The 56,034-nt window shown below is 59.2% G+C and carries 55 protein-coding genes and 1 pseudogene (1 of these 56 only partly in view); 34 read left to right on the top strand and 22 right to left on the bottom strand.

Annotated elements, in window-relative coordinates:
- On the bottom strand, positions 1-8 hold the 5' end (the start) of the coding sequence (mvaT, locus tag PMI18_RS08580) for a histone-like nucleoid-structuring protein MvaT (RefSeq protein WP_007903853.1). The gene continues 370 nt to the left of window position 1, outside the view; 8 of the gene's 378 nt are visible here — the first part of the coding sequence; it begins with the start codon at positions 6-8; its stop codon lies off the left edge, out of view.
- 327 nt (positions 9-335) lie between these two features.
- Between mvaT and purU the strand changes: the two genes are divergently transcribed.
- Positions 336-1,184 carry a formyltetrahydrofolate deformylase gene (gene purU, locus PMI18_RS08585; protein ID WP_007903852.1) on the top strand — a complete coding sequence of 283 codons (849 nt, stop codon included), beginning with the start codon at positions 336-338 and terminating at the stop codon, positions 1,182-1,184.
- A gap of 81 nt (positions 1,185-1,265) precedes the next feature.
- Positions 1,266-1,442, top strand: coding sequence for a hypothetical protein (locus tag PMI18_RS31275; protein WP_007903851.1), 177 nt, complete (start codon positions 1,266-1,268; stop codon positions 1,440-1,442).
- Between the two features lie 194 nt (positions 1,443-1,636).
- On the opposite strand, the gene PMI18_RS08590 is transcribed toward PMI18_RS31275, so the two are convergent.
- The 5 genes from PMI18_RS08590 to PMI18_RS08610 form a co-directional block, all read right to left on the bottom strand.
- Positions 1,637-2,632, bottom strand: coding sequence for a lysylphosphatidylglycerol synthase transmembrane domain-containing protein (locus PMI18_RS08590; RefSeq protein ID WP_007903850.1), 996 nt, complete (start codon positions 2,630-2,632; stop codon positions 1,637-1,639).
- On the bottom strand, positions 2,629-3,405 hold the full coding sequence (locus PMI18_RS08595) for a DUF2334 domain-containing protein (RefSeq protein ID WP_007903849.1): 777 nt from the start codon (positions 3,403-3,405) through the stop codon (positions 2,629-2,631). Before PMI18_RS08595 ends, PMI18_RS08590 begins: the two co-directional genes overlap by 4 nt.
- Entirely contained in the window at positions 3,398-4,519 is a 1,122-nt protein-coding gene (locus tag PMI18_RS08600; RefSeq protein WP_033036727.1) for a glycosyltransferase family 4 protein, read from the bottom strand. The genes PMI18_RS08595 and PMI18_RS08600 overlap by 8 nt, the downstream gene beginning before the upstream one ends.
- Positions 4,520-4,731: 212 nt before the next feature.
- Positions 4,732-6,207: an inorganic phosphate transporter gene (locus PMI18_RS08605; protein ID WP_007903847.1), complete on the bottom strand. Its 1,476-nt coding sequence runs from the start codon at positions 6,205-6,207 to the stop codon at positions 4,732-4,734.
- 378 nt (positions 6,208-6,585) lie between these two features.
- Complete coding sequence (locus tag PMI18_RS08610; protein ID WP_007903846.1) at positions 6,586-6,786, bottom strand: hypothetical protein; 201 nt, start codon at positions 6,784-6,786, stop codon at positions 6,586-6,588.
- A gap of 668 nt (positions 6,787-7,454) precedes the next feature.
- On the opposite strand from PMI18_RS08610, the gene pcaR reads away from it, so the two are divergent.
- From pcaR to pcaC, 10 genes are all read left to right on the top strand, one after another.
- Positions 7,455-8,297 (top strand): pca regulon transcriptional regulator PcaR, encoded by an 843-nt coding sequence (gene pcaR, locus PMI18_RS08615; RefSeq protein ID WP_007903845.1) that lies wholly within the window; start codon positions 7,455-7,457, stop codon positions 8,295-8,297.
- 288 nt (positions 8,298-8,585) lie between these two features.
- Positions 8,586-9,932 (top strand): MFS transporter, encoded by a 1,347-nt coding sequence (locus PMI18_RS08620; protein WP_007903843.1) that lies wholly within the window; start codon positions 8,586-8,588, stop codon positions 9,930-9,932.
- Between the two features lie 287 nt (positions 9,933-10,219).
- On the top strand, positions 10,220-11,077 hold the full coding sequence (locus PMI18_RS08625; RefSeq protein ID WP_007903838.1) for a CoA transferase subunit A: 858 nt from the start codon (positions 10,220-10,222) through the stop codon (positions 11,075-11,077).
- Complete coding sequence (locus tag PMI18_RS08630) at positions 11,077-11,856, top strand: CoA-transferase subunit beta (protein WP_007903834.1); 780 nt, start codon at positions 11,077-11,079, stop codon at positions 11,854-11,856. The genes PMI18_RS08625 and PMI18_RS08630 overlap by 1 nt, the downstream gene beginning before the upstream one ends.
- Positions 11,853-13,058, top strand: coding sequence for a 3-oxoadipyl-CoA thiolase (gene pcaF / locus PMI18_RS08635; protein WP_177319033.1), 1,206 nt, complete (start codon positions 11,853-11,855; stop codon positions 13,056-13,058). Before PMI18_RS08630 ends, pcaF begins: the two co-directional genes overlap by 4 nt.
- Before the next feature lie 51 nt (positions 13,059-13,109).
- Positions 13,110-13,814 (top strand): protocatechuate 3,4-dioxygenase subunit beta, encoded by a 705-nt coding sequence (pcaH, locus tag PMI18_RS08640; RefSeq protein WP_007903830.1) that lies wholly within the window; start codon positions 13,110-13,112, stop codon positions 13,812-13,814.
- Position 13,815: 1 nt separating this feature from the next.
- Positions 13,816-14,382 (top strand): protocatechuate 3,4-dioxygenase subunit alpha, encoded by a 567-nt coding sequence (pcaG, locus tag PMI18_RS08645; RefSeq protein WP_007903828.1) that lies wholly within the window; start codon positions 13,816-13,818, stop codon positions 14,380-14,382.
- A gap of 245 nt (positions 14,383-14,627) precedes the next feature.
- Positions 14,628-15,992: a 3-carboxy-cis,cis-muconate cycloisomerase gene (locus tag PMI18_RS08650; protein ID WP_007903827.1), complete on the top strand. Its 1,365-nt coding sequence runs from the start codon at positions 14,628-14,630 to the stop codon at positions 15,990-15,992.
- 11 nt (positions 15,993-16,003) lie between these two features.
- Entirely contained in the window at positions 16,004-16,810 is an 807-nt protein-coding gene (gene pcaD / locus PMI18_RS08655) for a 3-oxoadipate enol-lactonase (RefSeq protein WP_007903826.1), read from the top strand.
- Positions 16,811-16,820: 10 nt separating this feature from the next.
- Complete coding sequence (gene pcaC, locus PMI18_RS08660) at positions 16,821-17,213, top strand: 4-carboxymuconolactone decarboxylase (RefSeq protein ID WP_007903825.1); 393 nt, start codon at positions 16,821-16,823, stop codon at positions 17,211-17,213.
- Positions 17,214-17,280: 67 nt separating this feature from the next.
- On the opposite strand, the gene PMI18_RS08665 is transcribed toward pcaC, so the two are convergent.
- From PMI18_RS08665 to PMI18_RS08680, 4 genes are all read right to left on the bottom strand, one after another.
- Positions 17,281-18,099 (bottom strand): methyltransferase domain-containing protein, encoded by an 819-nt coding sequence (locus PMI18_RS08665; protein ID WP_007903824.1) that lies wholly within the window; start codon positions 18,097-18,099, stop codon positions 17,281-17,283.
- Positions 18,100-18,149: 50 nt separating this feature from the next.
- Entirely contained in the window at positions 18,150-18,911 is a 762-nt protein-coding gene (locus PMI18_RS08670) for a DUF3050 domain-containing protein (protein ID WP_007903822.1), read from the bottom strand.
- A gap of 35 nt (positions 18,912-18,946) precedes the next feature.
- Entirely contained in the window at positions 18,947-19,594 is a 648-nt protein-coding gene (locus tag PMI18_RS08675; protein WP_007903820.1) for a hypothetical protein, read from the bottom strand.
- A gap of 203 nt (positions 19,595-19,797) precedes the next feature.
- A complete protein-coding gene (locus tag PMI18_RS08680) occupies positions 19,798-21,057 on the bottom strand; it encodes an OprD family porin (protein WP_007903815.1) in 1,260 nt (419 codons plus the stop codon).
- 617 nt (positions 21,058-21,674) lie between these two features.
- Between PMI18_RS08680 and PMI18_RS08685 the strand changes: the two genes are divergently transcribed.
- The 4 genes from PMI18_RS08685 to PMI18_RS08700 all read left to right on the top strand — a co-directional run bounded on the left by PMI18_RS08685 (position 21,675) and on the right by PMI18_RS08700 (position 25,662).
- Positions 21,675-21,935, top strand: a complete 261-nt coding sequence (locus PMI18_RS08685) for an Os1348 family RiPP precursor (RefSeq protein WP_007903813.1) — start codon at positions 21,675-21,677, stop codon at positions 21,933-21,935.
- Between the two features lie 112 nt (positions 21,936-22,047).
- A complete protein-coding gene (locus PMI18_RS08690) occupies positions 22,048-22,524 on the top strand; it encodes a GNAT family N-acetyltransferase (RefSeq protein ID WP_007903812.1) in 477 nt (158 codons plus the stop codon).
- Positions 22,525-22,539: 15 nt separating this feature from the next.
- Positions 22,540-23,694, top strand: coding sequence for an aKG-HExxH-type peptide beta-hydroxylase (locus PMI18_RS08695; protein WP_007903811.1), 1,155 nt, complete (start codon positions 22,540-22,542; stop codon positions 23,692-23,694).
- Between the two features lie 15 nt (positions 23,695-23,709).
- Positions 23,710-25,662, top strand: a complete 1,953-nt coding sequence (locus PMI18_RS08700; protein ID WP_007903810.1) for a multinuclear nonheme iron-dependent oxidase — start codon at positions 23,710-23,712, stop codon at positions 25,660-25,662.
- Positions 25,663-25,808: 146 nt separating this feature from the next.
- Here PMI18_RS08700 and emhC read toward each other — a convergent pair whose 3' ends face one another.
- Genes emhC through emhA form a run of 3 tightly spaced genes read right to left on the bottom strand, consistent with a single transcriptional unit; the run spans position 25,809 to position 31,591 of the window.
- On the bottom strand, positions 25,809-27,269 hold the full coding sequence (gene emhC, locus PMI18_RS08705; protein ID WP_007903808.1) for an efflux RND transporter outer membrane subunit EmhC: 1,461 nt from the start codon (positions 27,267-27,269) through the stop codon (positions 25,809-25,811).
- Positions 27,269-30,430 carry an efflux RND transporter permease subunit EmhB gene (gene emhB / locus PMI18_RS08710; RefSeq protein WP_007903807.1) on the bottom strand — a complete coding sequence of 1,054 codons (3,162 nt, stop codon included), beginning with the start codon at positions 30,428-30,430 and terminating at the stop codon, positions 27,269-27,271. Before emhB ends, emhC begins: the two co-directional genes overlap by 1 nt.
- Before the next feature lie 3 nt (positions 30,431-30,433).
- Positions 30,434-31,591, bottom strand: a complete 1,158-nt coding sequence (gene emhA, locus PMI18_RS08715) for an efflux RND transporter periplasmic adaptor subunit EmhA (protein ID WP_007903804.1) — start codon at positions 31,589-31,591, stop codon at positions 30,434-30,436.
- Positions 31,592-31,855: 264 nt separating this feature from the next.
- Between emhA and emhR the strand changes: the two genes are divergently transcribed.
- Together emhR and PMI18_RS08725 are read left to right on the top strand one after the other, a co-directional pair.
- Positions 31,856-32,488 (top strand): efflux system transcriptional repressor EmhR, encoded by a 633-nt coding sequence (emhR, locus tag PMI18_RS08720; RefSeq protein WP_007903801.1) that lies wholly within the window; start codon positions 31,856-31,858, stop codon positions 32,486-32,488.
- A 160-nt stretch (positions 32,489-32,648) separates the two neighbouring features.
- Positions 32,649-33,533, top strand: a complete 885-nt coding sequence (locus PMI18_RS08725) for a DMT family transporter (RefSeq protein ID WP_007903800.1) — start codon at positions 32,649-32,651, stop codon at positions 33,531-33,533.
- Positions 33,534-33,669: 136 nt separating this feature from the next.
- On the opposite strand, the gene PMI18_RS08730 is transcribed toward PMI18_RS08725, so the two are convergent.
- The 3 genes from PMI18_RS08730 to PMI18_RS08740 are packed head-to-tail and all read right to left on the bottom strand — an operon-like array spanning position 33,670 to position 36,230.
- Positions 33,670-34,719 (bottom strand): alkene reductase, encoded by a 1,050-nt coding sequence (locus PMI18_RS08730; protein ID WP_007903799.1) that lies wholly within the window; start codon positions 34,717-34,719, stop codon positions 33,670-33,672.
- A gap of 21 nt (positions 34,720-34,740) precedes the next feature.
- Positions 34,741-35,907, bottom strand: coding sequence for an MFS transporter (locus PMI18_RS08735; protein ID WP_007903798.1), 1,167 nt, complete (start codon positions 35,905-35,907; stop codon positions 34,741-34,743).
- 2 nt (positions 35,908-35,909) lie between these two features.
- A complete protein-coding gene (locus PMI18_RS08740; RefSeq protein WP_007903797.1) occupies positions 35,910-36,230 on the bottom strand; it encodes an ArsR/SmtB family transcription factor in 321 nt (106 codons plus the stop codon).
- 154 nt (positions 36,231-36,384) lie between these two features.
- On the opposite strand from PMI18_RS08740, the gene PMI18_RS08745 reads away from it, so the two are divergent.
- The gene (locus PMI18_RS08745; protein WP_007903796.1) at positions 36,385-36,969 is read left to right on the top strand and encodes an acyl carrier protein phosphodiesterase; all 585 of its coding nucleotides are present in this window, start codon (positions 36,385-36,387) and stop codon (positions 36,967-36,969) included.
- Positions 36,970-37,061: 92 nt separating this feature from the next.
- Here the strand turns inward: PMI18_RS08745 and PMI18_RS08750 are convergent, their stop codons facing one another.
- Positions 37,062-37,856 (bottom strand): lysophospholipid acyltransferase family protein, encoded by a 795-nt coding sequence (locus PMI18_RS08750; protein ID WP_007903795.1) that lies wholly within the window; start codon positions 37,854-37,856, stop codon positions 37,062-37,064.
- Entirely contained in the window at positions 37,856-38,611 is a 756-nt protein-coding gene (gene olsB, locus PMI18_RS08755; protein WP_007903792.1) for an L-ornithine N(alpha)-acyltransferase, read from the bottom strand. The genes PMI18_RS08750 and olsB overlap by 1 nt, the downstream gene beginning before the upstream one ends.
- 154 nt (positions 38,612-38,765) lie before the next feature.
- Between olsB and PMI18_RS08760 the strand changes: the two genes are divergently transcribed.
- The 5 genes from PMI18_RS08760 to PMI18_RS08780 all read left to right on the top strand — a co-directional run bounded on the left by PMI18_RS08760 (position 38,766) and on the right by PMI18_RS08780 (position 43,220).
- Entirely contained in the window at positions 38,766-39,647 is an 882-nt protein-coding gene (locus PMI18_RS08760) for an acyl-CoA dehydrogenase family protein (protein ID WP_007903791.1), read from the top strand.
- Positions 39,648-39,816: 169 nt separating this feature from the next.
- Complete coding sequence (locus PMI18_RS08765; protein WP_007903784.1) at positions 39,817-40,911, top strand: serine hydrolase domain-containing protein; 1,095 nt, start codon at positions 39,817-39,819, stop codon at positions 40,909-40,911.
- On the top strand, positions 40,908-41,237 hold the full coding sequence (locus PMI18_RS08770; RefSeq protein WP_007903782.1) for a hypothetical protein: 330 nt from the start codon (positions 40,908-40,910) through the stop codon (positions 41,235-41,237). The genes PMI18_RS08765 and PMI18_RS08770 overlap by 4 nt, the downstream gene beginning before the upstream one ends.
- A 233-nt stretch (positions 41,238-41,470) precedes the next feature.
- A complete protein-coding gene (locus tag PMI18_RS08775) occupies positions 41,471-42,061 on the top strand; it encodes a YceI family protein (RefSeq protein ID WP_007903781.1) in 591 nt (196 codons plus the stop codon).
- 1 nt (position 42,062) lies between these two features.
- Positions 42,063-43,220 (top strand): phospholipase D-like domain-containing protein, encoded by a 1,158-nt coding sequence (locus PMI18_RS08780; RefSeq protein WP_007903780.1) that lies wholly within the window; start codon positions 42,063-42,065, stop codon positions 43,218-43,220.
- Between the two features lie 123 nt (positions 43,221-43,343).
- Here the strand turns inward: PMI18_RS08780 and bglX are convergent, their stop codons facing one another.
- Positions 43,344-45,635 carry a beta-glucosidase BglX gene (gene bglX / locus PMI18_RS08785; RefSeq protein ID WP_007903779.1) on the bottom strand — a complete coding sequence of 764 codons (2,292 nt, stop codon included), beginning with the start codon at positions 45,633-45,635 and terminating at the stop codon, positions 43,344-43,346.
- 238 nt (positions 45,636-45,873) lie between these two features.
- Between bglX and PMI18_RS08790 the strand changes: the two genes are divergently transcribed.
- The 4 genes from PMI18_RS08790 (at position 45,874) to PMI18_RS08805 (ending at position 49,416) form a co-directional block, all read left to right on the top strand.
- Positions 45,874-46,485: a LemA family protein gene (locus PMI18_RS08790; RefSeq protein ID WP_007903778.1), complete on the top strand. Its 612-nt coding sequence runs from the start codon at positions 45,874-45,876 to the stop codon at positions 46,483-46,485.
- 43 nt (positions 46,486-46,528) lie between these two features.
- Positions 46,529-47,278 carry a TPM domain-containing protein gene (locus PMI18_RS08795; protein WP_007903777.1) on the top strand — a complete coding sequence of 250 codons (750 nt, stop codon included), beginning with the start codon at positions 46,529-46,531 and terminating at the stop codon, positions 47,276-47,278.
- Between the two features lie 46 nt (positions 47,279-47,324).
- Entirely contained in the window at positions 47,325-47,942 is a 618-nt protein-coding gene (locus PMI18_RS08800) for a TPM domain-containing protein (protein WP_007903764.1), read from the top strand.
- Positions 47,943-48,201: 259 nt separating this feature from the next.
- Positions 48,202-49,416, top strand: coding sequence for a class I SAM-dependent methyltransferase (locus PMI18_RS08805; protein WP_007903762.1), 1,215 nt, complete (start codon positions 48,202-48,204; stop codon positions 49,414-49,416).
- A 133-nt stretch (positions 49,417-49,549) separates the two neighbouring features.
- Here the strand turns inward: PMI18_RS08805 and PMI18_RS08810 are convergent, their stop codons facing one another.
- Entirely contained in the window at positions 49,550-50,440 is an 891-nt protein-coding gene (locus tag PMI18_RS08810; RefSeq protein ID WP_033036732.1) for a DMT family transporter, read from the bottom strand.
- A 303-nt stretch (positions 50,441-50,743) separates the two neighbouring features.
- Here PMI18_RS08810 and PMI18_RS08815 point away from each other — a divergent pair, with 303 nt between their 5' ends.
- The 5 genes from PMI18_RS08815 to PMI18_RS08835 all read left to right on the top strand — a co-directional run bounded on the left by PMI18_RS08815 (position 50,744) and on the right by PMI18_RS08835 (position 53,515).
- The gene (locus PMI18_RS08815; RefSeq protein WP_007903756.1) at positions 50,744-51,325 is read left to right on the top strand and encodes a DJ-1/PfpI family protein; all 582 of its coding nucleotides are present in this window, start codon (positions 50,744-50,746) and stop codon (positions 51,323-51,325) included.
- Positions 51,326-51,339: 14 nt separating this feature from the next.
- A complete protein-coding gene (locus PMI18_RS08820; protein WP_007903755.1) occupies positions 51,340-51,645 on the top strand; it encodes a ribbon-helix-helix domain-containing protein in 306 nt (101 codons plus the stop codon).
- Positions 51,646-51,846: 201 nt separating this feature from the next.
- Positions 51,847-52,191 (top strand): YegP family protein, encoded by a 345-nt coding sequence (locus PMI18_RS08825; protein ID WP_007903754.1) that lies wholly within the window; start codon positions 51,847-51,849, stop codon positions 52,189-52,191.
- 158 nt (positions 52,192-52,349) lie between these two features.
- Positions 52,350-52,994, top strand: coding sequence for a hypothetical protein (locus PMI18_RS08830; protein ID WP_007903744.1), 645 nt, complete (start codon positions 52,350-52,352; stop codon positions 52,992-52,994).
- Complete coding sequence (locus tag PMI18_RS08835; protein ID WP_007903743.1) at positions 52,994-53,515, top strand: hypothetical protein; 522 nt, start codon at positions 52,994-52,996, stop codon at positions 53,513-53,515. The genes PMI18_RS08830 and PMI18_RS08835 overlap by 1 nt, the downstream gene beginning before the upstream one ends.
- Positions 53,516-53,580: 65 nt before the next feature.
- Here PMI18_RS08835 and PMI18_RS08840 read toward each other — a convergent pair whose 3' ends face one another.
- Positions 53,581-54,600: a DUF4917 family protein gene (locus PMI18_RS08840; RefSeq protein ID WP_007903742.1), complete on the bottom strand. Its 1,020-nt coding sequence runs from the start codon at positions 54,598-54,600 to the stop codon at positions 53,581-53,583.
- Positions 54,601-54,756: 156 nt separating this feature from the next.
- Here PMI18_RS08840 and yiaY point away from each other — a divergent pair, with 156 nt between their 5' ends.
- Positions 54,757-55,905, top strand: a complete 1,149-nt coding sequence (gene yiaY, locus PMI18_RS08845; protein WP_007903741.1) for an L-threonine dehydrogenase — start codon at positions 54,757-54,759, stop codon at positions 55,903-55,905.
- Here the strand turns inward: yiaY and PMI18_RS31590 are convergent.
- A pseudogene (locus PMI18_RS31590) lies at positions 55,902-56,034 on the bottom strand (MFS transporter); the annotation flags it as partial. The gene yiaY and the pseudogene PMI18_RS31590 overlap by 4 nt on opposite strands.

Here is a 56,034-nt window from a genome sequence, read left to right as displayed (position 1 = left end):
AAGGACATGAGGACTACCTTATGTTGGGCGCTGGATGACAGGGTGACAGTGCGACAATAATAGTCAGGGTGTTTCATCAAGTAAACATTTAACCGGAGTTTTATTTAAATTAGTTGCGGAACAGGACACACATTGGAGGGACAGTTAAATAGCGTCACAAATATTCACAGTTGACCTCTTGAAGATTGCCCACAAGAACACCATCGCGTGGGGCAGCCTGGTGCTTGCAGAGCCTGTACCGGACCTGCGGGCAAAGCCATACGTCATCAATACTGCAGTTTTGCTGCACAATCGCTAGAATAGCGGCCTTTGCGAAGTTCTGGAGTTTCCCCCTCATGCGCACTTTTCGGCTGGTGATTGCTTGCCCGGACCGCGTCGGCATCGTTGCTAAAGTCAGTAACTTTCTGGCGTCACATAACGGCTGGATCACTGAAGCGAGCCATCACTCGGATAATCTCAGTGGCTGGTTCTTCATGCGTCACGAAATTCGTGCCGATTCGCTGCCTTTCGGTATCGAAGCCTTTCGCGAAGCGTTTGCACCGATTGCCGAAGAGTTTTCGATGGACTGGCGCATCACCGACACCGAGCAGAAGAAACGTGTGGTGTTGATGGCCAGTCGCGAATCCCACTGCCTGGCCGACTTGCTGCACCGCTGGCACAGCGACGAACTGGACTGTGAAATCGCCTGCGTGATTTCCAACCATGATGATTTGCGCAGCATGGTCGAGTGGCACGGTATTCCTTACTACCATGTCCCGGTCAATCCACAGAACAAGGAGCCGGCCTTCGCCGAAGTCTCGCGTCTGGTCAAACAGCACGAGGCCGAAGTGGTGGTACTTGCCCGTTATATGCAGATTCTGCCGCCTGAGTTGTGCAGCGAATATGCCCATAAAGTCATCAATATTCATCACAGCTTCTTGCCGTCGTTCGTCGGTGCCAAGCCGTATCACCAGGCTTCGATGCGCGGTGTGAAGTTGATCGGCGCTACTTGCCACTATGTCACCGAAGAGCTGGACGCCGGTCCGATCATCGAGCAAGACGTGGTGCGCGTGAGTCACAGCGACAGCATTGAAGACATGGTGCGCTTCGGCCGTGATGTCGAGAAAATGGTGCTGGCACGTGGTCTGCGTTATCACCTGGAAGACCGGGTGCTGGTGCATGGCAACAAAACCGTCGTGTTCTGATAGCTGTACGGTTGAAATTCGAAGGGCCTGGGCGTTCAATCGCTTCAGGCCCTTCGCCGTTTTTGCACTGAGAACATAACCATGGCCGATCCACTGGACAAAGCCACCTCCAAAGCACCCGCCACATTGGGTGAGGGCTGTTTGAGTCGCTATGACCCGGATGACCTGAGCGCCGAAGACGGCACGGAGTTTCCCGGTGCCGCTGAGTTGTGGGAGCAGTTGCAGGACGATTCTGAGGATGAATCCGGGGACTCCTGAAAAAGATTACCCTGTGGCGAGAAGGCTTGCCCCCGTTGGGCTGCGAAGCGGCCCCCGGCATTCGTTCAGGTATACCCTGCGTGCTGATCTTGCGACGGCTGCGCCGCCGAACGGGGCGATGCGGCGTTCCGACAAGCCCCCTCGCCACAGTGTAGGAGCTGCCGAAGGTTGCGATCTTTTAAGGCTGCGATCCTTTAAGCCTGCTTGAACTTCATCAACTTCCTGAGCAGTGGCCGCCCAAGCATCAGCACAAACACTGGGCCACCGACCACCAGATAGAAGTAATAGGTCACTGTCCGCCAGATCAGAATCGCCGCCGCCGCGGTGGATTTCCCGACCATGGGCGCCAGCAGCGCCGCCGATGTCAGTTCTGCCGCCCCGGCACCGCCCGGCAATAGGCTGAACTGCCCAGCACTCAGCGACAGCATCTGGATCAGAAAACACCAGGCCCACTGCAAGTCCACGCCCAGCCCGAGCAATGCCAGATACAACACGCTATAGCGCAAGAGCCAATGCAGGCAGGTCAGTGCAAACACTGTGATCAACGTCTGAAAAGGCAACTTCAATGTGTCAGTGAACGCTGCGAGGAAGTGCAGAAGCTTTCGCGCCCAGCGCATCCGGGTGGTGCCTTTGACATTGAGACGAGCGAGCAACCGACCACTCAGACGAATCAGCGAGCGGTGGTAGCGAGCCGCTAATACGCAACTGAACAACCCACCGAACATTGAGACGGCGCTGACCGTCAGCAGCCATTCCATGCGCTGACTGAGGTGCTGGAACAGTGCATAAATCAGAATCCCACTCAGCGCGCAGAGAAAAAACAGCAGGTCGCTCAACTGGTCCATGGCGAACACGGCGCTGCCCCTGGCCGGCCGCACGCCGTGACGTGCCAGCAACGCCATGATGGTCAGCGGTCCGCCACTGCCGCCGGGGGTGGCGCAGTAGGCGAACTCGGCGGACATCACCACCCCGAGACTTTTGAAGCGACTGATCTTGTCGCGTTGATCTCCCAGCAGCAGGCGCAAGCGCTGGGTGTTGAGCATCCAGCACAGCAGGATCATGCCGAACATGATCAGCAACCATTTCAGCGGAAAGCTTTGCAACCGCGACCATGTCTCTGCGCCACCCAGCAACGACGGGATGAGCACCGCAGCGAGCAGGGCGACGACCAGCAGAATCCCGCGGCTCATGCGGCGCGACCGATGGGGTCGCGTTGCTGTGCCAGCCAGTTGGCCTTGGTCATTGGCACGCGGCCCTCGTCGAGCAAGCGTTTGAGGGTTTGCAGCCAATAGTGGCGCGAGAACTCATGACGCATGTCCACGGGGTGCAGGCCGAGACGAATCACCGGGGCCTGGCGCCAGCGTTGTTCACGCTGATTGCTGACGATTTTCGACAGACCTCGACGCCAGGCGCTGCGCGCGCTCCAGACCAGGCACGGGGCATCGATCGCGGTGAAATCCGGCAATCGATACAGATGCTGCGAGTCGCTGGTGTAGCGCAGCGGTACCTGACGCAAGGCTTGGCGGGTGCCTTCGCTCATTAGCCAGGTCGGAGCGACGAAACCTTCCAATGGCCAGTTGTAACGCTGGAACACCTCGATTCCGGCACGCAGGCGGGTGAGGGCGGCTTCTTGTGACAGGTCGTAGAACTCGCCTTCATGGGTGTAGATTCGGCGCATGAACCAGTCTCGGGGAGTGATGGGGATCGGTCCTTCATCGCAATGAAAGTAACCGTGCAGTGCCAGTTCGTCGCCGCGAGCGACCCGGCGGGTCAGCAAGCGTCGAAACGCCGGATACGCATTCAGGTCGTTATGCTTGTGGAAATCCGGCACCACCAGCCAGGTGATCGGCACCTCACCCAGCGCGTCGACGGCTTCGACGAAGGCTTGGTAATCGGGCCAGGTTTGCGGCGCAACGTCGTGCAGCACCAGTAACAGGCTGGGCGCGTTCATGGGCTCAACCATTGGCGGTCAGTGGCCATTGAGTACCGAGTACGGCGTGATAGTGCCCCAGCAGGCTGTCGACCACGGTGTCCCAGGCGTAATGTTGCTCGACATGGCGACGGGCTTGTTTGCCCAGTGCGGCGCTGCCCTGACTGAACAGTTCGCGCACCGCGTTGGCCATCGCGGCTGGATTGTTCGGCGCGCAAAGCAGGCCGCATTGATCGGTGACAATTTCCTGAAAAGCCCCGGCCGCCACGGCCACCACCGGAATACCGCTGGCCATGGCTTCGAGGACCACCAGGCCGAAAGTTTCCTGATCACCGGCATGCACCAGAGCATCGGCACTGGCCATCAAACGCGCGACTTGCGCCGCCGGGTAGAACTCATCGAGGACGGTGACATTGCGCGGTACCAAGGTAGGCATTGAGGAGCCCACCAGTAACAGGTGATAGCGACGACCCAGGCGTTTCATGCATCTGAGCAGCACCGGCAGGTTTTTTTCCTTGGATCCACGGCCGGCGAAGATCAGCAGGTGAGTGTTTTCATCAATGCCCAATTCGGCCCGCAAACCTGGATCCCGTGCACTGGGGTTGAACGTTTGCAGGTCGACGCCCAGCGGTTGTACAAAAACGTTCTTCACGCCCAACCCGATCAGTTTATCGGCCATGATTTGGCTCGGCGCCAGAACCCGGTCGAAGTTGCCATAGAGTTTGCTGACATAAGCTTCGATATTGGGGGTAACCCAGTTACCCATGCGATTGCTGACCAGCAGCGGCAGGTCCGAATGATAAAAGCCGATCACCGGCACATCGAGTTGCCGCTTGGCGTCTAAGGCAGCCCAGGCAGTCAGGTAGGGGTCGCCGACTTCAATCAGGTCGGGTTGCAAATCCTGCAGGACATTGCGCCACGGCGCGAGTCGGAGGGGGAAGCGATAGCCCTTGCCAAAGGGCAAGGCAGGCGCCGGAACCGTGTAAACGCCATCCTGTTCACTCAAATGCGCCCCGGGGACCAGCAAGCTGTGACGAATGCCTGGCTTATTGCCCAAGCGGCGGTGTTTGGCATCCAGATAAGTACGCACGCCACCGCTGGCAGGGGCGTAGAACATGGTTATGTCAGCGATATGCACGATGAACATCCCTCCGGGACCGTTGTTCTCCCTTTGGTTGACCTATATGAAGGATAGATGTTCGATTGGGGTTTTGCGGGTGGGGGGCAGCAAGTCGTGCGGTGTTTGGGCGGACGCTTTCGCGAGCAAGCCCGATCTCACAGGGGGCTGCGGCGAACTCGGACATTGGCAATAAAAAAGGCGCGAACCTCACGGAACGCGCCTTTTTCAGTAGCGGTGTATCAGCTACCCAGTGCCTTCGATGCCAGCCAGAACAGGCCGGCCGACAGGGCCACGGTGGCTGGCAGGGTCAGGACCCAGGCCAGCAGGATGGTTCTGACGGTGCCGCCTTGCAGGCCGCTTTTGTTCGCGACCATCGTACCGGCCACGCCTGAAGACAGGACGTGTGTGGTGGAAACCGGCAGGCTGAAGATGTTGGCCGCGCCGATCATGCACGCGGTGGTGATCTGCGCCGACATGCCTTGGGCATAAGTCATGCCTTGCTTGCCGATCTTCTCGCCAATGGTCAGTACCACGCGTTTCCAACCGACCATGGTACCCAGGCCGAGGGCCAGGGCGACCGCCAGAATCACCCAGAACGGGGCGTATTCGGTGGTGGTGGTCAGGTCCTTGCGCAGTTTGTCCAGGTCAGCTTTTTCACGGGCAGCGAGGCCTGGCAGCTTGGCGACTTTCTTCGCGGTGTCGTCCAGGCAGAGCAGGTAGCGACGTACTTCGATACGGCTTTCCGACGGCAGCGAATGGTAGTCGGCTACACCTTTAAGGGTGCCCAGCAGCGCTGAAATAGTCGGTTCGGTCTGTTGCGGGTTGCAACGGAATTTCTCCGGCAGATCGCCTTTCACGCTTTTGCCCAGTGCCAGGAACTCACCCAGGGATTCGCGGTTACGCTCGTAGAACTGGCTCAGGTGCAGGGTCGCATCGCGAGTACGTTCGATCTGGTAGGTGGTGCTGTTCAGGTCGAGAACGAACTGCGCCGGCACGATACCGATCAGCACCAGCATGATCAGGCCGATACCTTTCTGGCCATCGTTCGAACCGTGCACGAAGCTGACTGCCATCGCCGAAATCACCAGCACCAGACGATTCCAGAACGGCGGGTGTTTCTTGTCGTCGATCTTGCGGCGCTGTTCCGGTGTCTTGTGCATCTTGGACAGCGGACGCCACCATTTAAGGCCGATCAGCACCAGGGCTGCGATCAGGAAACCAGCCATCGGCGAGAACACCAGGGACGCACCGATATCGATCGCCTTCTGCCAGTTCACGCCATCGGCCAACGGAATGTCGTTGATCAAGGCGTTGGCCAGGCCGACACCGAGGATCGAACCGATCAGCGTATGAGAGCTGGAGGCGGGGATACCGAAGTACCAGGTGCCCAGGTTCCAGGTGATGGCGGCGGCGAGCAACGAGAACACCATGGCCAGTCCGTGACCGGTGTTCACATTGATCAGCAGTTCTACCGGCAGCAAATGAACGATGGCATACGCCACGCCCACACCGCCCAGCAGCACGCCGAGGAAGTTGAACACACCGGAAAAGAACACCGCCAGATGAGGCGGCATGGCTTTGGTGTAGATAACAGTGGCCACCGCGTTTGCGGTGTCATGAAAGCCGTTGATGAACTCGAAGGCGAGGACAAAGGCCAGGGCGAGCAAGAGGCTCACAAGCACCCAAGCATCCAGTCCGCTGAATAAATCGATCATGAAGGTTTTCTGACCCGGTCGTAAGGGGGCGCGATTATGCCAGAAAAGACTGATAATCGATGCACTAGCTGCTCATCGGTAACATTCTTCAACGAATTAATTTGTGGCAATCCCTCAGGCGCCGCGGTTTTTCAGGGTTTTACAAGTCATTGAATTTACTTGCAAAGGCCGCAGCCACAAGGGTTTCTCCCGACAGGGCGAGAGGCTTGAACGCTTGTGTGAAATATCTGAGAAGAGGGCCGGACAGGAGCCATTTGCCTCATTCAATGGATGAGGGGGACCGCTGCCCGCTTGTAGCGGGCGCGAAAAGCATCATCCATACAACCCGCTTTTAACGGGTGCAGACGCAGGCTCTTGAAAGGATTCAAGCCGAGGCGGTCATGGCTCTTCGGCTTTGAGTTCCTTTTCCATCTTCTGCAATTCCTGGGAGAAGGCCTGGTCCTGAACGGTGGCGCGTTTACGCCAGGGTTTGCGTTCGGGTTCGGGCTGAGCGGCGTAGGTGGTGACTTCCCCGCCGTAAACTTCCTTGTAACGTTGTTCCTGGCGCTCAAGTTCCGCGCGCAGTTCGTCTTTCGTCACAGTGCTACCTGATTGAGTTGAGATTAATTCTGGTGAAACGCGCTGCATCGATTTATTGACCACGCTCGTTGAAGGGACAATGCCTGACACGGCATCGTTCCCTCGGAGCAATCAATTCGTCCTTGTTGCAGGCGGCCACGGCACCAGAGAAAAACAGCTGACGTAGCATCAGTCTCCAGTTTCAGCGAGCGCGTTGGCGAAGCATATGAAATGAGCGTCAGGCGCTTGCTGCGGACAGCGACAATGGATATTGCGCTGCCGGTTGGCGAAATCGGCACGTAAAAAACCGGTCGCCACTGAGATGTATTATAGCGGTCGATCCGCAGAACACTATCTCTTGAGAGTTAAAAGTAGTTCCTCGTGTGTGATTGTTTTGTTACTCGCAAACTTTTACCGGTAACTACGGTACCGTGATGCCAGTTACAGCGATGACTTTCTGGCGCCATTTAGCCGAACGAATAAGTACACCCATGCTTCTTTAAATCGTGACCGAAAATAACAATCGTATTGCATGGGGAGTAAAAGCGGTATGGCTCACCCTTAGCAACCATTGATTGCGATTATCGGCCCATGGTTCGATAATCGCCCAATCTTGGTGGCCGGTGGCTTGTATGTCAGACCGGGAGCCGTTTGTAATAGTCGTTGATTCGTGTGGGAAACAACCTGATATGAACGATCAAATGCGCAATTCCTTCGCTTCAGTGGCACCGCCGATCGTTGCCTCGCCCGCCAAGCGAATCCAGGCCCTGACCGGTGACCCGGATTTCATGACATCCCTGGCCCGTGGCTTGGCGGTGGTGCAAGCGTTCCAGGAGCGCAAGCGGCACCTGACCATTGCGCAGATCAGCCATCGCACGGAAATTCCCCGCGCCGCTGTGCGACGTTGCCTACATACCCTGATCAAGCTTGGCTACGCCACCACCGACGGGCGCACCTATTCGCTGTTGCCCAAAGTACTGACCCTGGGCCATGCCTATTTGTCGTCGACGCCATTGGCGGTTTCTGCCCAGCCGTATCTGGACCGCATGAGCGAGCAACTGCATGAGGCCTGCAACATGGCCACGCTGGAAGGCGATGACATTTTGTACATTGCGCGCTCGGCGACCACTCAGCGGCTGATCTCCGTCGACCTCTCGGTGGGTGGGCGACTGCCGGCTTATTGCACATCCATGGGCAGGATTCTTCTCGCCGCGCTGGACGACACGTCACTGCGCGAGTACCTCGACCATGCAGAGCTGCAAGCCAAGACCAGTCGCACGTTGCATACCCCCGAGGCGTTGCTCGAATGCCTGCAAGAGGTACGGCAGCAAGGCTGGTGCATCGTTGATCAGGAATTGGAGCAGGGCCTGCGCTCAATTGCCGTTCCGGTGTACGACGCGTCCGGCCAAGTGGTGGCGGCGTTAAACGTCAGCACCCACGCCGGCCGGGTCAGTCGCAGCGAGCTGGAACAGCGTTTCTTGCCTGGTCTGCTAAGCGCCAGTCGTGATCTGAGCGCGCAACTCTTTGCCTAAGCTGTTCGATAAACGCACAGAGTCGCGTTTATCGAATTGACGCTCTTTCCCTTGGATCATTAATGTCGCGGCAGCGTCATCCGGCACTGTTGGCCTTCAGCCAGGCGCCGGATCACGCCCCAATAATAATGAGAAGAGGCATCGTCATGCGCACGTTTCCCGACTGTCGCCGTTCCCACCGGTTTAGCTGCCGAAACCGGATCACCTGATCCCGACCTCCTTTTCTTGTGACAGCGTCAGCCCCGGCTGGCACCTGTTCGACTGCGTTCTTTGCGTGGAATAAAAATAATGAACCAGCCTCAGTCTGCTGTAGGAAACTGCCTCGACGTGCAGTCCTTCATCAACGCTCAACCCATTTCGCGCTACCAATGGCGGGTGGTGATTCTATGTTTCCTGATTGTTTTCCTCGATGGCCTCGACACTGCGGCCATGGGGTTTATTGCGCCGGCACTGTCCCAGGACTGGGGCATCGATCGCGCCAGTCTCGGCCCGGTGATGAGTGCGGCGTTGATCGGCATGGTCTTCGGCGCCTTGGGTTCCGGCCCATTGGCTGACCGCTTCGGGCGAAAAGTCGTACTGGTGGGCGCGGTGTTGGTGTTCGGCGCTTTCAGCCTGGCGTCGGCCTATAGCACTAACGTTGATCAACTGCTGGTACTGCGTTTCCTCACCGGCCTGGGCCTGGGCGCCGGCATGCCGAACGCCACCACGCTGCTGTCCGAATACACCCCGGAGCGCAAAAAGTCCTTGCTGGTGACCAGCATGTTCTGCGGCTTCAACCTCGGCATGGCCGGTGGCGGGTTCATCTCGGCCAAACTGATTCCGGCCTTCGGCTGGCACAGTCTGTTGATGATCGGCGGGGTTCTGCCGCTGATCCTCGCTGTCGTCTTGCTGTTCTGGTTGCCGGAATCGGCGCGTTACCTGGTGGTGCGCAATCGTGGCACGGACAAAGTGCGCAAAACCTTGGCGCCGATCGACCCGACGGTGGTGGCACAGGCTTCGAGCTTCAGCGTGCCGGAACAGAAAACCGTGAAGGCGCGCAATGTGTTTGCGGTGATCTTCTCGGGCACCTACAGCACCGGCACGTTGCTGCTGTGGCTGACGTACTTCATGGGGCTGGTGATCGTTTACCTGCTGACCAGCTGGCTGCCGACGCTGATGCGTGACAGCGGCGCGAGCATGGAGCAGGCCGCATTCATTGGTGCGCTGTTCCAGTTCGGTGGGGTATTGAGCGCGGTGGGCGTGGGCTGGGCGATGGACCGGTTCAATCCGCACAAGGTCATCGGCATTTTCTACTTGCTCGCCGGGGTGTTTGCCTACGCGGTAGGGCAGAGTCTGGGCAACATCGCAGTGCTGGCGACCCTGGTGCTGGTGGCCGGGATGTGTGTCAACGGTGCGCAATCGGCGATGCCGTCTTTGGCAGCGCGGTTTTACCCGACTCAGGGGCGGGCGACGGGGGTGTCGTGGATGCTCGGGATTGGCCGCTTCGGCGCGATCCTCGGTGCGTGGATGGGCGCAACCTTGCTGGGCCTGGGGTGGAACTTCGAACAGGTGCTGACAGCGCTGGTGATTCCGGCCGCGTTGGCGACCACGGCGGTGGTGATCAAGGGCATGGTCAGCCATGCGGATGCGACCTGAGGACAGGTTTCAGATTCTTTAGCGAGTCTGATGGCCTCTTCGCGGGCAAGCCTCGCTCCTACGGAAATGTATGGTCGCGGATATCACGCGCATCCCGTAGGAGCGAGGCTTGCCCGCGAAGCTTTTGAGGATCGGTAGTGAGACAACAATCTGTTCGATAAACGAACGCTCAGTCGATTATCGGATTGTTTGGGTTTTTCCAGGGGCTTAATCTTCAGTCATTCCGGCGCTGAACCTCGCGCCTTTTTCTACCACTGTCGGTTCATAACAAAACGGGAGCCTGCCCCATGGCTGAAATCCTTTCGCTGCATGACGCGGTAAAGCAGTTCGTCAACGACGGCGATACCGTCGCGCTCGAAGGCTTTACTCACCTGATTCCTACGGCGGCGGGTCACGAGATCATCCGTCAGGGCAAGAAAGATCTGACCCTGGTGCGGATGACGCCCGACTTGATCTACGACCAGTTGATCGGTGCCGGTTGTGCTCGCAAGCTGATTTTCTCCTGGGGCGGTAACCCAGGCGTGGGCTCGCTGCACCGTCTGCGTGACGCGGTCGAAAGGCAGTGGCCGCATGCCCTGGAAATCGAAGAACACAGCCACGCCGACCTGGCCAATGCCTACGTCGCGGGCGCTTCGGGCTTACCGTTCGCGGTGCTGCGTGCCTACGCCGGCTCCGACCTGCCGAAGGTCAACCCGCTGATCAAAACCGTCACGTGCCCGTTCACCGGCGAAGTGCTGGCGGCGGTGCCGTCGGTGCGCCCGGACATCACCGTGATTCACGCGCAGAAAGCCGATCGCAAAGGCAACGTGCTGCTCTGGGGCATTCTCGGCGTGCAGAAAGAAGCGGCGCTGGCCGCCAAGCGCTGCATCGTCACTGTTGAAGAAATCGTCGACGACCTCAACGCACCGATGAACGCTTGCGTGCTGCCGACCTGGGCCTTGAGCGCGGTCTGCCATGTACCGGGGGGCGCGCATCCGTCCTACGCCCACGGTTACACCGAACGCGACAACCGCTTCTATCAAGCCTGGGACCCGATTGCCCGCGACCGTGAAACTTTCACCGCGTGGATCAACGAGTACATCCACGGTTGCGCTGACTTCAGTGAGTTCCAGGCCAAGCTGGCCGCTGCTTCGGAGGCCAAGTAATGACTTACACCACCAATGAAATGATGACCGTCGCCGCCGCCCGCCGTCTGAAAAACGGTTCGGTATGCTTCGTCGGCATCGGCCTGCCGTCGAAAGCCGCCAACCTGGCACGTCTGACTTCCTCGCCAGACGTAGTCCTGATCTACGAATCGGGTCCGATCGGTGCCAAGCCGAGCGTATTGCCACTGTCGATCGGTGACGGTGAGCTGGCGGAAACCGCCGACACCGTCGTCCCGACCGGTGAGATTTTTCGCTACTGGTTGCAGGGCGGGCGCATTGACGTCGGTTTCCTCGGCGCCGCGCAAGTCGACCGTTTCGGCAACATCAACACCACCGTCGTTGGCGACTACCACGCGCCGAAAGTCCGCCTGCCAGGTGCTGGCGGCGCGCCGGAGATCGCCGGCTCCGCCAAGAGCGTGCTGATCATCCTCAAGCAATCGGCGCGCTCCTTTGTCGATAAACTCGACTTCATCACCTCGGTCGGTCATGGCGAGGGCGGTGATTCACGTAAGCGTCTCGGCCTGCCGGGTGCCGGTCCTGTCGGCATCATTACCGACCTGTGCATCATGGAACCCGAAGCGGATACTCATGAATTCGTGGTGACCGCGCTGCACCCAGGCGTGACTCGCGAGCAAGTGATTGCCGCCACCGGCTGGGCGATTCGTTTTGCCGATCAGGTGGAAAACACCGCCGAGCCAACCGAGCTCGAGTTGACCGCGCTGCGCGATCTGGAAGCTCGCACGGCTGCCGCCCACGGCCAAGCACCTGGAGAAGCCTGATGCGTGACGTTTATATCTGCGACGCCATTCGCACTCCCATCGGCCGTTTCGGCGGCGGCCTGTCGGCGGTTCGCGCCGATGATCTGGCCGCCGTGCCGATCAAAGCGCTGATGGCGCGCAACCCGTCGGTGGACTGGAACGCGGTGGACGAAGTATTCCTTGGTTGCGCCAACCAGGCCGGCGAAGACAATCGTAACGTGGCACGCATGGCGTTGTTGTTGGCGGGCCTGCCGGAAACCATTCCCGGGGTCACCCTCAATCGCCTGTGCGCTTCGGGCATGGATGCGATCGGTACGGCGTTTCGGGCCATCGCCAGCGGCGAGATGGAGCTGGCGATTGCCGGCGGCGTCGAGTCGATGTCTCGCGCACCGTTCGTGATGGGCAAGGCCGATGCGGCGTTCTCGCGCAACATGAAACTGGAAGACACCACCATCGGCTGGCGTTTCATCAACCCGTTGATGAAAGCCCAATACGGTGTGGATGCGATGCCGCAGACCGCCGATAACGTGGCCGACGATTACCGGATCTCCCGCGCCGATCAGGATGCGTTCGCCCTGCGCAGTCAGCAGCGCACGGCCGCCGCGCAGGCAGCAGGATTTTTCGCCGAAGAAATCGTCGAAGTGCGCATTGCCCACAAGAAGGGTGAAAGCGTGGTCACGCAGGATGAGCATCCCCGTGCTGACACGACACTGGAAACCCTGGCCAAACTCAAACCGGTCAACGGTCCGGACAAAACCGTCACCGCTGGCAATGCCTCCGGTGTGAACGACGGTGCGGCGGCGTTGATCCTGGCTTCGGCCGAAGCAGTTAAAAAACACGGTCTGACTGCCCGCGCGAAAGTGTTGGGCATGTCCAGCGCCGGCGTTGCACCGCGGGTGATGGGTATCGGCCCGGTGCCGGCGGTGCGTAAATTGACCGAGCGCCTGGGCCTGGCAGTCAGCGATTTCGACGTGATCGAACTCAACGAAGCCTTCGCCAGCCAAGGCTTGGCGGTGCTGCGTGAACTGGGATTGGCGGATGACGCGGCCCAGGTCAACCCGAACGGTGGCGCCATTGCCTTGGGCCATCCGCTGGGCATGAGCGGTGCACGCTTGGTATTGACCGCGCTGCATCAGCTGGAAAAAACCGGTGGCAAGAAAGGTCTGGCGACCATGTGCGTCGGTGTCGGCCAGGGGCTGGCCTTGGCGATCGAGCGGGTCTGACACGCTTGGCTGTGAATAAAGCGTCGACTAATAAGAACTGAGGAAAGCGTAATGACTGACAAACCTGGTTACCGTCGCCCGCAGGCGGGCACTCAGCCGGAATACCTGCACCCTCCTTATCAATCCACCAACCTTCGCTCGCCGTCCAAGCCGTTGGTGTTTTTGCCTCATTCGCTGTCGGAAATCACCGGGCCGACCATCGGCGCCGAGCGCATCCAGGAGCAGGACAACGACCTGACCGCTCAGCACGAGGGCGAACCGCTGGGCGAACGGATCATCATCCACGGCCGCGTGCTGGATGAAAACGGTCTGCCGGTGCCGGGGATTCTGGTGGAGATCTGGCAGGCTAACGCCGCCGGGCGCTACAACCATGCGCGTGACCTGCACGACGCGCCGCTGGACCCTAACTTCACCGGCACCGGCCGTACCGTGACCGACGCCGATGGCTGGTATCAGTTCCAGACCATCAAGCCTGGTGCCTATCCGTGGGGTAACCATCACAACGCCTGGCGCCCGGCGCACATCCATTTCTCACTGTTCGGGCCGAGTATTCTCACGCGGCTGGTGACCCAGATGTATTTCCCGGGCGACCCGTTGCTGGCTTACGACCCGATCTATAACTGCGTGCCGGATACCAGCGCCAAAGAGCGCCTGATCGCCAGTTTCGACCTGGAAAAAACCATCCCTTCCTACGCCCTCGGTTATCGCTGGGACATCGTCTTGCGCGGCCGCGAAGCAACGCCGATGGAGAAATAAGATGACGCTGAACGCGACCACGTCCCACACCGTCGGGCCGTATTACCACATCGGCCTGACCTGGCTGAACCGTGAAGACCTGACCGTTGCACAAACCCTCGGCGAGCGCGTGGCAATCACCGGGCAAGTCGTCGATGGCAATGGCGACTTCGTCAACGACGCCATGCTCGAAGTCTGGCAGGCCAACGCCGCCGGCAAGTACGACCACCCCGAAGACGATCAGGACAAACCCCTGGACCCGAATTTCGAAGGGTTTGGCCGGGTGCCGGTGGATGCGCAAGGGCGCTTCCGGTTTACCACGATCAAACCGGGCACAGTGGAAGGCCTGAAGGGCACGACCCAGGCGCCGCATTTGGTGGTGCTGGTGTTTGCTCGCGGTTTGGTGAAGCACTTGTTGACGCGGATTTACTTTGATGGCGAACCGGCCAACGTAGCGGATCCGCTGCTGGAGTGCGTCCCTGCTGAACGCCGCAGTACTTTGCTGGCGAAGCAGGATGCTGCGGGTGTTTATCAGTGGAATGTGGTTCTGCAGGGGACGGATGCCGAGACGGTGTTCTTCGATTATTGAGTGAAAGCCGCAAACCTGTGGGAGCGTGGCTTGCCTGCGATAGCGTTGGGTCAGTCAACATTAATGTTGGATGTGACTCAGTCATCGCGGGCAAGCCCGCTCCCACAGGGATAGCATGGAACGGGATATTGCAACGCCTGTCTGGACTCGAAATGTTCACGGATACGTGTCGGCGTAGTATTTGCACAACGACCTTTGATTTCTACGCGTCGGCCTGACCGGCCCCACGCTTGCAAGGACTGTTTATGAACCAGCGACCGGGCAATCAATTGTTCGATGCCTACTTCACGGCACGCGACATGCGTGAGGTGTTCTGCGATCAGGGCCGGGTTCAGGCCATGCTTGATTTCGAAGCGGCACTGGCCCGGGCCGAGGCGCGGGTTGGGCTGATTCCGCAGACGGCTGTCGCGTCTATCGAAGCGGCATGTCGGGCCGAGCATTATGACTTCGCCGCGCTGGGTGAGGCCATTGCCACGGCGGGGAATTCGGCGATTCCACTGGTCAAGGCGTTGGGCAAACAGATCGCAAAGAACAATGCCGAAGCCGAGCGTTACGTGCATTTGGGCGCGACCAGCCAGGATGTAATGGACACCGGCCTGGTGCTGCAACTGCGCCGCGCGCTGGAATTGATCGAAGCTGATCTGGCGCAACTGGGGGAAACCCTCGCAACCCAGGCCTGGCGTTACGTTGCCATGCCGCTGGCCGGGCGCACCTGGCTGCAACATGCGACGCCGGTCACCCTCGGCATGAAAATCGCCGGTTGGCTGGGGGCGGTGACGCGTAGCCGTCAGCGTCTGCTGGAACTCAAACCGCGCCTGTTGGTGCTGCAATTCGGCGGCGCCTCCGGCACCCTCGCGGCCCTCGGCGAGCAGGCGATGCCGATTGCCGAAGCCTTGGCCGCGGAACTGCAACTGACCTTGCCGGATCAACCCTGGCACACCCAGCGTGATCGTCTGGTGGAGTTCGGCGCGGTGCTTGGATTGATCGCTGGCAGCCTCGGCAAACTCGGCCGCGACATCAGCCTGTTGATGCAGACCGAGGCTGGCGAAGTGTTTGAACCGTCGGCGCCGGGCAAGGGCGGTTCTTCGACCATGCCGCACAAGCGCAACCCGGTGGGCGCAGCGGTGCTGATCGGCGCGGCGACGCGGGTGCCGGGGTTGCTCTCGACCTTGTTCAGCGCGATGCCGCAGGAACACGAACGCAGCCTGGGCCTGTGGCATGCCGAATGGGAAACCCTGCCGGAGATCTGCTGTTTGGTGTCAGGCAGCTTGCAGCAAGCGCTGTTGGTGGCCGACGGACTGGAAGTGGATGCCGACCGAATGACGCGCAACCTCGACTTGACCCAGGGCCTGGTGCTGGCCGAAGCCGTGAGCATCGTGCTGGCACAACGGGTCGGTCGCGACACCGCGCACCATCTACTGGAGCAATGCTGCAAACGCGCAGTGGCCGAGCAACGTCATCTGCGCGCGGTACTCGGTGACGAGCCGCAGGTGACTGCCGAGCTGTCGGGCGCTGAACTCGATCGTCTGCTGGACCCCGCCCATTACCTCGGTCAGGCCCATACCTGGGTCGAGCGAGCGGTGGCTGAACATTTTGCGTTGATAGCCTGAAGGAGACTGCTGTGGCATTCGTACAACTCGCCGAGGGCGAACTGCACTACCAAATTCAAGGGCCGCAACTCGATGGACCGACGGATGCGCCGGTGCTGGTGCTGTCCAACTCACTGGGCACCGACCTGCACATGTGGGACGCGCAGATCCCGGCGTTCACCGAGCATTTTCGCGTGTTGCGTTTCGATACCCGTGGTCACGGCCAGTCGTTGGTGACGCCGGGGCCGTACAGCATCGAGCAATTGGGCCGCGACGTGCTGGCGCTGCTGGATGCCTTGCACATCGAACGCGCACATTTCTGTGGTCTGTCCATGGGCGGGTTGATCGGCCAATGGCTGGGGATCAATGCCAGTCAGCGATTGAACAAACTGATCGTGTGCAACACCGCGGCGAAAATCGGTGATCCGTCGGTGTGGAATCCACGGATCGAAACCGTGCTGCGTGACGGCTCGGCGGCGATGGTTGCCCTGCGCGATGCGTCGATTGCGCGCTGGTTCACTGCGGATTTTGCCGAGGCCAATCCGGCAGCGGTTAAGCGGATTACCGACATGCTCGCGGCCACGTCACCTGAAGGTTACGCGGCCAATTGCGCGGCCGTGCGCGATGCCGATTTCCGCGATCAGCTGTCGTCGATTCAGGTGCCGCTGCTGGTGATTTCCGGCAGCGAAGATGCGGTGACGCCACCGTCCGGCGGGCATTTCATTCAGGCGCACGTGCGTGGCGCCGAGTATGCAGAGTTCTACGCCGCGCACCTGTCCAACGTCCAGGCCGGCGCTGCGTTCAGCGACCGAGTACTGGCGTTTTTGTCAGCTCATTGAGGGGATTGTTGTGGACGAGAAACAACGTTACGACGAGGGCATGAACGTTCGCCGCGCAGTACTGGGCGATGCCCATGTCGACCGCAGCCTGAACGCGCTGACCGAGTTCAACTCGGAGTTCCAGGAGATGATCACCCGCCACGCCTGGGGCGACATCTGGACCCGCCCGGGCCTGCCGCGCCACACCCGCAGCCTGATCACCATCGCCATGCTGATCGGCATGAACCGCAACGAAGAACTCAAACTGCACCTGCGCGCCGCCGCCAACAACGGCGTGACCCGCGGCGAGATCAAGGAAGTGATCATGCAGAGCGCGATCTACTGCGGCATCCCGGCGGCCAACGCGACCTTCCACCTGGCCGAGTCGGTGTGGGATGAGTTGGGGGTTGAGTCCCGGGCATAACTGTCCACCACAACCCCTGTGTGCGGGCTTGCTCGCGAAAGCGGTGATCGATTTGATGCATGTGCGCTCACACCGTCGCAACGATAAAGATCCGCTTGAACGGAAACAACGTAAGCCCGTCGCTCTCCGGCGGGTAATGCGCATGCACGCGCATCAGGTAGTGGTACAGAAAGCGTGCCTTTTCATCATCATTCAACGCCATCAATACCGGTCGCAGGGCCGAAACCTTGACCCAGTCGTAAATCGGCGAACGTCCCTCGACCACCTGTAATTCCTTGGTCTCCCAGATCTGCAGTTTTTGCGTGAGTGGCGTCAGCAAGCGGTAATAGCCCTCCAGCGACAACAACGGTCTCGCCGCCATGGCCTGACGCAGTTGCGCCGTGCCCAAGGGTGTGTGGCCGGGACCGGCGTCTTCGAGTGTGTCGAGCATCAATTGGTACCACGACGCATCTCGCCAGTCGGGCATGTGCGCCGCCAGGCAACCGCCAGGGTTGAGCAGGCGAAGAAGGCGCGGCAGCAGTTGTTCATGGTCGCTGATGAAGTGCAATACGGCGGCGGCGAACAGCAGATCGGCCGATTGCTCTGGTGCCCAGTCCAGCAGATCACATTGTTTCCACAGCGCCTTGATGGGCAGGCACCGGGCTTCCTGCAGCATTTGTCCGGAACTGTCGATGCCCTGCAAATGGGCTCGGGGCCAACGCTTTGCCAGCAATTGAGTCGCGATACCGGTGCCGCAACCCAAGTCGTAAATACGCTTGGGATTTTTCAGTTCAACCCGGTTGAGTAACTCGTTAACGGGGCGTTGTCGAAGGCGGAAGAATTGCTGATAGGCCTTGGCGTCCCAATGGGTATTCTCGGGGGCCATTGGCTCTCGTCGCGTGATCATGAGGTGGTCCTCTGTGTCCATGAGGCTGACAAACTATCGCTGCGGATTTTTTACCCACCTCTGTCCGACTTTTTTATGTCGCGATAGATGCCGTTCCATAGCCTGATGCGGTGTTCGATAGCCTCGATGGCGGCGCTCAACGCTTTTTCCCGCAGGTCGGGCGTCGTGATTAATCGGGACAGCATTTTTTGCGCGCCAGGGCCATGGTCGCCACTGTCCACTTCAATGTGTCGATTCAGGTAATGAATAAACTTGGGGGCCTGGCTATGGGTGATCCCCCAATTGTTCAACAATGTCTGAAACATGTCGGGTATCGGGTCTTCGCGGCCAAAAAGAAAACTGCTGGCAACTTCCGCAGTGGATGCTTTGCGGGCCGTTTTAAGGGTGTGTTTGACAAACGTCTGGACGTACGCCGGAACACGAGCCTGAGTCAGGGCTTGCGGTAGCGAAAAAGAGTGGGCGAATTGATGCATGAACGTCTCGATTCGCTCAGTGGGCGCGCTGACTTCCGCCATTGCATCCAGGTACAAATGGAAATGACTGGCGGGGTGGCCATTCAGATCGAGATCCGATTCCTCACCGGTAATGATTTCATTGATGAGACGGGCGCAGTCTGCATGCTGTACCGGCATCCATGGAATTTGCGTGCACGTGAGGTCACGTTGCAGCCGTTTGGCCAGGCTCATGAAGTCCCAGACCGCAAAGACATGGCGACTCATGAATAATCTGACGTGTTCGACCGAACGAATGGCCGCATACAGTGGATGTTGGGCCAGCCGGTATTGATAGGGTTCGAGTTCTGTTTCAAACATGATTGCATCCCTGCACAAAATTATTTGAGCCGCTGTCAGATGGCGTCTTGCTGCTGGCGAAGATCTGTAAAAAGCCGTGACCATGCTTTGGGTGAAGGCAGCATGAGCCCGGTATCTTTCTTGTAGATCCGCCATTCATCGCCAAATATTGCTTCAAGACGTTTATCCATGTGCCACGTGCCTATGTACATATAGATCGTCGTACCGACTGAAAAGAGCAGGGTGTCGTACGTCATGATCGGGTGGGCCCAGAAAAAGAACATCAAGAACGTATGATGAGGAAAACGGATGTAACGTTTGATGCCTTGTATATGCAGTCGATAGGGTTCGGGAGGTTTTTTTCCTCTAAGACGGGCAATTAACTGGTGAGCGCCGAGCCATTGCCAAAAAGTCGAGGTATAACGGAAACAGTAAATGGTCAGGCCTAACAGCGTGACCATCGATAAGGCGGCGAAATGAAACAGTGGGCTGCCCGGTATCAACACATAGATGTAGTGCCCGGACGGTTGCCAATAAAGAATGCCCAGAATCAACGTGGCTGCAGAAAATACACACATGCCGATATTCCAGCTCCAGGCGGGAAAGACTGTTTCGTAAAGACTCATTGCCGGTTTTGTTGTCAGGCAGGAATGGACTAATCCATAAGAAACCATAATCAATATATCGGTCTGCCACCAGTTCATAGTGTCTACCTTCCATGGTTAAAAGCCGTTGGATACTTCGAAGGTCAGACTCTAGAAGTCGAAAGTGCAGGCGTCTACTGGTAGAACTAACAGGTCTTAAGTTGTTTTGATAATAGAGTGACTTTCATTTTGTTATAACAGCTCAACTGCAGCCGCTTCCTTGCGGCTTATTCGACGGGTTCAGTGAGAACCTGATGAAAGGCTCACAACAAACTGATCGGGTAACTGACGATCAACCGGTTCTCGTCGAACTCGTTGTTGCTGAAGTCGCGGCGGATGGTCGAGTTGCGCCATTTGATATTGAGGTCTTTGAGCGTGCCACTCTGCACGGTATAGGCCAGTTCGCTTTCGCGGCCCCATTCCTTGCCGTCAGTGGTGGTTGCGGTGTGTACGTTGTCGCCGCTGATGTAGCGGTTCATCAGGGTCAGGCCTGGCACGCCAAGGGCGGCGAAGTTGTAGTCGTGGCGCAATTGCCAGGATCTTTCCTTCGCATTGTCATAGCTGGCGTTGTAGCTGTCGTTGGCCAAGGTGCCGCCGCTGGTGCCGTTGACCCGCATCCAGGCACTGTCACCGGTGAGTTTTTGCAGGCCGACATAGAAGGTGTTGCCGCCATATTTGGCCGAGAACAGGCCCGACCAGGTTTTGTTGTCCAGCTCGCCGGCCCGGGCGCTGCCGTCATCCTTGCCATAGAAAAAACCGAGATTGGCGCCCAGTGTCCAGTCGCCCAGCGGTTGGGTATGGATCAGGTTGACGTATTGCTGGCTGTAGATGTCCTTGAGTTCAGCGTTCCACAGGCCGATCTGAGTGCGTTTGCCGTTGAAGGCATACTCACCGCCCTGGAAGTTGAAGCGGTCTGAAGTGAACGCCGTTTTACCCGTCATCGACATGTCACTCATGCTGCTGTCATCGCGCGGGCTATTGGCGCGGAACTGGCCGCCGTAGAGCGTCAGGCCGTCGATTTCCTTCGAGGTGATCTGGCCGCCTCGGAAGGTTTGCGGCAGCGAGCGACCGTCGTCCGAACGCAGGATCGGCAGCACTGGCATCCACTCGCCGACCTTCACTTCGGTCTGGGACAGCTTGGCCTTGAACGCCACATTGGTTCGACCGAAATTGTCTGCCGGACGACCGTCGTGATCCAGCGGCAACAACTGCGTACCGCCGGTGCCTTTGCCGCCGTCGAGCTTGACCGAATACAAACCCAGCACGTCCATGCCGAACCCGACGGTGCCTTGGGTGAACCCGGACTTGGCGTCGAGGATGAAGCTTTGCGTCCACTCTTCAGCCTTGCCCTGGGTCTTGGTCGGGTTGGTGAAGTTACGGTTGATGTAGAAATTGCGCAGGTTCAGGTTGACCTTGGCTCCTTCGACAAAACCGGCTTCCTCGGCCATGGCGGGCAGGGCCGCGCCGGTCAGTGCGATGGCGATCAGGCCGGGAAAGAAATACTGCGCGGTGGAGGAGGTCATGGGCTCGGGTCTCTCTAATTATCAGGGATGAAGCAGTACGCAGCCGCAACCAGAGGTCGCAGACAAAAAAATCGGAATGGATAAACGAGTGGGGGCTCAGCCGGAGCGGGTAGGGCGCGTAGTCATGGTGTCGGACCTGTTGTTATTGGTTTATGCAGGTGCGGGCAATGGTGCGAGGGATGGACGGGGAGATTCAATTGGCTGAACGGGGTTTTGGGCGATTAACGAACACTTATCGATGCCTGTCGAGTCAGGGATGGCATGAGGCATTCTTAATTAAATCCCATAGTTATCCGCGTTAATCATTAGAATTTGAGTGGCTGCTTTATTAATGGCGTTTTATTGTTTTTGTTAAGGTTAGATGGAAGTGCTTAATTCTTTGGTTGTAAGAGGTTTCCTACAGCTTTTACAGTCATATAAAGGTATATGGATAGTCGCCAGTTAAACGTAAGATTTGGTGTTATCGATTATCGTGAAAAGATTTAAAGCACCTCGTCGATATGGCTGGAAAAGAAAGAAGGTCTTGCTATATTTAAAGTCCTCAGGGCGGGCAAGGGAAATTTTATGCATCGTCAGGAGTACATTTTTGTCATGCCGAAATAACAAGGAGAAACACCATGCCCTCAAGAGTTAATCAGGAGCGTCTCGCCACGGTCGTAGGTCGCGCCCTTATCGATAAGGACTTTGCCGCAAAACTGCATGCAGATGCCGAGGCTGCTGCAAAAGGAATTGGTGTGCACTTAAGTGCTACTGAACTTACAGCCGTCAAAAATATTGATACTGTAAAACTGGGGACTGCCGGCGCGGGTATTCGCGACAAACTTGGAACTGCTGCGATATTTGACCAGCAGCAACAGATACAAGCACGAATGGATTAAAAGTCCTGATGCCGCTTGGCGTGCCACGCAAAGCCGGTCGATTTGCGCGGTACGCCAAATGGCTCGATTCAATACCAGGACGCAAAGTGGTCGAACAGGGAGTGAATGGCCCATGCCTGTCACCTTGGCTCCAATGGACAATGCGGACTATGTGACTTTCGCCGAAAGAGCCATTGCCGAATATGGCCAAGGCATGGTCGCCTCGGGTGAATGGGATCAGGAAGAGGCTTCGCAGAAGTCCAGGAACGTCTTCGAGCAGTTGTTGCCGCAAGGGCGACTGTCTGAAAACAATCAACTCTGGGTGATCAAGGACAAGGATCGGCGCGTCGGTGAATTATGGATCGCCCAACGACACGCCGGTGCCCGGCCGATCGCTTTTATTCTGGATATATACATTGAGCCCGGCGAACGCCGTCAGGGGTATGCCAGGCAATCAATGCTGGCCGTCGAGTCATGGGCGCGCCAGGCCGGGTGCGAGGAAGTGCGCTTGCATGTCTTTGGTCGCAACGATGCGGCTCGTCGTCTTTATGAACAACTCGGTTATGACGTCGCCAGTCTGACGATGGCAAAGTCGTTGCCGCCTGCCTAAGGGAAGGTTGAAAAAATGGATACAGGGAACCGTGGGCAACGTGAGTTATCCGTCGAGGATTTATTCCAGGGCACGACATTTCTCCCGGATACCGAGCCTTCACGATTTGAAGTGTTGCAGCAGCGTGTCAGTCGAAATCGCTATACAACCTTTACGGTGCTGTATGCCGAACTTTTTAAACTGTTTCCCGATGCACCGCATCTGGCGGAATTTTTTGAGCAGGCGGTGAACCTTATATTGCTCCCGCCCCCGGAGCAGCATTCAATTATCAATGACCCGGTGTTTCAAGTATGGAGTGCGTTGGTCTTTAAGTATGCCAACCTGGTATTGACCAAAAAAACTGAAGAGACGGCCGAGTTGGAAAAGTTTCTGGTCGAGTTTCCCGATGTGCTGGCGCGGGTGAAAGCAAAGGACAAATCTCGTTCGGCCTATGATTGCCCGCCAGTGTATCGATTCGATGCCGATCCGCTGATCATGCTGGCGACACCGCCCAGTTACGAGTTTCCGGAAGATGAAGTGACCCGCAAAAAGTTGGAGCGCAGTGGCTACTCCGTGCATTTTTTTGGCGATGTCGTGAATATTGCCTTGTTGCGGATAGAGCATACCTGGCCTGCCTGCCATGAACAGTTCAGAAAACTGGTCAAGTCCATCTGTTATCTGCCGGATGCTTCATTCCGAAGTTGTTCGGCGTCCCGTTACACCGGGGTCATCCTGTTATCGAGCCGGGACGATTCGATACTCGACCTTGAAGAGTCCTTGGTGCATGAGGCCACTCATCAATTGCTCTACAACATTGTCGAAGTGTGCCCGGTCGTCAACGAAGAAGCCTCGCAGGAGGCGACGTTCACCTTGCCGTGGTCGGGGCAGAAACGTGATGTGTATGGCTATTTTCATGCGTTTTACGTGTACGTCGCATTGGTCAAATACCTGGAGCGGATCCGCTCGCGTTCGTCCCATGAACTGCAGCGGGCGCAAAAGCGGCTGGCGTTCATTCTGCGGGGCTTGGTCCGGGCCTTGCCGGATTTGGAAGCCAGTAGCGATTTCACCCCTCAGGGACGCCAGCTTCTGGAAAACCTGGCCCAGGAAGTCAGGGTGCTGGAGAGCCATCATGCCGGGTTGTTGGCGAAAACGGCGACTGTGCCTGAACGCGCGCTGGGTGCGACTGCTTAAGCCCGGGAGGCGATCATGGCGATGTTCGATGCTTCGCAATTTCCCGAGGCAGGGGTAGGGCTGGAGTACCACTTGCCGCGACACGGTTCTAAGGATGACAGGTCGCAGGAAGGGCTTGATCCGACCGTCGAACGGATTCTCGCTGAGGGCTTGCCGCATTTCGATTACGTCGAATTTCAGCCGACGCACTGCATCCTGGAGCCACGCTTGCTCGACATCGGCGCTCAAACACCGAGCTTGCTGCATTCGTCCAGTTTGTCCTTGGGCAGTGTGGGGATCGCGATGGATCGCGAGTTTCTGCACATGACGCGGCGATTGTGCGACAAAACCCGCTCGCCATGGCTGGCCGAGCATATTTCCTGGTCGCGGTTCCACGGTGGCGACACTCAGCATTTCATTTTGCCGACCCTGGCCCAGGAAGTGGCTGACACGGTAGTAGCCAATGCCATTGAATTGCAGGAGCTCACGGCAACGTTGCTGGTGCTTGAAAACGCGCCGCGGCTGTTTTCATTGCACGACGCACAAGAGCAGCCCGAAGGCGAGTTCATCTCCCGTGTGGTGGAGCGTAGCGGCTCGGGTTTTCTGTTGGATCTCGACAGCGCGATCGCGACTGCCAGAACCCAGGGTTACGACCTGAACGACTATTTGCGCTCGTTGCCGCTGGACCGGCTCATAGAAATTCACACCGGCCATCCGCGGCGCGATTGGGACATCTTGCGTCAGTTGTTTGCGTCATCCCCGGTGAAAGCGATCACTCTGGAGTGGGATATTTCCCGCAAAACCGATGACGCGGAACTGCTGACCTTGATCAAGGCCATAAAATCCTTGAGACCCAAGGCCCTGTCCTGGCGGGGGCGCGATCAACAGGCCGCGCAAGAGACGCCGGCGGAGGGCACGCAGACCCTGTTGAAACTCAGGGAAAGCACCTGGCTCAGCGTCGGCCCGGCGTCGTTTTTTATCCGGGATCGGCAGCAGGACCTGAGCCTGGAGTTTTGCGTGACGCTTCTGCCGTTACTGCGCCACTTCCTGAGCCCGCAGACGCTGGAGAGTGCCTTGTTGCTGCCGGGTGTTTTGCAGAGTCCCGCACAGGACGACAACCTGGCGTTCCTGAGGACGCTGGTCAGCCACGGTGTTTTGCTGCCCGTCGCGAATCAATCGCAGACTGCACCGTCCCTCAATCTTTGGGCCCGCTGGGACGCGGCGCTGGAGTTTTACCTGAGTACCCGGACTGGCTCGCATACGCCCTACATCAGCGTTGCCGAGCTGGAAACGGAGCTTGAGCAAAAAGCCTCGGCGCGACGCCAGCCCTCGGCATTCAAGGACTATTGGTCCCATCCGTTCATTGCCCTGGAAAACCCGCTACTGACTTCCTGCGCGATCGCTCAGCCGACGTTGCTGGACTCGCTGGGCAATCGCCGCACATCGCGAACCTTCAGTGACCAGCCGTTGAGTTCGGCGCAGCTGTCTCTGTTGCTCTACTACACCTGGGGCGCGACCGTCATGGAGCCGAACCACATGGGGGATTACTTTCTGAAGAAAACCTCGCCGGCCGGCGGTTCGCTGCAGGGCACCGAGGTGTATGCGGTGCTGATGAATGTGCAAGGTTTCGAGCGGGGCCTTTACCACTATTCGGTACGCCGTCACGGGCTTGAGTTGTTATCCCTGGAAGATCCGCGAGCCTGGATCAGCGAGGCCTGTGGCGGGCAACCGTGGATCAAGGACGCGGCAGCGGTGTTCGTTTCCACTGTGCGGGTCGAGCGGATGGCCTGGAAGTACGAATTCAGCCGCGCACTGCGGGTGGTGCTGATGGATGCCGGGCATCTGAGCCAGACCTTTTCACTGCTGGCCACCGCTCTGGGCCTGGGCTGTTTCACCACGGCGGCGTTACGCGACGAAATGTTCGAAAACCGCTTGGGGCTCGATTATCTGGAGGAACCGGTGTTTCTGGTCAATGGTGTGGGCGGGTGAATCTGTGGGAGCGTGGCTTGCCCGCGAAGAACGATGACGCGTAATACCTGAAAAACCGCGGTGCATTCTTCGCGGGCAATGCATTGTCTTTTTCGTGCTCAACAAAAAGCCCACCAATCGGTGGGCTTCGTGTTTTTACCGCGCTATCAGAACAACTTCATCTTCGGCGCTTCTTCTTTCAACGGCTCGTTCTTCGCCGTCTGTTCATTCCAGCCACCACCCAACGCCTTGTACAGATTGACCGCGCTGGTCAGCTGCGCCAGACGGTCGGTGATCAGCGCTTGTTGGGCGCTGAACAACTGGCGCTGGGCGTCGAGGAAGGTCAGGTTGCTGTCGACACCAATGCGGTAGCGACGCTCGGCCAGACGGTAGTAGTCCTGGTTGGCGCTGACGAAATCACGCTGAGCCTGCAACTGCTCGGTGTAGGTCTGGCGTGCGGCCAGGCCATCGGCGACTTCCTGGAAGGCCGTTTGAATGGACTTCTCGTAGTTCGCCACGCCGATGTCTTTCTGGATCTTGGAGTAATCCAGGCTGGCGCGCAGGCTGCCGGCGTTGAAGATCGGCAGGTTGATCTGCGGCTGGAACAACCAGGTGCCCGAACCGCCCTTGAACAGACCGGACAGGTCCGGGCTCAGGGAACCGGCATTGGCGGTGAGGCTGATGCTCGGGAAGAACGCAGCCCGTGCCGCGCCGATGTTGGCGTTGGCAGCTTTGAGGTTGTACTCGGCCTGAAGGATGTCCGGACGACGTTGCAGCAAGTCCGACGGCAGGCCGGCCGGCACTTCGCTCAGCACGTCATCCGACAGTGGCTTGGCCGCTTGCAGATTGGCCGGAATACCGGTGCCGAGCAGCAGCACCAGGCTGTTTTCATCCTGGGCGACCTGGCGGGTGTATTTGGCCAGTTGCGCACGGGCGTTTTCCACCGAGGTACGCGACTGGGCCAGATCCAGCGCCGAGGCGACACCCACTTCGTTGCTGCGCGAGGTGAGCTTGTAGCTCTCCTCGTAGGCGCCGAGAGTTTCCTGGGTCAGTTTCAGCAGCTCTTTGTCAGCCTGCCAGGTCAGGTAGGCATTGGCCACACTGGCCACCAGACTGATCTGCGTGCTGCGGCGTGCTTCTTCAGTGGCGAAGTACTTCTGCAAGGCTTCTTCGCTCAGGCTGCGAACCCGACCGAACAGGTCGAGTTCATAGGCGCTGATGCCGACGGTGGCGGAGTAGGAACTGCTGATGTTCGCTTCGCCGGTTTGCGAGGCCCGTGCCGGAACTCGCTGACGGCTGCCGCTGCCGGTGGCCGAAACTGCCGGGAACAGATCGGCACGCTGAATGCGGTATTGAGCCGCATAAGCGTCGATGTTCAGCGCCGCGACGCGCAGGTCACGGTTGTTCTCCAGCGCGGTCTGAATCAGCTGTTGCAGCGCCGGGTCGTGGAAAAACTGCTTCCAGCCTTGTTCGGCAGCGGCCTGGTTAGGTGCCTGGGCCGGCGAATAGGCCGGGCCTTGCGGGTATTGGCCCGCCACCGGAGCTTCAGGCTGCTGATAATCGGGTATCAGCGAGCAGCCGCTCAGCACGAAGGCGGCGACTGCGATGGAGAGTAGCGACTTGCTCATTAGCCAGCCTCTTTAGATGGTTCAATGGCGTCATCCTGGTCGGCGACTTTGCGCTGGCCCATGGACGACACGGTGACAAAGAACAAGGGGACCCAGAAGATCGCCAGCACAGTGGCTGTGATCATACCGCCAATCACCCCGGTACCGATCGCATGCTGGCTACCCGAACCTGCGCCCGTGGAAATGGCTAGCGGAACCACACCGAGCACGAATGCGAGCGAGGTCATGATGATCGGTCGCAGACGCATCCGGCAGGCTTCGATCGCGGCATCGCGCAAGCTACGTCCTTGCTCATGCAGTTCCTTGGCGAACTCGACGATCAGGATGGCGTTTTTCGCTGCCAGGCCGATCGTGGTTAACAGCCCCACCTGGAAGTACACGTCGTTGGACAGGCCACGCATGCTGGTCGCCATCAGCGCACCGATAATCCCCAGCGGTACCACCAGCATCACCGCGATCGGGATCGACCAGCTTTCATACAGCGCCGCCAGACACAGGAACACCATCAGCAGCGACAAGGCATACAACGCGGGCGCTTGCGAGCCGGACAGACGTTCCTCGTACGACAGGCCAGTCCAGGAAATACCGACACCGGCCGGCAGTTTCTTGGCCAGGGCTTCGACTTCGGCCATCGCTTCACCAGTGGAATAGCCTGGCGCCGGAGCACCGAGGATTTCCATCGCTTCCACGCCGTTGTAACGGGCCAGTTTCGGCGAACCGTAGATCCACTCACCCTTGGCGAACGACGAGAACGGAACCATGGTGCCGGCGCTGTTGCGCACGTACCACTTCTTCAGGTCCTCAGGGCTCATGCGAGCGCCAGGCAGGCCTTGTATGTAAACCTTCTTCACTCGACCGCGGTCGATGAAGTCGTTTACATAGCTACTGCCCAAGGCAATCGACAGGGTGTTGTTGATGTCGGTGAGGGTCACGCCCAGGGCGCTGGCCTTCTCATCGTCGATTTCCAGCTGATATTGCGGTTCGTCGTTCAGGCCGTTAGGACGGACTTGCGACAGGACCTTGCTTTGCGCCGCCATGCCGAGGAACTGGTTACGGGCTTCCATCAGTTTCTCGTGACCGATACCGGCGCGGTCCTGAAGGAACACGTCGAAACCGGTGGCGTTACCCAGTTCCAGTACCGCCGGTGGTGCGAAGGCAAACACCATGGCGTCGCGGAAGGTAAAGAAGTGCTGTTGGGCACGGGCCGCGAGTTTGAACACGCTGTTGTCGGCGTTACGTTCTTCCCATGGCTTGAGCATGATGAACGCCATACCCGAACTCTGGCCACGACCGGCGAAGTTGAAGCCGGTCACGGTAAACACCGAGGCTACCGCATCGCCTTCACCGCCTTCCTTGCTCGGACGCAGCAGGAATTCGCGCATTTCGTCCACGACCACCTGCGTGCGCTGGGAGCTGGAACCGGCCGGTGTCTGCACTTGAGCAAACAGTACGCCCTGGTCTTCTTCCGGCAGGAACGCCGTTGGAATACGGGTGAACAGCCAGATCATGCCGACCACGATGATCAGGTACGCCAGCAGGTAGGGAGCCTTGTGCGCGAGCATATTGCCCACGCCACGTTCGTAGCTTTTGACGCCACGGTCGAAGCTGCGGTTGAACCAGCCGAAGAAGCCGCGTTTCGGCGTCCCGTGCTCACCTTTCGGAATCGCCTTGAGCATGGTTGCGCAGAGCGCCGGGGTGAAGATCAACGCCACCAATACCGACAAGGCCATGGCCGAAACGATGGTGATCGAGAACTGCTTGTAAATCACACCGGTGGAGCCACTGAAGAACGCCATCGGCAGCAGTACCGCCGACAGCACCAGGGCGATACCGACCAGGGCACCCTGGATCTGCCCCATGGATTTCTTGGTGGCTTCCTTGGGTGACAGGCCTTCTTCGCTCATGACCCGTTCGACGTTTTCCACCACGACGATGGCATCGTCCACCAGCAAGCCGATGGCCAACACCATACCGAACATGGTCAGGGTGTTGATGCTGAAACCGAACGCCGCGAGGATCCCGAACGTACCCAGCAATACCACCGGCACGGTCATCGTGGTGATGACGGTGGCGCGGAAGTTCTGCAGGAACAGGAACATCACCAGGAACACCAGCACGATCGCTTCGACCAGGGTTTCAACCACGCCCTTGATCGACTCGGTCACCACCGGGGTGGTGTCGTACGGGAACACCACTTCCATCCCTTCCGGGAAGAAAGGCTTGAGGGTGTCGATGGTATTGCGCAGGGCTTTTGCGGTGTCGAGGGCGTTGGCGCCGTTGGCCAGTTTCACCGCCAGGCCGGAGGCCGGGGCGCCGTTGAACTGGGCGCTGATCGAGTAGTTTTCGCCACCCAGACCGACTTCGGCAACGTCGCCGACACGCACTTGCGAGCCGTCCTTGTTGACCTTCAGCAGAATCGCCTTGAACTGCTCGGCGGTCTGCAGACGGGTCTTGCCGATGATCGTCGCGTTCAGCTGCTGGCCGGGCAGGGCAGGCAAGCCGCCGAGTTGACCGGACGAGACCTGGACGTTCTGCGCCGCGATGGCGGTTTTCACGTCCACCGGGGTCAGGTTGTAGTTGTTCAACTTGGCCGGGTCCAGCCAGATCCGCATCGCGTACTGGGCACCGAAGACCTGGAAGTCACCGACACCGGCGGTGCGCGAAATCGGGTCCTGCATGTTCGACACGATGTAGTTGGACAGGTCGTCCTTGGTCATGCTGCCGTCGCGCGACACCACGCCGATGACCATCAGGAAGTTTTTCACCGACTTGGTCACGCGGATGCCCTGTTGCTGCACTTCTTGCGGCAACAGCGGGGTGGCCAGGTTCAGCTTGTTCTGGACCTGAACCTGCGCGGTATCGGAGTTGGTGCCCTGCTCAAAGGTCGCGGTAATGGTCATGTTGCCGTCGGAGTTACTTTCCGAGGAGACATAACGCAGGTTATCGATACCGTTGAGCTGTTGCTCGATCACTTGCACCACGGTGTCCTGCACGGTTTGTGCAGACGCGCCCGGGTAGGTCACCGAGATCGCAATAGCTGGAGGCGCAATGCTCGGGTATTGGTTGATCGGCAGTTTGAGAATCGATAGAGCCCCGACCAGCATAATCACCAGGGCAATTACCCAGGCGAAAATCGGACGGTCGATAAAAAATTTCGACATGGTTTACTCCCCTTTGCCGCCGGCAGCAGTATTAGCTGCCTGTGCGGTGGCCGGGCTCTTTGCGCCAACGTTAGTGGCTTCAGTGGCTTTCACTTCAACGCCAGGTCTGACGAATTGCAGCCCTTCGGTGATCACGCGATCGCCGGCCTTCAGCCCGTCTTCAATCAGCCATTGGTTACCGACAGTGCGGCTGGCCTTGAGCTGACGCAGTTCGACCTTGTTGTCCGGACCGACGACCAGCGCGGTCGGAGAGCCTTTGAGGTCGCGAGTCACGCCTTGTTGCGGGGCCAGAATCGCCGCGCTGTCCACACCAGCCTGCAACTGAGCGTGAACGAACATGCCCGGCAGCAGGGTGTGATCAGGGTTCGGGAACACGGCGCGCAGGGTCACCGAACCGGTGGTCTGGTCAACCGAAACTTCGGAGAACTCGAGTTTGCCGTCCAGCGTGTACTGGCTGCCATCTTCCAGGGTCAGCTTGACCGCGGCGGCGTTGTCGCCCGCTTTTTGCAGGCGACCGCTTTCCAGTTCACGGCGCAGCTCAAGCAGCTCCACCGAAGACTGGGTGACGTCGACGTAGATCGGGTCCAGTTGCTGAATGACGGCCATGGCGTCGGTCTGGCCGCTGCTGACCAGCGCGCCTTCTGTCACCGACGAACGGCCGATACGGCCAGAGATCGGTGCGTAAACCTTGGTGTAGCGCACGTTGATCTGGGCGCTCTGCAGGGACGCTTCCGATTGCAGGCGGTTGGCCAGCGCGGTGTCGTATTCCTGACGGCTGACAGCCTGTTCATCGACCAGTTGCTTGTAGCGGTCGGAGATCGACTTGGTCGAACGCAGGTTGGCTTCGGCGCTTTTCAGGGTCGCGTCATAGACCGATGGGTCGATCTGATAAAGCTGCTGACCGGCCTTGACATCGCCGCCTTCCTTGAACAGTCGCTTGAGAATGATGCCGTTGACCTGTGGGCGAACTTCGGCGATGCGGAACGCACTGGTGCGCCCCGGAAGTTCGGACGTCAGGGTGAAGGCTTGAGGTTGCAGGGTTACGACGCCGACCTGAGGGGTTGGTGCGGCAGGTGCCGCCTCTTCCTTTTTACATCCGCTGAGCAGCGATGCCAGGGCGACGGCAGTAACCAGAGCGGTAACAGCTGGCTTGAATTGCATGAAGATCCTCGGGTCAGGCGCGCAATTGCGCACAAGAAATGTGGAAGGTTAAAAAATTTTTGCCGGGTGGATAAGTAGCTTGCTAAGGAATATACTTACGTTCATGGTTGTTTGTAAAGGCCTTGGCGGTGTACCCATCCGGTTACAAAAGCCGTTCAAAGGTTTGAATTGTAGGCCTGATGAGACGCCCAAGAGCGCTCGCCCCACTTTTATTCAGCTGATATTCAGACATCGCTGAAGCACCCTGATTGAGGTTTTACTGCCATGGTCCGTCGTACCAAAGAGGAAGCTCAAGAAACCCGAAGCCAGATACTCGAAGCGGCAGAAAAAGCCTTTTATGAGCGGGGCGTGGCACGCACGACGCTGGCGGATATCGCTACCCTGGCCGGCGTGACTCGCGGGGCCATCTACTGGCATTTCAGTAACAAGGCGGATCTGGTGCAGGCGATGCTCGATAGCTTGCATGAGCCGCTGGATGAAATGGCCAAGGCCAGTGAAAGCGAAGATGAACTCGATCCGCTGGGTTGCATGCGCAAACTGCTGATTCATTTGTTTCATCAAGTTGCCCTGGACCCGAAAACCCGACGCATCAACGAGATTCTTTTTCATAAGTGCGAATTCACCGATGAAATGTGCGATCTGCGCCAGCAGCGCCGAACGGCCAGTCTCGATTGCAATGTGCGAATCGCTCTGGCTCTGAGTAATGCGGTGAATCGCGGGCAGTTGCCGGAAAACCTCGACACTGCTCGCGCGGCCATCAGTCTGCATGCGTACGTCGATGGCATCCTGTATCAGTGGCTGTTGGCTCCCGACAGTTTTCAACTGCACACCGAAGCCGAGCGCTGTGTCGATACAGCGTTGGATATGCTGCGCTTGAGTCCCAGCCTGCGCAATTGAAACAAAATGCGTAATTGGATCCGTTTGTGTCAAGACTTGAAGCGGGAATGTCCCTGCTTCGCTCGCCTTTCTGTAATGGGGTGCTTTTATATACGTACGTTTGCCAGGTTGATAGGTAGCGAGCTACGTATTTTGTAGGGATTTTGTGTCGAGTGTGTGAATGAATGTTAACCACCCGGGCTACAAGGGCGCCGAGCAGCCGATAAAGGGTATCGCGCTGATCTGCCTGGCGGTTTTGTTGTTCGCCAGTCACGACACTTTGTCCAAGTACTTGTCCGGGTTCTATCCGATCGTGATGGTGGTTTGGGCACGCTACGTGGTGCACACCTTGTTGATGCTGGTGATTTTCGTGCCACGCAGTGGTTTCTCGGTGGTAGTGCGCACCAAGCGTCCGGGTTTGCAGTTATTGCGCGCCCTGTGCCTGATCGGCACCAGCCTGTTTTTCACTACCGGTCTGCGTTACATCCCCTTGGCTGAAGCCACAGCCGTCACTTTTCTTGCGCCTTTATTGGTGACTGCGTTGTCCGTACCGTTGCTGCATGAGCGGGTAACCCGTCATCAGTGGCTGGCGGTGCTGGGTGGATTTGTCGGCGTGTTGATCGTCGTGCGGCCCGGTGGTGCGCTGTTCACCCCGGCGATCTTGTTGCCACTGTGCTCGGCCTTGTGTTTTGGCTTCTATCAATTGCTCACCCGCCTGCTCAGCGGTATCGACAGCCCGACCACCAGCAACTTTCTCACCGGCATTCTCAACAGCCTGCTCATGACTGCGCTGTTGCCGTTCTTTTGGAGCACGCCGACGCTGCTGCATGGCCTGTTCATGATCGGGCTGGGCACTTGCGGCATGCTCGGTCACATGTTGCTGACCCAAGCCTTCCGCCATGCGGCCCCGGCGATGCTGGCACCGTTCAGTTACGGGCAGATCCTGTTTGCCGGGATATACGGGTATTTGATCTTCGACCATACCCCGGACAGCTTTGGCGTGATCGGTATCACGGTAATTTGCCTCAGCGGTCTCGCGGTCGCCTGGGGACAGCGCAAACGCTGACTAGATCGCTCCTGCATTTGAATGGCGTACACCCTGTAGGAGCTGCCGAAGGCTGCGATCTTTTGATCTTCTATATGCAAAATGCAAAAGCCCCGGCTCTTTCGAGTCGGGGCTTTTGCATTTCAACGGCGGATGTTTACAGCGCCGGGTAGTCGATGTAACCGACCGGACCCTTCGCATAGAACAGTTCCGGACGTGCTTCATTCAACGGCGCATCGGCCTTCAAACGTGCCGGCAGGTCCGGGTTGGCGATAAACGGTACACCGAATGCCACTGCGTCAGCCTTGCCACTGGCGAGCCATTCGTTGGCGCTGTCCTTGGTGAAGCGTTCGTTGGCGATGTACGGGCCGCCGAAGGCTTCCTTCAGTTGTGGGCCGAGGCTGTCGCCGGCTTCTTTCTCGCGCGAGCAGATGAAGGCGATGCCACGCTTGCCCAGTTCGCGAGCGACATAGGTGAAGGTCTCGGACAGGTTGTCATCGCCCATGTCATGCAGATCGGCACGCGGTGACAGGTGCACACCCACGCGGCCCGCGCCCCAGATTTCGATGGCGGCATCGGTCACTTCCAGCAACAGACGCGCACGGTTTTCCAGGGAGCCGCCATAGTTGTCGGTGCGCTGGTTGGTGCTGCTTTGCAGGAACTGGTCGAGCAGGTAACCGTTGGCGCCGTGGATTTCCACACCGTCGAAACCGGCAGCCTTGGCGTTCTCGGCACCCACGCGGTAAGCGTCGATGATGTCGGCGATTTCCGCAGTTTCCAGGGCGCGCGGGGTTGGAAAGTCGGCCAATGGACGCACCAGGCTGACATGACCCTTAGGCTGGATGGCACTCGGCGCGACCGGTGCTTCGCCGTTCAGGTACAAGGGGTGGGAAATCCGGCCCACGTGCCACAGTTGCAGGAAGATTTTGCCGCCCGCGCCGTGGATCGCTTTGGTCACGTTGCTCCAGCCGCGCACCTGGTCGTTGGACCAGATGCCGGGCGTGTCCGGGTAGCCCACGCCGATTGGCGTGACCGACGTGGCTTCGCTGAGGATCAGACCGGCAGAGGCGCGCTGCACGTAGTACTCGGCCATCAGCGCGTTTGGCACACGGCCTTCGTCGGCGCGGCAGCGGGTCAGCGGCGCCATGATGATGCGGTTGGCCAACTTGAGGTCGCCCAGTTTGATCGGATCGAAAATAGTCGTCATGAAATAGCTCTCTTTTAGCGATCAGTTAGTAGCGGGGGCCAGTTCGGCATCGCCGCTCTGACGGAAAGTAATCAGGGTCACCAGCAGGGCGAGTACCGCCAGTGCGGCTGCCGCGAGCGGCACGCGGGTGAGACCGAAGCCATGGGCGATGACGCTGCCGCCGACCCAGGCACCGAGTGCGTTGCCGACGTTGAAAGCGCCGATGTTCAGGGTCGATACCAGGTTCGGTGCCGCCTTGCCGTAGGTCACAACGTTCACTTGCAGGGCGGGTACGGCGGCGAAGCACGCGGTGGCCCAGAGGAACAGGGTGATCTCGGTTGGAATCACGGCAATGCTGGTCCAGGTCAGCACGGTGGACACGACCGCCATGGTGATGAACACACCGATCAGCGTCGCGGCCAGGCTTTTGTCCGCCAGCTTGCCGCCGATGATGTTGCCGACCGTCAGGCCCAGACCGATAAGCATCAAGGTCCAGGTCACGCCGCGTGGCGAGACTCCGGTGACCTCGCCCAACAGCGGGGCGACATAGGTGAACAAGGTGAAGACCGAGGCGGCGAACAATGCAGTCATGCTCAACGACAACCAGATGCCGGCGCCCTTGAGGGCGCGCAGTTCGGCGCGCATGTCGAGTTTCTCTTCGTCGCGCTTGGCCGGCAGGAAGCGGATCAGGCCGATCAGCGCAATCACACCGATCACGGTCACCGCCCAGAAGGTCGAACGCCAGCCGGCTTCCTGACCGAGCGCGGTGCCCAGCGGCACGCCGAGAACGTTGGCCAGAGTCAGGCCGGTGAACATCAAGGCCACGGCCGATGCACGTTTGTTGGCCGGTACCAGACCTGCCGCCACCACCGAACCGATGCCGAAGAAGGCGCCGTGACACAGCGCGGTGACCACACGGGCAAACATCAAAACGTTGTAGTCACTGGCCAGGGCGCAGAGCAGATTGCCGATGATGAAGATGCCCATCAACGCTACCAATGCGGCCTTGCGCGGCAGCCTGGCGGTGGCCAGTGCCATGAACGGTGCACCGATGGCCACGCCCAGGGCGTAACCGGTCACCAGCCAGCCGGCGCCGGGGATCGACACACCAAGATCGGCCGCCACTTCGGGCAACAGGCCCATGATGACGAACTCGGTGGTGCCGATGGCGAAGGCGCTCAAAGCCAGAATGAGTAGCGAGAGAGGCATTGTCAGTTCCTTGTCGGAGCGCGGAGCTCCTTGTCGATGGCGTCGAGGAACGCCTGAATCACGTCCTCGTTGCGTTTGAAAAAGTGCCATTGACCGGCTTTCTGGCTGCTGATCAGTCCCGCCCGTTGTAAGGTCGCCAAGTGAGCGGACACGGTCGACTGCGACAGGCCGCAGCGTTGATCGATCTGTCCGGCGCAAATGCCGTACTCGTGGTTGTGGAGCTGTTCGGGGAACTGGACTTTGGGGTCTTTCAGCCAGATGAGGATGTCTCGGCGTACTGGGTGTGCCAGCGCTTTTATTATTTCGTCGAGGTCGATGGTCATGGTTTGGGCTCGTGATGAGTAAAACGCTATATCGCGATGAGGCGAACTTTAAATCGGTACTTCGCGATATACCAATATGATTTTGGTCTGATGGCCATGTAAATCGGTATATCGGGTTATAACGATATGGATGGCGCAGTGCTAAGCTGCGCGCATGAACTATCTCGCACATCTGCACCTCGGTGGCCAGCGCCCCGGTCAAATGCTCGGCAGTCTGTATGGCGATTTCGTCAAAGGACGGCTGCAAGGGCAGTTCGATCCGGAGATCGAAGCGGCCATTCAGTTGCATCGCAGCATCGACGTGTTTACCGATCGCCATCCGCGGGTGGACATCGCCTTGTCGCGGTTTTCCCTCACGCGCCGGCGTTACGCCGGGATCGTGCTCGATGTGTTTTTCGACCACTGCCTGGCGCGGGACTGGACGCTTTACGCAGATCAACCGCTTGAGCAGTTCACCGCGCACGTTTATCGGGTGCTGTCCGCCGAACCGCAGCTGCCGGAGCGCCTGGCGCGGATTGCACCGCACATGGTGGCCAATGATTGGCTGGGTTCATATCAGGAATTCGAAGTGCTTGAGCAGGTGCTGCGGGGGATTTCGCGCAGGTTGACCCGGCCGGAGGAGTTGGCCGGGGCGATGGAGGAATTGCGGCGGTTGTATGAACCGTTGAGCGAGGATTTTCGGTTGTTCTATCCGCAGCTTCAGGATTTCGCCCAGAATCGGTCACACAAATCCCCGTAGGAGCGAGGCTTGCCCGCGAAGAGGCCCTTGAGGGCGTCAAAAGCTTCGCGGGCAAGCCTCGCTCCTACAGAAGCAGATTTACAGAAGCAGATTCAGGCAGCGATCAGTTCGCCAGCATGCCGTGGCTCGGCAGGTTTTGCGACTTCACCAAACAACGCCCTCTGCACCGCCTGCTGCGCTTCGAACGCCAGCGCCGCACGTTCCCGGTCCTGGCATTCGATCGGTTTGAGCAGATGAATCTCCACCTCACCCCGATCATTGGCGAACAAGCGCATCAGGTGCGAGAGCAAATCATCATCGCCAATGAACGGTGCCAGGGTATCGAGCTCGCCGTCGCGCAGATAACGAATCGCCACCGGTTGCAGCGCCACTTCGGAATCGATCGCCGCGGACAGCAAACGGCCATGAAATGTACGCAACGAACGGCCATCGGTGGTGGTGCCTTCGGGGAACATCAGCAGCGGATGTTCCTGCTCCAGATGACGGGTCATCTGTTTGCGGATCAACTGACTGTCGCCTGAACCACGGCGAATGAACAGACTGCCGGCCTTGGCCGCCAACCAGCCCGCCACCGGCCAGGTGCGCACTTCGGCCTTGGACAGGAACGACAGCGGTGTGAGCATGCCCAGCAGCGGAATGTCGGTCCAGGACACGTGATTGCTGACCCAGAGCATTGGCGCCTTTGGTAATTCACCATGGACGGTCACGCGAAAGGGCAGGGCATTGCTCAGTCGCGCCATGAAAAACCGCGACCAGCGCTGGCGACGGACCATCGAATGGGCAATCCCCAGTCGCTCGAACAACCCGAACACACTGGCCATGCTCAAACCCAGCGCCACCACCAAAAGCACTCGCGCAATTCGCGCGTACACCCGCAAGCGGCTCATTACACAGCCGCCTTGAAGTGCTTGGCGTAGCGCGGGCAAAGCTCGTCGCGCTTGAGCAGGATGAACACGTCGGCCACCTGGAAGTCTTCGTCCCAGCACGGCTCGCCGCAGATTTTCGCGCCCAGGCGCATGTAGGCCTTGAGCAGCGGCGGCATTTCGGCGATGACGTTGGACGGAATATCGAGTGTCGGCAATGGCTTCTTCGGCTCGGCTCGCAGGTGTTCGGTGCACAGGTAGCGTTCGCGCAGACGCTGCATGATCGCGTGGGCTTGAATGCCGCCGTCCTGCATTGGAATGCTCGCGCAACCCATCAAATAGCTGTAGCCGCCCTGGTTCAGCACTTCGGCCAGTTCACCCCAGAGCACAGCGATAGTGCCGCCGTTGCGGTAGGCCGGGTCGACGCAGGTGCGACCGATTTCCAGGATCGGGCCTTTCAGATGGACCAGGCCATGCAGGCTGAATTCTTCTTCGCTGTAGAACTTGCCCAGGCTGCTGGCCGCTGTGTGGTCGAGCAAACGGGTGGTCGCCACCAGGCGACCGGTGTTCAAGTCACGCACGCCGATGTGGGCGCAGTGAACATCATAATCATCCATGTCCAGACCCAGCTCCGCGCCTTTCAGCTTGGCGTTGAATTCGCCACTGAACACGTTGAAGCGCAAGGCCTGGGCTTCCTGCAACGCCTCGGCGCCCACCAGGCGTTCGGCTTGCAGGCGGCGTTCATTGCCGGTGTCGCTGATGCGGGCGATCTGAGTCATTGTGAGTCTCCGTGCGGGCTGGCCACCCGTCTTGGGTTGCAGCCGATCGACTTTCTTTATGCAGCCGTGTTGTGCAAAGTCAGGCTATGTAGCCCCGGTGTCATCGCCATGAAGCTTTGGTGATGCTTATATGACAGCCCACAAGGAGCCTCTTATGCCCTGGCAAACCCTGTTGAAACGCCGCGATCGCCTGCCCGCCGACCCTGACCTGGGTGAAGGCTTTGCCACCTTGTTGCAACAGTTGGGCGCGGTGTCGCCGTTCGAATTGGCGGTGGCCGGCGCACGGCTGATGGCGACGCCGGGGCTGGCGTTTCTGGTGGGTTATCAGGCGGCGTTGCGCATGCTCTGGCCGAGCGCGCCGCTGAGCCTCGGCGCGTTGTGCGCGACTGAACAGCGCAGCTTGCGAGTGGCGGACATGCAGACCCGGCTGCGCGATCTGCGCCTGAACGGGCGCAAGGATTTCGTCACCGCTGGCGATGCTGCCGACTGGTTGCTGGTCGCCGCCCGCAGTGAAGAACCCGGCGAAGTGCCGCGCTTGAACCTTGCGGTGGTTTACCCCGGCGAACCGGGTGTGCGTCTGGAAAAACTCGCGCCGATGCCGCTGATGCCGGACATAGGCCACGGCCGGTTGTTTCTCGACAACGCACTGTGTGAATTGCTCGCTGGGGATGGCTGGGATGCTTACGTCAAACCGTTCCGAACCCTGGAAGACATCTATGTGCTGAGCGCCATGACTGCGTGGTTGTTCGGCGTTGGCCAAGACAGCGACTGGCCGCAAACCTTGCAACTGCGCTTACTGGCGCTGCTGGCCGGGTGCGCGGAAGTCAGCCGCCAGGCGCCGAACAACCCGGCCGGGCATGTGTTGCTGGGCGGGTTGTTTGCACAGTTCGATGGGCTCAAGGCTGAAGTGAATCAGGCCCTGGCCGATGGCCCGCCACAATGGGCGGCGATGTGGCAGCGCGATCAGACCGTGATGGATTTGGCGGCTGGGGCACGGGGGAAGCGGTTGGCCAAGGCGTTGGCGGGATTGTTATAAGGCTGAAGGGACCTTTCGCGGGCAAGCCTCGCTCCTACAGGATTTGTGCCGGATGCGATCCCTGTAGGAGCGAGGCTTGCCGCGAAGGCGATCTCTTGGACGACACAAATCCCAGAACTGTCATCTAGCTCGACTAGGCTCTGCAGGTTCATCCCTCCGAGCGCCCCTCATGTTCAAAGGCTTGTCCCTGATTTTCATGTTGCTGCTCAGTCTCGCGGCCCAGGCCGAAAACTGGCCGGCCGAGCAATGGTCGCCCGGCCCGAAGGTCACAGGCCCGGCACTTCAGGCTTTAGAGAACTACGCATTCCCACCCCGCGACGATGCCACTCACCAAGGCATTCGCACCGATGCGTTGCTGGTGATCCGCGACGGTCAGCTGATCTACGAACGCTACGCCGGCCCGACCACTGCGCAAACGCCGCACCTGACCTGGTCAATCAGCAAAAGCCTCATGGCCACAGTCCTCGGGGTGGCCTATGGCGAAGGCCTATTCAAACTCCAGGACCCGGCACAGAAGTTTTATCCAGCGCTGGAAAAACACCCCGCCATGACCATGGCCGATCCGTTGCACTGGGCCTCGGGCCTGGACTGGCAGGAAGATTATGAATACGCCCCATTGAAGTCCTCGGTGGTGGCCATGCTCTACACCCGTGGACACCGTGACATGGCCGCGTTCACTGTTGAGCACGACGAGTACGCCAAACCCGGTCAGGCATTCCGCTACTCCAGTGGCGACAGCAACCTGCTGTCCGCCGCCCTGAAAACCATCGTCGGCCCGGCCCGTTATCCGGATTATCCCTGGACCGCGCTGTTCGAACCCTTGGGGATTCGTAGTGCGGTCTGGGAGGCTGATGCCACGGGCACGTTTGTCGCATCGTCCTACGCCTATCTCACTGCCCGGGACCTGGCGCGGGTCGGCCTGTTGATGGCGCGCGACGGTCGTTGGCGTGAGCGGCAATTGCTGCCCAAGGAGTGGGTCGACTTCAGTCGTGAGCCTTTCGCCCGCTATCAAGCCAACCAGGATGAAGCCGTGCCCGGCGGGCATTGGTGGCTCAATCGCGCAGTGGATGGCGCAACACAACCCTGGCCCGATGCGCCCGCCGACACCTTTGCCGCGCTGGGCCATTGGGGTCAGGCGATGTACGTGATTCCCAGCGAGAAGCTGGTGATCGTGCGCTACGGCGATGATCGCGATGGAAGTTATCGGCACAACGATTTGCTCAAACTCGCGCTCAAGGCGTTTGCCATGAAGGTGCAGCCATGAGTCGCCGCAGTTTTATTCGCCGTCGGCCTATCAGCACGCTGTTGCTGGTGCTGCTGATCGCCTTGCTCGGCTGGATCTGGCAGGAGCGGGTGGCGCTGTGGGCTTTCCCGGACATCATCAGCGCCTACACCGCCAAGGAATACTGTTCGTGTCGCTATGTGATGAACAATCCGGCCGAGTATTGCCAGGGCTATGTGAAGCAGTATTTGCCCACCAGCGGGTTCGTTGATGACGCCGCCAGCAAGCGCGTGACGGTTGGTGGTATGGGGCGCAGCAATAGCGCTGCTTGGGTTGGCGAACGCCAAGGCTGTCGCCTGCAACCCTGACAGTGGTCAGTTTTTTTGTGGCGAGGGAGCTTGCTCCCGCTCGGCTGCGAAGCAGTCGTAATGCCAGCGGCCGAGGTCTTACTGGAAGAACTCATTGTCTGATTTTGGGAGCGCTTCGCACTCCAGCGGGAGCAAGCTCCCTCGCCACAAAGGTTGGGTCGGAGCAACAGAAAGTTTGCAACCTGCCTCAGGCCAGTTAAGGTTCGCTCAGGTTTATCTGCCCATGAGTCTCTATGTTCAACCGCTTTGTCTGCAAAACCCTCGCCTCCCTGCTGCTGGCCGGTGTCACCGTGTCGGCCCAGGCCAATTGGTACCTGGACGGCGAGTCCTCGCGGCTGTCGTTCATCAGCACTAAAAACGCCAATATTTCCGAAGTGCAGCGCTTTCTGGTGTTGCACGGCAAGGTCGATCCCAAGGGCCTGGCGCAGGTGGAGGTTGAGCTGGAGTCGGTCAACAGCGGCATTCCGCTGCGTGACGAACGCATGCGCAAGGAACTGTTCGATATCCAGACGTTCCCTGAAGCGCTGATCACCACGCAAATCGATCTACGGCCGATCAACGACCTGGCGCCCGGTGCGCAACTGGAGTTGCGCTTGCCGCTGACCGTCAACCTGCATGGCAAACAACACCAATACAACGCCGAACTGCTGGCGACCCGTCTCGATGACCGGCGTTTCCAAGTGGTGACTCTCGAACCTTTGGTGATCAACGCTGAAGACTTCGACCTGGCCCCGGGCCTGGAAAGCCTGCGCAAGGTTGCCGGTTTGTCGGCCATCAGTCTGTCGGTGCCGGTGGGTGCGGTGCTGATTTTCACGGCGCGCTGAGATGCGCGGCGCAATTTTCCCGTGGCGCGAAGGCAATCGCTTTGAACTGCTGATCGACGGCCCGCAGTTTTTTCCGCGAATGCTGGTGGCGATTGCCCGCGCCGAAGAACAAGTCGAACTGGAACTGTACCTGGTGGAGGCGGGAGCCTGCGCCGAGGCCATGGTTCAGGCGCTGGTCCAGGCTGCCGAACGCGGCGTGCGGGTGCGCTGCCTGTTCGATGACTATGGCAGCCTGGCCTTCACCCTGACCTTGCGTCAGCGCCTGATGGCCGCCGGTGTCGAGTTGCGTTTCTACAACCGCCTGAGCTGGCGCCGTTGGGTGGGCAATTTCTATCGCGACCACCGCAAGTTGCTGCTGGTGGATCAATGCCTGGCGGTGGTCGGCGGCACCGGGGTCACCGATGAGTTCTGGACACCGGGCAAAGACACCAGCGAATGGCACGAAGTGATGGTGGAAATCACCGGTCCCTTGGTCATCGACTGGCAGTTGCTGTTCGACCGCCAATGGATCGCCAACCGTCATCGGCGCGCCTGGAAACCCACTGCGCACTTCGGTTTGCCGCGCCTGCCGCGAGTGCCGGCCATGGGCGAGGGCATGGGCCGGGTCGCCTATGCCGACGCCCGCCAACACCGCGATATTTTGCAATCGCTGACTCGCGCGCTGAACAGCGGCCAGCGCCGAATCTGGCTGGCCACGCCGTATTTCCTGCCGACCTGGAAAGTCCGTCGCTCACTGCGCCGGGCGGCCGCTCGGGGCGTCGATGTGCGTTTGTTGCTGACCGGACCACGCACCGATCACCCGTCGGTGCGCTATGCCGGGCATCGCTACTACCCGCGATTGCTCAGGGCCGGGGTAAAGATCTTCGAATACCAGCCGTGTTTCCTGCACCTGAAGATGGTGTTGATCGATGACTGGGTGAGCATCGGCTCGTGCAACTTCGATCACTGGAATCTGCGTTTCAATCTGGAAGCCAACCTCGAAGCCCTGGACCCCGGGCTGACCCGGGCGGTGGCGGCGAGTTTCGAGAATGACTTTGCCCTGAGCCAGGAAGTCAGCCTCGAGGCATGGAAGCGCCGACCGTTGTGGCGGCGGGTCAAGCAAAGGGTGTGGGGATGGGTGGATCGGCTGGTGGTGAATCTGCTGGATCGGCGGGGATAGTCACCCAGATCGTTCCCACGCTCCGCGTGGGAATGCCTCTAGGGACGCTCCGCGTCCAGTGACGCGGAGCGTCACGGGCTGCATTCCCACGCGGAGCGTGGGAACGATCAGTCCGTGCAGGGATTACAGCAACTCAAAGCTCTGCTGCGTCACGTCCTGGGAGTCCAGGCCGATCTGCACGTTGAACTTGCCCGGTTCCGCGGCGTACTTGAGCTGGGCGTTGTAGAACTTCAGGTCATCCTCGGTGATGGTGAAGTGCACGACTTTCTGTTCGCCGGCCTTGACCAGTACTTTCTGGAAGTTCTTCAGTTCCTTGACCGGACGGATCATCGAACCGGTCACGTCCTGGATGTACAGCTGCACCACGGTTTCGCCGTCACGCTTGCCGGTGTTCTTCACCACGACACTGGCGTCGAGCTTGCCGGTCTTGTTCAGTGTGGTCGAAGACAGGGCCATGTCGGTCAGGCTGAACTGGGTGTAGCTCAGGCCGAAGCCGAACGGGAACAGCGGCCCGGTGGTGTCTTCGAAATACTGCGAGGTGTAGTTGCCCGGTTTGCCCGGAGTGAACGGCCGGCCAATGCTCAGGTGGTTGTAGTAGGTCGGAATCTGACCCACCGAGCGCGGGACGCTGATCGGCAGTTTGCCCGACGGGTTGTAGTCGCCGAACAGCACGTCAGCAATGGCGTTGCCGCCTTCGGTGCCGCTGAACCAGGTTTCCAGAATCGCGTCAGCCTGCTCTTTCTCTTCGAGAATCGACAGCGGACGGCCGTTCATCAATACCAGCACCAGCGGTTTGCCGGTGGCTTTCAAAGCCCTGATCAACTCGCGCTGGTTGGCCGGAATGTTCAGGTCGGTACGACTCGACGATTCGTGGGACATGCCACGGGATTCGCCCACCGCTGCCACCACTACATCGGCCTGTTGCGCGGCTTTCACCGCTTCATCGATCAACACGTTGGCCGGACGCGGGTCATCCACCACTTCTGGCGCGTCGAAGTTGAGGAAGTTCAGGTAATCGAGGATTTTCTTGTCGCTGGTGATGTTTGCGCCACGGGCGTAGATCAGCGTCGACTGCGCGCCGAGAGCGTGGGTCATACCGTCGAACAGGGTTACCGATTGCGCCGGCCGGCCAGCGGCAGCCCAGCTGCCCATCATGTCGATCGGCGCCTTGGCCAGTGGACCGACCAGAGCGATTTTTGCGGTTTTCTTCAGCGGCAGGGTGTCGCCCTGGTTCTTCAGCAACACCAGGCTGCGACGCGCCACATCACGGGCTTCGGCGCGGTGCAGACGGCTTTCGGCGTAGGTGTCGGCCGGGTCATCCTCGGCCTTGCCGATGCGCAGGTACGGGTCTTTGAACAGGCCCATGTCGTACTTGGCGGCGAGCACTTCACGTACGGCATTGTCGATGTCTTTCTGTTCGATCTCACCGGCCTTCAACAGCCCTGGCAATTCCTTGCCATAGAGGGTGTCGTTCATGCTCATGTCGATGCCGGCCTTGATCGCCAGCTTCGCGGCTTCGCGACCGTCAGCGGCGACGCCGTGCTTGATCAGTTCGAAAATCGCCCCGTGGTCGCTGACCGCCAGGCCCTTGAAGCCCCATTCCTTGCGTAGCAGGTCGTTCATCAACCAGGTGTTGGCGGTGGCCGGCACGCCGTTGATCGAGTTCAGCGCAACCATCACCCCGCCGGCACCGGCGTCGATGGCGGCGCGGTACGGTGGCAGGTAATCCTGGTACATCTTGACCGGGCTCATGTCGACGACGTTGTAGTCGCGACCGCCCTCGACCGCGCCGTACAAGGCAAAATGCTTGACGCTGGCCATGATGCTGTCGGCCGCGTTCGCACCGGTGCCCTGGAAGGCTTTGACCATTACGCCGGCGATCCGCGAAACCAGGTAGGTGTCTTCGCCGAAGCCTTCGGACGTGCGGCCCCAGCGTGGGTCGCGGGAGATGTCGACCATCGGCGCGAAGGTGATGTCGAGGCTGTCAGCCGCCGCTTCCTTGGCGGCGATGCGCCCGGAGCGACCAATGGCGTCCATGTCCCAGCTCGAGGCCAGGGCCAGCGGAATCGGGAAAATGGTGCGGTGGCCGTGGATCACGTCATAGGCGAAGAACATCGGGATCTTCAACCGGCTGCGCATGGCCGCATCCTGCATCGGACGGTTTTCGGCGCGGGTGATCGAGTTGAAGGTGCCGCCGATATTGCCGGCGGCGATCTCCTTGCGGATCATCTCCCGCGGCATTTCCGGACCGATGCTGATCAGGCGTAATTGGCCGATCTTTTCATCGAGGGTCATTTGCTTCATCAGTTGGCTGATGAAGGCGTCCTTGTTCTCTATAGGTGCGGGCGTCGTGGCGGCCAATACGGTATGACTGGCCAGGCTGACGAACAGGCCCAGCAAACACAGCTTCTTCATGAATAGTTTTCTCGAAAGCCTAAACGGCAGTGAATGCGCGCCGGTCAGCCAAAATTTAGGGAGCGACTATTGTTGTTCAGGTAAATGCAGACACACTTGTGCAGTGTGTCAGCGCTGGGCCATCTTTTAGCCCATTGGCTCGTTGCAATCCAGTAGCGGCGCAGATTATGCCCCAAGAGCCGGGTTCAAAGTTCGCAGGTTGTTTCATCAACGGAATGTGCAAGGGAGCATCAACCAGATGAAAGTACGACATCACTATCGGTCGAGCCTGCAGGTTGCAGCCTTGATGTTGCTGACAACACTGCTGGCCGGCTGCGGCATCAACAATATCCCTACCCTCGACGAACAGGCCAAGGGCGCCTGGGGCCAGGTGCAGAACCAGTACCAGCGTCGCGCCGACCTGATTCCCAACCTGGTGGAAACGGTCAAGGGTTATGCCCGGCACGAGCAAGAAACCCTGACCGCGGTGATCGAAGCCCGGGCCAAGGCCACGTCGATTCAGGTGGATGCCAGCACGCTGGACAATCCGGAAAAACTCAAACAGTACGAGCAGGCGCAGAATCAGCTGACCGGCGCGCTGAGTCGGTTGATGGTGGTGTCCGAGCGCTACCCGGACCTTAAGGCCAACCAGAACTTCCTGGCGCTGCAATCGCAACTTGAAGGCACCGAGAACCGTATCGCCGTGGCGCGTCGCGACTTCATCCTGGCGGTGCAGAAATACAATACCGAGATCCGCACCTTTCCCGGTCGCCTGTGGCACACCGTGATGTATAGCGATCTGCCGATCCGCGAAACCTTCGAGGCGACCAGCCCCGATGCCGAGAAAGCGCCTGAAGTGAAGTTCCAGTAAGCGCCGGAACGGGCTTGAAGCGTCACCAAGGATGAGGTTGCCAATGCGCGTGTTGAAAGTGAGCCTGGTGCTGCTGTTCTGGGTGTTTGCCCTGACGGCCCAGGCCGAGTTGAAGTTCCCGGAATTGACCGGGCGGGTGGTGGACAACGCCCAGATGATCGAGCCTGCCGTGCGCGAGCAACTGACGCAGCAGCTCAACGCCCATGAAAAAACCACCGGCGAGCAGTTGGTGGTGGTTACGTTGCCGGACTTGCAGGGCACCGACATCGCGGATTTCGGTTATCAGCTGGGACGTTACTGGGGCATCGGCCAGAAGGACAAGAACAACGGCGCGCTGCTGATCGTTGCGCGAGACGAGCGCAAGCTGCGGATCGAAGTCGGTTATGGCCTGGAAGGGCGCCTGACCGATGCGCAGAGTTCGGTGATCATCCATCAGGTGATCACGCCCGCGTTCAAGGCCGGCAACTTCAGTAAAGGCATCAGCGATGGCGTCGCGGCGATGCTGGTGGTGCTGGGCGGCAATCCGCTGGACGAACCGTCGACGGTGTATGAAACGCGTGGTGATCAGGAGAGTGATTTCGTTGGGCGGCATCCGGGGTTGTTCGTGTTCCTGGTGTTGCTGTTTATCCTGACGATCTTCATCGGCCAGATGTTCGGTATTCTGCCAAGCGGCGGAGGCCGTGGCGGCTCGGGAGGCGGTTTCGGCGGCGGAGGTTTCGGCGGCGGTGGCGGCGGGGGGTTCAGCGGCGGCGGGGGCAGTTTCGGGGGCGGCGGCTCGTCGGGCGGCTGGTGATAACACTGCAGGTAAAAACAACAATAGCGAGCAGGCATTCATAAACATGGCATTACTGACTGAACACGAACAACGCAAAGTCGCCGAGGCGATTGCCCGGGTCGAGCGCGATACCGATGCCGAACTGGTGACGGTGCTTGCGGCCCGCGCCGACGATTACGCGTACATCCCGCTGCTCTGGGCCAGTCTGCTGGCGCTGGTGGTGCCGGGTATCGTGCATTACCTCACGGGCTGGCTGACCATGCACAGCCTGTTGCTGGTGCAATGGCTCAGCTTCATCGTGTTGTGCCTGGTGTTCCGGATCCCTAAAGTCACCACGCGCCTGATCCCGCGCTCGGTGCGTCACTGGCGGGCGTCGAACCTGGCGCGCCGGCAGTTCCTGGAGCAAAACCTGCACCACACCGTGGGCAGCACCGGCATGCTGATTTTTGTCTCCGAGGCCGAGCGCTATGTGGAGATTCTGGTGGATGAAGGCATTTCCAAACGGCTGGACAACAAGAACTGGGACGCGATAGTGGCGGCGTTTACGCAACAGGTGAAACAGGGGCAGACGTTGCAAGGGTTTGTGACGTGCATCGAGGCGTGCGGCGAGTTGCTCAAAGTGCATGTGCCGGTGACTCATGTGCGCAATGAGTTGCCGAATCGGTTGGTGGTGTTGAGCTAAATCAAAAGATCGCAGCCTTCGGCAGCTTTTGTGGCGAGGGAGCTTGCTCCCGCTGGGCTGCGAAGCGGCCCCAAAATCGGTAAACGCACTCCATCAGATAAACCACGTTGTCTGCTTTGCGACTGCTGCGCAGCCGAGCGGGAGCAAGCTCCCTCGCCACAGAATATTTGCCGTTTGGCAAATAACAGTGTTCCTGAACTCCATCCCCCCTAAAATACCCACCATTCCCCGATTCGCACCGCCCGAGGCCGTTTTTTCCATGTCTGTCACCGCCACTCCCGCCAGCCTCGCGCCGGATCATCACGCCCAGTTTATCGATCTGCTGCAAGCCAGCCTCGATCAGAACGCTTTCATCAAACTGGTGCTGGCCAAGTACGTTGGTACCGAGGCGGATTTGCAGCGGCTGATCATCAAGCAACTGACGGTCAAGGATCAGCAGTGCCTGTCCTTCGTCTACCGCTACAAGACCCGCGACATAACCAAGAACCTGCCGATTACGGAAGGCGTGGCAACTATTGCCGCGCTGTTGCCCGCATCGTTCAAAAATGCGCATTTGCTGTCATTGACCGACGAAGCCCAGCTCGAATACAGCAAAAAGGGCAAATCTTCGCTGTTCAAGAGCAAACCTCAGCAATTGCGCGAAGTGCCGTCCGCCGAGCACAACCGCGAGAAGAACCGTTTCCTCGACCTGAGCCGGCCGTTCCTCAAAGACCTCGGCGTGACCAACGCACAGCATGAGCTGATCCCGGCGATGTCGCGCAAGTGGAAGCAGATCAACAAGTTCATCGAAGTCTTCAGCCATGCGCTGACATCGTCGCCGCTGGCGCTGGACAAACCCGTGCGGGTGGCGGATTTCGGTTCGGGTAAGGGCTACCTGACGTTCGCGATCCACGACTACCTGCGCAACACGTTGAAGGCCGAGGGCGAGGTGACCGGCGTCGAGCTGCGCGAAGACATGGTCAACCTGTGCAACAGCGCGGCGGCGAAGCTGGAGCATCCGGGGCTGGTGTTCAAATGCGGTGACGTGCGCAGCGTCGCGCCGAGCGAGCTGGACGTGATGATCGCGCTGCATGCCTGCGACATCGCCACCGACTATGCGATTCACACCGGCATTCGTTCCGGCGCTTCGATCATCATGTGCTCGCCGTGCTGCCACAAACAGATCCGCCTGCAGATCCAGAGCCCGGCGCTGCTCAAGCCGATGTTGCAATACGGTCTGCACCTGGGCCAGCAGGCGGAAATGGTCACTGACAGTTTGCGTGCGTTGTTTCTGGAAGCCTGCGGTTATGAGACCAAGGTTTTTGAGTTCATCTCACTGGACCACACCAACAAGAACAAGATGATCCTGGCGGTCAAACGCGCCGAGCCAGTGGACCCGGCTCAGCTGTTGGTGAAAATCCAGGAACTGAAGGATTTCTACCACATCAGCGAACATTGCCTGGAAACCCTGCTGCGGGCCGACGGCTACCTCTGATCGCTGCTGTGGGACGACGGTTGCGGGACGTCGGTCGCCGCTAATTCTGTAGGAGCCAGGCTTGCCGGCGAAGGCGATTGTGAGGACGCCTTCGCCGGCAAGTCGGATCGCCGCACCGCTGGCTCCTACAGGATTAGGTCGTGGCAACACGCGCGGGTTGCACCGCCGTCTTGCGCCCCAGCATCACCGTCACGATCACTCCGGCGGCAAACAGCCAGGTAATCGGCTCGACGTGCTCACCGAAGAACAACGCCGAAAACGCGATCGTGAAGAAGATCTGCAGCAACTGGATCTGGCTGACCCGGGCAATGCCGCCCATGGCCAGCCCCGCGTACCAGGCAAAGAACCCGATGAACTGTGAAAACAGCGAGACGTAACCGAAGGCCCACCAGGTCTTGGCCGAAATCTCGCCCTGGTGTTGCAGCGCCAGATACACCACTGGACCGATCAGCAGCGGCGTCGACAGCACCAGCGCCCAGCAGATCACCTGCCAGCCACCCATCTCCCTGGCCAGCCGGCCGCCTTCGGCATAACCCAACCCACCTACGGCAATCGCGCCGAGCATCAGCAAATCACCGGCCTGAATACTGCCGGCGCCGCTGATCAGCGCATAACCGAGCACCAGCGCGCTGCCCAACGCGGCGCAGGCCCAGAAGGCTTTCGACGGACGCTCATGGGACAGCCACGCGGCATACAGCGCCACGCACAGCGGTTGCAAGCCGTTGACCAGTGCGCCATGAGAGGCGGGCAACGTCTGCATGGCCCAGGCCGACAGCACCGGGAAACCAAGGATGACCCCCGCGATCACCAGCGTCAGGCCTTTGACCTGTTTCCAGGTGGGCCATTTTTCACGGTGCCACAGCAATAAAAGCGCTGCCGGAATGGCCGCAAACAGCGCACGGCCCAGGCCGTTGAGCAGCGGATGAAGTTCCTGCACGACGATCCGGGTGAAGGGCAGGGTCAGGCTGAAGATAACAACGCCGAGCAGGCCGAGGGCCATACCGGTGTTTTCGCGCGAGGACATGATGGCAACCAGAATCAGGGTGGCGGGAAGAGTCATCATCTAGCCATAAACCGCAGGCGTTGCTCTGTTACAGATAGGCGCAGAGTTATCCGTACAGTTTGCGGACGCCTTCGCGGGCAAGCCTCGCTCCTACAGGTCTTGTACCGTTCTTGCGGTCGATGCAAAACCTGTAGGAGCGAGGCTTGCCCGCGAAGAACGATAACGTGGTCCATCAGGTAGTAACTGGTTATTACCCACCCCGCCGGATAAGGACTACCTTGAATACTCCTGCATGCCCACGCATTTTCCAGAGGAGTCCTCCCCATGGCGGCTAAAAAAATTCTGATGCTGGTCGGCGATTACGTCGAAGACTACGAAGTGATGGTGCCGTTCCAGGCGCTGCTGATGGTCGGCCACACGGTACACGCCGTTTGCCCGGACAAAACCGCCGGCCAGACTGTGCGCACGGCAATCCATGACTTCGAAGGCGACCAGACCTACAGCGAAAAACCCGGTCACCTGTTTGCCCTGAACTTCGATTTCGCCAAGGTAGCCGCCGCGGACTACGACGCGCTGTTGGTGCCGGGCGGTCGTGCGCCGGAGTACCTGCGCCTGAACGAAAAAGTCCTGGACCTGGTGCGAGCGTTCGACAAGGCAGGCAAACCGATCGCCGCCGTGTGTCACGGTGCGCAACTGTTGGCCGCAGCAGGCATTCTTGAAGGTCGCGAGTGCAGCGCCTATCCGGCATGTGCTCCGGAAGTGCGCCTGGCTGGCGGCACGTTCATCGATATCCCGGTGACGCAAGGTCACGTTCAAGGCAATCTGGCCACTGCACCGGCCTGGCCGGCGCACCCGAGCTGGCTGGCCGGTTTCCTTGGGTTGCTGGGCACCAAAATCACGCTGTAACGAGGGACCTGTCCATGTGCGAGCTCTACGTCAAGGCCGATCCGATTCTCTACGAGTCGCGCTCCCGCTCGCTGCGCATCTGCGGGGTGGTCACCACCCTGCGGCTGGAGAATCAGTTCTGGGACATCCTCAGCGAAATCGCCGAGGTCGACGGCATGACCACCAATCAGTTGATCGCCAAGCTGTATGAAGAGGTGATGGACTACCGCGGCGAAGTGGTGAATTTCGCCTCGTTCTTGCGAGTGAGTTGTATGCGCTATCTGAGCCAGCGTCGGGTGCAGACACCTGAGTTGTCGGTGGTGCGGGCTGCGGTGAAATAGAGCGGTTTGTATCAATTTTGAGGACGCCTTCGCGGGCAAGCCTAGCTCCCACAGGATTTCGGTTGACCGCGAATTTTTGCGTTCGGCACAAAACCTGTGGGAGCGAGGCTTGCCCGCGAAGGGGTCGGCACAGGCGACAGAAATCCTGACTTGGTCTTTACTCTGAAGCGCGAAACCTCTCAATCGCCAAGGAGAAAAAGCATGTCTGGATGGTACGAAGTGAGCAAGACCAGCAACGGTCAGTTCAAGTTTGTATTGAAAGCGGCCAATGCCGAAACCATTCTGACCAGCGAGCTGTACACCACGCGCGGCGCGGCCGACGGCGGTATCGCCTCGGTTCAGGCCAACAGTCCGCTGGACGAACGCTACGAGAAAAAAACCACCAAGGATGGTCATCCTTACTTCAACCTCAAGGCTGCCAACCATCAGATCATCGGCAGCAGCGAATCCTACTCATCGGATGCCGCGAGGGATAAAGGCATCGCCAGCGTTAAAGCCAACGGTCCGACCACGATGATCAAGGACAAGACCTTGCCGGTGCTCTGATCGAAAATACTTTCCATCAAAGGTCGCCAGATCATTGGCGACCGAATTCTGGCCAAGTGCCATCATTTCCATTATTCTCCGCGTCCATTACATGGAAGTGGTTCTGCAAGCCCTCTTTCGTGACGTCTTCAAATATTCACTGAAGAGGGTTTTCTTCCATGATCCGCGTTTTTGCTCTACTGACATTGCTTCTGTGCCTGGCGGGTTGTCACAGCATGTCCCCGATTCACATCGACGAAGAACTCACGCCCAACGCCGGCTCAGGCGTGGCTTATGTGGTGGGTGTTGTCGGTATCTGGCCCAAGGCGGTCAATACCGCACAGGAACAAATGCTGATGATTCGCCAGCGAGGCAGCGACAACTTTGCCACGGCGCGTTTGCACAATGAGTTTTATGCTCGCACACCGCGGGATGTGCGCGAGACAGGGCACGGAATCGGCACACTGTTTGTCATGCCGCTCAAACCCGGGCGTTATGAGCTCTATAACCTGCGCTTCGATCGTGGTTCCTCGGTGTCCTGGAGCCGGGAAGATTTCACCATTCCGTTTCAATTAGAAGCCGGCAAGGCTTACTACATCGGTGATTTCCGTGCGGGCTGCGTGACGCCTGGACAATCCACTTGCCTCTTTTTGCACAGCGACCACCTTGAGCGTGACTCAGCGTTGGTGCGGGCGAAATATCCCCAAGTACCAGGACTGCAACGGCTGGACCTGCCAAACCTTTATTCGGCAACGCCGTTCATCCGCGAAGAGGATGGAGCGAGCTCCTCCGTTTACAAATCCATGCTCTCAGGAAAACTTTAATGCGCACCAAAGCACTGTTTCTGTGGCTGACCCTGCTGCTCGGTGGCTGTCAGGCAACCCATACACTTAAAGCCCCTGAGGTTGATTACAACCAGCAACTACCGGTGATCAATGTCAGTGTTATGGGGCTCCCAAGCTGGATGCTGCGGGACGAACTGCGCCGTCGCGGTACGTTCGACGAGGTCAAGGCCGGTCGAAGCGCTGACGGTTACAACGTGCTGGTCATTGCCAACAGCGATGTCGGCGCGTTGCAGCCACAGATGTTTCTGAGCGCCTTCACGCTGTTTCTGGTTCCGGTGCCAGTGAGTTGGGACAGTACGCTGATCTTTAGCCTCAGCCATGGCACAGAGGTGCTGGGTGTCTACACGGTCCATAACCAGACCAAGTCCTGGCGCGGTGCGTTCAATGCATCCGGAGGACAGTTCGAGCATGTGCAGTTGATTGCAGACACCTTTATCGCTCAGGTGCTGAAGGATCAGCCGTTCCGGCGCGAAGCTTTAAAGAACGCAGCGGGCATTTAACCGATAAAAAAGATCGCAGCCTCCGACATCGGAGCTGCCGAAGGCTGCGATCTTTTGATCTTGACCTAAACCTCGACCGGTACAGTCAGCTTCGGACTACCCAGCGCATGCGTCTTCGAGTCAAAAAACCGCAGCTCCACTCCCGTCCCCTCAAACACCTTCGTGTAATGCCGCTTCTGATGCTGGATGAACGCCTTGCTGCGCGGGTAAATCGAGATCGCCACTGTCTTCGGTTTCGCCTGGCGCAAGGCATGAATGATGTGGCTGTCCTGCTCGCCAAGGGCATGCCCGAAGATGCACAGCCCATCGCCATGGTCCAGTAACTGGTCATAGCAGAACGACAGGTAATCGGAGCTGCGGATGGTCTTGAGCTTGTCCTGGGTCGGACCTTCGTTGACGAACAGCGGCACGTCGTCGAGGGTCTTGATTGTATTGTTGATGGCGAAACTGCCCAGCAACGTTCCCTCGGTCGACATCAATTTACGCGCCGTGCCATCCTGATTGCGCACCAGATGCAGGCCACCGTGCAGGTACAGCAGACGGGTTTTGTCTGTCGCGGTCAGGCTCAAATCAAAGCGCGGCTCGGTGCCCTGGAACAGATCGCTAACAACGTCAGGCCGGTGCTGGATCGCCCAGTAGTTGAGCAAGTCGTAATTGGTGGTGAACACCGTTCGATAGCTGCCCAGTTCCTGATTGATCGTCGCCAGCGTCGAGGGCACCACCAACCGCCAAGGGATGTGCACCGCATGCACAGTGTTGATCAGCGCTTCCTTGATCGCGTAATAGCGATTGCGCGGCGCGGCAGAGCTGACGGCCAACGCCTTGTTGACCCGGCTGGTGGTTTTCAGCGCCCCAAGCACTTGCTCGAAACTGCGCGTTTGCATCGCGTCGAACACGCTCAATTCGGATTGGCTCAGAGGCTTCTCTTCGACAGTGCGGGCGTTTTCGAACAGCGAGTCATAGCCGAAGTCGTCCCATACCGCACGACTGGCACCGTTACCCACCAGCAGGCCGCCGAAAGAGGCGGTGGTGCGCAAGGCGTTCCAGTCTTCAAGTTGGGCATCGACATCCTGGAAATCGGTCATTGCGTTCGTTGTCTCAAAGCAAAAGGTCTGATGGACGGCGACTTTATCACGACCCGGACTTGAGCCAGATCAAGTTACCGCACAACTAATGGGTCGATCCTGTGCGCACCCGCCGGATCGGTGCTGTTGATTCGGCTTCAGCCAGGAGACTCGCGCATGAGCAGTACTTTTTTCATCCCCGCTGTGAACATCATGGGCACCGGTTGCCTGGACGAAGCTATGGACGCCATTCGCAAGTATGGTTTTCGCAAGGCGCTGATCGTCACCGACGCCGGGCTGGCCAAGGCTGGCGTGGCGTCGATGATTGCCGAGAAACTGGCGTTGCAGGACATCGACTCGGTGATCTTCGACGGCGCGAAGCCGAATCCGAGCATTGCCAACGTCGAACTTGGCCTGGGTCTGCTCAAGGAAAGTCGCTGTGATTTCGTGGTGTCGCTGGGCGGCGGCTCGCCTCACGACTGCGCCAAGGGCATCGCCTTGTGCGCCACAAACGGTGGGACGATTCGTGACTACGAAGGTGTCGATCAGTCGACCAAACCGCAACTGCCGCTGATCGCGATCAACACCACCGCCGGCACTGCCAGCGAGATGACCCGTTTTTGCATCATCACCGATGAATCGCGTCACGTGAAAATGGCCATCGTCGATCGCAACGTCACGCCGCTGCTGTCAGTCAACGATCCGGCGCTGATGGTCGCCATGCCCAAGGGCCTGACTGCCGCCACCGGCATGGACGCACTGACCCACGCCATCGAAGCCTACGTCTCCACGGCGGCCAACCCGATTACCGATGCCTGTGCGCTGAAAGCCATCACCTTGATCAGCAATAACCTGCGCCTGGCCGTACGCGACGGCAGTGACATGATCGCGCGGGAAAACATGGCTTACGCGCAGTTCCTCGCCGGCATGGCGTTCAACAATGCGTCCCTTGGCTATGTTCACGCGATGGCTCACCAGCTAGGTGGGTTCTACGACTTGCCCCATGGTGTGTGCAATGCGGTGTTGCTGCCTCATGTGCAAAGTTTCAACGCGCTGGTCTGCGCCGACCGCCTGACTGATGTTGCCCGCGCGATGGGCGCCGACATTCGCGGGTTCAGCCCCGAGGAGGGCGCTCAGGCAGCGATTGCGGCCATTCGCACTCTGGCCAGGGACGTGGAAATTCCCGCCGGCTTACGTGAGCTCGGTGCCAGGCTCAACGACATCCCGGTGCTTGCCGGCAATGCCATGAAAGACGCCTGTGGACTGACCAATCCACGGAAGGCGGATCAGCGGCAGATCGAGGAGATTTTCCGCAGCGCGTTCTAAGTGGTTCGACGGCCGGGCGCGAGCACTACGCAAAGCAGCGCGCCCACGGCCAGCAAAGTGCATAGCAGCGACAATGGCCATGCCTGCTGGCTCGCTATCAGGCTGGCGATACCGCCGATAATGGCGGGC

Origin of the sequence: Pseudomonas sp. GM102 (assembly GCF_000282555.1) — a bacterium.
Lineage (GTDB): Bacteria > Pseudomonadota > Gammaproteobacteria > Pseudomonadales > Pseudomonadaceae > Aquipseudomonas.
This window is presented reverse-complemented; position numbering and strand designations above follow the sequence as displayed.

Bases quoted from the DNA above. Each gene is read 5' to 3' on its own strand.
- purU (WP_007903852.1), top strand. From the start codon at position 336: ATGCGCACTTTTCGGCTGGTGATTGCTTGCCCGGACCGCGTCGGCATC.
- PMI18_RS31275 (WP_007903851.1), top strand. From the start codon at position 1,266: ATGGCCGATCCACTGGACAAAGCCACCTCCAAAGCACCCGCCACATTG.
- PMI18_RS08590 (WP_007903850.1), bottom strand. From the start codon at position 2,632: ATGAGCCGCGGGATTCTGCTGGTCGTCGCCCTGCTCGCTGCGGTGCTC.
- PMI18_RS08595 (WP_007903849.1), bottom strand. From the start codon at position 3,405: ATGGTTGAGCCCATGAACGCGCCCAGCCTGTTACTGGTGCTGCACGAC.
- PMI18_RS08600 (WP_033036727.1), bottom strand. From the start codon at position 4,519: ATGTTCATCGTGCATATCGCTGACATAACCATGTTCTACGCCCCTGCC.
- PMI18_RS08605 (WP_007903847.1), bottom strand. From the start codon at position 6,207: ATGATCGATTTATTCAGCGGACTGGATGCTTGGGTGCTTGTGAGCCTC.
- pcaR (WP_007903845.1), top strand. From the start codon at position 7,455: ATGAACGATCAAATGCGCAATTCCTTCGCTTCAGTGGCACCGCCGATC.
- PMI18_RS08620 (WP_007903843.1), top strand. From the start codon at position 8,586: ATGAACCAGCCTCAGTCTGCTGTAGGAAACTGCCTCGACGTGCAGTCC.
- PMI18_RS08625 (WP_007903838.1), top strand. From the start codon at position 10,220: ATGGCTGAAATCCTTTCGCTGCATGACGCGGTAAAGCAGTTCGTCAAC.
- PMI18_RS08630 (WP_007903834.1), top strand. From the start codon at position 11,077: ATGACTTACACCACCAATGAAATGATGACCGTCGCCGCCGCCCGCCGT.
- pcaH (WP_007903830.1), top strand. From the start codon at position 13,110: ATGACTGACAAACCTGGTTACCGTCGCCCGCAGGCGGGCACTCAGCCG.
- pcaG (WP_007903828.1), top strand. From the start codon at position 13,816: ATGACGCTGAACGCGACCACGTCCCACACCGTCGGGCCGTATTACCAC.
- PMI18_RS08650 (WP_007903827.1), top strand. From the start codon at position 14,628: ATGAACCAGCGACCGGGCAATCAATTGTTCGATGCCTACTTCACGGCA.
- PMI18_RS08665 (WP_007903824.1), bottom strand. From the start codon at position 18,099: ATGATCACGCGACGAGAGCCAATGGCCCCCGAGAATACCCATTGGGAC.
- PMI18_RS08670 (WP_007903822.1), bottom strand. From the start codon at position 18,911: ATGTTTGAAACAGAACTCGAACCCTATCAATACCGGCTGGCCCAACAT.
- PMI18_RS08675 (WP_007903820.1), bottom strand. From the start codon at position 19,594: ATGAACTGGTGGCAGACCGATATATTGATTATGGTTTCTTATGGATTA.
- PMI18_RS08680 (WP_007903815.1), bottom strand. From the start codon at position 21,057: ATGACCTCCTCCACCGCGCAGTATTTCTTTCCCGGCCTGATCGCCATC.
- PMI18_RS08685 (WP_007903813.1), top strand. From the start codon at position 21,675: ATGCCCTCAAGAGTTAATCAGGAGCGTCTCGCCACGGTCGTAGGTCGC.
- PMI18_RS08690 (WP_007903812.1), top strand. From the start codon at position 22,048: ATGCCTGTCACCTTGGCTCCAATGGACAATGCGGACTATGTGACTTTC.
- PMI18_RS08695 (WP_007903811.1), top strand. From the start codon at position 22,540: ATGGATACAGGGAACCGTGGGCAACGTGAGTTATCCGTCGAGGATTTA.
- PMI18_RS08700 (WP_007903810.1), top strand. From the start codon at position 23,710: ATGGCGATGTTCGATGCTTCGCAATTTCCCGAGGCAGGGGTAGGGCTG.
- emhC (WP_007903808.1), bottom strand. From the start codon at position 27,269: ATGAGCAAGTCGCTACTCTCCATCGCAGTCGCCGCCTTCGTGCTGAGC.
- emhB (WP_007903807.1), bottom strand. From the start codon at position 30,430: ATGTCGAAATTTTTTATCGACCGTCCGATTTTCGCCTGGGTAATTGCC.
- emhA (WP_007903804.1), bottom strand. From the start codon at position 31,591: ATGCAATTCAAGCCAGCTGTTACCGCTCTGGTTACTGCCGTCGCCCTG.
- emhR (WP_007903801.1), top strand. From the start codon at position 31,856: ATGGTCCGTCGTACCAAAGAGGAAGCTCAAGAAACCCGAAGCCAGATA.
- PMI18_RS08725 (WP_007903800.1), top strand. From the start codon at position 32,649: ATGAATGTTAACCACCCGGGCTACAAGGGCGCCGAGCAGCCGATAAAG.
- PMI18_RS08730 (WP_007903799.1), bottom strand. From the start codon at position 34,719: ATGACGACTATTTTCGATCCGATCAAACTGGGCGACCTCAAGTTGGCC.
- PMI18_RS08735 (WP_007903798.1), bottom strand. From the start codon at position 35,907: ATGCCTCTCTCGCTACTCATTCTGGCTTTGAGCGCCTTCGCCATCGGC.
- PMI18_RS08740 (WP_007903797.1), bottom strand. From the start codon at position 36,230: ATGACCATCGACCTCGACGAAATAATAAAAGCGCTGGCACACCCAGTA.
- PMI18_RS08745 (WP_007903796.1), top strand. From the start codon at position 36,385: ATGAACTATCTCGCACATCTGCACCTCGGTGGCCAGCGCCCCGGTCAA.
- PMI18_RS08750 (WP_007903795.1), bottom strand. From the start codon at position 37,856: ATGAGCCGCTTGCGGGTGTACGCGCGAATTGCGCGAGTGCTTTTGGTG.
- olsB (WP_007903792.1), bottom strand. From the start codon at position 38,611: ATGACTCAGATCGCCCGCATCAGCGACACCGGCAATGAACGCCGCCTG.
- PMI18_RS08760 (WP_007903791.1), top strand. From the start codon at position 38,766: ATGCCCTGGCAAACCCTGTTGAAACGCCGCGATCGCCTGCCCGCCGAC.
- PMI18_RS08765 (WP_007903784.1), top strand. From the start codon at position 39,817: ATGTTCAAAGGCTTGTCCCTGATTTTCATGTTGCTGCTCAGTCTCGCG.
- PMI18_RS08770 (WP_007903782.1), top strand. From the start codon at position 40,908: ATGAGTCGCCGCAGTTTTATTCGCCGTCGGCCTATCAGCACGCTGTTG.
- PMI18_RS08775 (WP_007903781.1), top strand. From the start codon at position 41,471: ATGTTCAACCGCTTTGTCTGCAAAACCCTCGCCTCCCTGCTGCTGGCC.
- PMI18_RS08780 (WP_007903780.1), top strand. From the start codon at position 42,063: ATGCGCGGCGCAATTTTCCCGTGGCGCGAAGGCAATCGCTTTGAACTG.
- bglX (WP_007903779.1), bottom strand. From the start codon at position 45,635: ATGAAGAAGCTGTGTTTGCTGGGCCTGTTCGTCAGCCTGGCCAGTCAT.
- PMI18_RS08790 (WP_007903778.1), top strand. From the start codon at position 45,874: ATGAAAGTACGACATCACTATCGGTCGAGCCTGCAGGTTGCAGCCTTG.
- PMI18_RS08795 (WP_007903777.1), top strand. From the start codon at position 46,529: ATGCGCGTGTTGAAAGTGAGCCTGGTGCTGCTGTTCTGGGTGTTTGCC.
- PMI18_RS08800 (WP_007903764.1), top strand. From the start codon at position 47,325: ATGGCATTACTGACTGAACACGAACAACGCAAAGTCGCCGAGGCGATT.
- PMI18_RS08805 (WP_007903762.1), top strand. From the start codon at position 48,202: ATGTCTGTCACCGCCACTCCCGCCAGCCTCGCGCCGGATCATCACGCC.
- PMI18_RS08810 (WP_033036732.1), bottom strand. From the start codon at position 50,440: ATGTCCTCGCGCGAAAACACCGGTATGGCCCTCGGCCTGCTCGGCGTT.
- PMI18_RS08815 (WP_007903756.1), top strand. From the start codon at position 50,744: ATGGCGGCTAAAAAAATTCTGATGCTGGTCGGCGATTACGTCGAAGAC.
- PMI18_RS08820 (WP_007903755.1), top strand. From the start codon at position 51,340: ATGTGCGAGCTCTACGTCAAGGCCGATCCGATTCTCTACGAGTCGCGC.
- PMI18_RS08825 (WP_007903754.1), top strand. From the start codon at position 51,847: ATGTCTGGATGGTACGAAGTGAGCAAGACCAGCAACGGTCAGTTCAAG.
- PMI18_RS08830 (WP_007903744.1), top strand. From the start codon at position 52,350: ATGATCCGCGTTTTTGCTCTACTGACATTGCTTCTGTGCCTGGCGGGT.
- PMI18_RS08835 (WP_007903743.1), top strand. From the start codon at position 52,994: ATGCGCACCAAAGCACTGTTTCTGTGGCTGACCCTGCTGCTCGGTGGC.
- PMI18_RS08840 (WP_007903742.1), bottom strand. From the start codon at position 54,600: ATGACCGATTTCCAGGATGTCGATGCCCAACTTGAAGACTGGAACGCC.
- yiaY (WP_007903741.1), top strand. From the start codon at position 54,757: ATGAGCAGTACTTTTTTCATCCCCGCTGTGAACATCATGGGCACCGGT.